Source organism: Leifsonia tongyongensis (genome assembly GCF_010686705.1).
In the GTDB taxonomy this organism is placed as follows: Bacteria; Actinomycetota; Actinomycetes; order Actinomycetales; family Microbacteriaceae; genus Diaminobutyricibacter; species Diaminobutyricibacter tongyongensis.
Genome location: NZ_JAAGWY010000001.1, coordinates 277563 through 335233 on the forward strand (window position 1 = coordinate 277563; position 57671 = coordinate 335233).

Below are 57671 nucleotides of genomic sequence, written 5' to 3' on the forward strand. Positions count from 1 at the left end.
GAGCTTCACCCCGTCGACGTCGACGACCTGAGGGCCGTCCGGAACACGCTGGCGAGAACGCACGGCCCGCGAGAGCAGCCGGGCCATCTGCGCCGAACCCTTCAGCTTGGCCACCTCGGGCTCGTCGTCCTCGACGGCCTCCACGCCCGGGTAGAGCTCGCCGAGGCTCTGCATCACCACGCCGGTCTCACCGAGCGAGGGGAGCACCGCCTCGATGTATCGCAGGAATGCGGTCGACGGCCCGACGACCAGGACACCGGCCGAACTGAGTCGCTGCCGGTTCGTGTAGAGCAGGTAGGCGGCACGATGCAGGGCCACCGCCGTCTTGCCGGTGCCAGGTCCGCCCTGTACGACGAGGGCGCCGCGCAGGTCGGAGCGGATGATGCGGTCCTGTTCCGCCTGGATCGTCGCGACGATGTCGTGCATCCGACCAGTGCGCTGCGCGGTGAGCGACGCGAGCAGCGCACCCTCCCCCTGCACGATCTCGCCGTCGGCTACAGCAGCGCCCCCCGTGCGCGCGCTCGCCTCGAGCAGGGTCTCGTCGAACACCTCATCGTCGATGCGCAGCACCTCGCGCTGCCGCATGGTCAGGTGTCGGCGTGCACGGACGCCGAGCGGCTCGGCAGCGGTCGCCTGGTAGAACGCGCTCGCCTGCGGGGCACGCCAGTCGACCAGGAGGGACCGCTGGTCGTCGTCGCGCAGCCCGATCCGGCCGATGTAGCGGTGCGCCGGATCGTCGGCCGAACCCGTGTCGTGAAGCAGCAGACGGCCGAAGACCAGGCGCGAGTCCACCTCGCGCAGCTGCGTCAGCTGATCCTCGTACAGTGCGGCGAAGGCGTCACGCTCGCTCCGCGCCTGATGGTTGCCGCCGACGCTTTCGCGACGCACATCCGTGAGTCTCTGCGCCGTCTCGGCACGCAGCGCGTCGAGTCGTTCGTAGAGCGCCGCGACGACGCCACGCTCACGTTCGAGTTCCGATTCCTGCACGCGCACCCCATTCGATACCGGGCCGACAGTCTACGTCCTCCAGCCGAGCCTGACCCGTGAGCCTCGCGGCGTAAGATGCTGCGAATCGTGCTCCACCGCGGAGTGCGCGAGGGGGGTTCCGCATGGTCCAGCCGATTCTGCTCGTGACCGGGACGTCGACCGGCATCGGCCTGGCGACTGCAATCGCCGCGGCCCGGGCGGGCTTCCGCGTGGTCGCGACCATGCGCGACACGGCGAAAAGCGGCCTGCTGCACGCCGCAGCGCGCGAGGCGGAGGTCGAGGTGGACATCCGCACCCTCGACGTGACGGACCCGGCTTCCGTCACCGCGTGCGTCAGCGCCGTGATAGCCCAGTACGGGCGGCTGGATGCCGTGATCAACAATGCGGGCGCGGGTCACCTCGGCACCATCGAAGGCGAGACCGTCGACGACGTCCGTGCGGTGATGGAAGTCAACTTCTTCGGTGTGGTCGCCGTGACCAAGGCCACCCTGCCGCTCCTGCGCGAGACGGGCGGGCGGCTCGTGACCATCAGCAGCGTCGGTGGGGTCGTCGGGCAGCCGTTCAACGAGGCGTACTGTGCTGCGAAATTCGCGGTCGAAGGCTTCATGGAAGCGCTCACCCCGGTCGCCGCAACGGTGGGCGTTCCGGTGACCATCGTCGAGCCCGGGGCGGTCAGCACCGAGTTCGTGGCCAATGTCGGGGTCGACGTTCCGGCCATGCTCGAGGCGGTCGGGCCGTACGGTCCTGCCCTGGAGGCCTACCTCGCGCGCACGGCAGCGGCGTTCGACCCGTCGCGGGCGCAGACGCCGGATGCGGTGGCCACCGTGATCGTCGATCTGCTGCTCTCCGAGCATCCGCCGGCCCGCCTCCAGACCTCGGATGCGGCCCGCCAATTCGTCGGCGCGAAGCTCGCGGATCTGGACGGATCGGCCGTCCAGAGCATGGTTTCAGGATGGGTCCGCTAGACTGGTACAACTTGCGAGTCCACAGTTGGGCTCCCTGCGTCGTAGAACGCACCTCTTCACACTGGCGCCGGGCTGATAGATAAGCCCCGCCAGAGTGTGTCGAAACTTTCTCACGGCGAACGATCGTGCCGCCGGCACCTTCGCCATTCACCCCACCGGGCCGACACACACCTCTGTTCGCAGTCGTGGCGTGTGTTCCCGCGGGTTCGATGCCTGAAAGGCACCACCTTTGTCTACAACCCCCACTTTTGCTTCGCTCGGCGTTCCCGCGCCCCTCGTCGCCGCGCTCACCGCGGACGGCAAGACCGAGCCGTTCCCCATCCAGGTCGACACGCTCCCCGACACGCTCGCCGGACGCGACGTACTCGGCCGCGGAAAGACCGGATCCGGTAAGACGCTCGCCTTCGCCCTGCCGATGGCCGCGCGACTCGGCGGTGCTCTCGCCGGCGGTCGTCGCCGCCCGGGCCGGCCCCTCGGCCTCGTGCTCGCTCCGACCCGCGAGCTCGCCACCCAGATCTCCGCAGTGCTCGCCCCCCTCGCCGACGCGTACGGGCTCAAGACGACCACCATCTTCGGTGGCGTGTCCCAGCAGCGCCAGGTTGCTGCTCTCCGTGACGGCGTCGACATCGTCGTCGCCTGCCCCGGTCGCCTCGAAGACCTCATGAAGCAGGGCTTCGTGACGCTCGACGCCGTCGAGATCACCGTGCTCGACGAGGCCGACCACATGGCCGACCTCGGCTTCCTTCCCGTCGTCACCCGCATCCTCGACAAGACGCCGAACAGCGGGCAGCGCCTGCTGTTCTCGGCAACCCTCGACAACGGTGTGGACAAGATCGTGAAGAAGTTCCTCCACAACGAGGTGCTGCACTCCGTCGACGAGGTCACCAGCCACGTCGAAGCCATGACCCACCACGTGTTCGAGGTCGACGGTGTCGAAGCCAAGCGCGTGCTCGTGCAGAAGCTCGCCTCGGGAACCGGGCGTCGCATCCTGTTCATGCGCACCAAGCACCACGCGAAGAAGCTCGCCAAGCAGCTGACGGATGCGGGCATCCCCTCCGTCGACCTGCACGGCAACCTCTCGCAGGTCGCGCGCGACCGCAACCTCGCCGCATTCGGCGCCGGGGATGTGCGTGTCCTCGTGGCGACCGACGTCGCCGCCCGCGGCGTCCACGTGGACAACGTCGAACTCGTCGTCCACGTCGACCCGCCCATGGAGCACAAGGCGTACCTCCACCGTTCGGGCCGTACCGCTCGTGCGGGAAGTGCCGGAGACGTCGTGACTGTCGTGCTTCCGACGCAGCGTTCCGACGTGAAGACGCTGCTGCGTAAGGCTGCGATCAGCGCGGCCCCGCAAGTCGTCCACGCCGAATCACCCGCAGTGAACGCCCTGGTCGGCGACGTTGCGGCCTACGTCAAGCCGGTTCCGCGCGCAGCACAGCCTGAGCGCGGGCAGTCGCAGGGCGGACGGTCGCAGGGTGCGAACGCGCAGCGCAAACGCGCCGCGCGTGACGGCCAGGGCCAGGGCCGTGACGGTCGCGGCCAGGGCCAGGGTCGTGGTCAGCAGTCGCGTGGCAGTTCGTCGGATGCGGTCGATGGCAACACGCGCCGCGATCGTTCGGGTCGTCCCGCGTCACGCGGCGCTGCGGCGGGTTCGCAGCGCTCCGGTGGGTCGTCGCAGGGCGCTTCGCACGGCGGCGCATCGCAGGGCGGCGCCCGTACCGGCGGTGCTTCGCAGGGCGGCGCCCGTTCCGGCGGACGCGGCCTGCAGGTCGGCAGCCTCGTCGGCGGCCGCACCGGTCGCGGCCAGGGCTCACGCCGCGCGCGCGGCTGACGTCGCGTAACCAACCCAGTCGAGCACACGAAAAGTGGTCCCATTCTTCAAGAATGGGGCCACTTTTCCTGTGTTCGGCGACGTTCAGGTTCGAGATGCGGGGGCGAGGCGACTGATGCCTGTGATGATCGCGTCGACCAGGAGCGCGAAGCTCCGGTCAAGGTCGTCGGGGAGACCGAAGCCGCCCCCGAGTTCGAGCACGACGAAACCGTGGATGCCGCTGCGGAGCACTCGGATCGCATCCGTCGTCAGGTCGGCCGGCAGCTCGAACCCGCGGAGCGCACTCGCGAGCACGGCGACGGTCTCCGCTCCGCGCGCGCCCAGCTCGGCGTCGTCGGGGTTGGAAGGGTCCGCCGCGACCTGGGCCGCTGCGTAGCGGCCGGGATGCGCGTGCGCGAACGCACGGAGCGCATCCGCCGCCTCGCGAAGCGCTTCCGGCCCGGCTCGACCGATCGTCGCCGCCGAGAGCACGCGGGTGAGATTGCTTACCGATTCGATCGCGACCAGCCGGCGAAGATCGGCAAGCGACCCGACGTGCTTGTACAGGCTGGGGACCGCCACACCGGCCTTCGCCGCGACTGCTGCGAGCGTCAGGGTGTCGAACCCGGAGGTCCCGCCCGCGTCGACCAGTTCGAGCGCGACCTCGGTGACCGCTGCGCGGGTCAGTCCTGCTCTAGGCACGGGAGGCCCACGCCTCCACCACGGCGGTGGCCGCCGAGGATTCCCGCGCATTGCCTGGGCGGTCTGCACCGGCCCGACGGAGCTTCTCGATGAACGCGATCGTGCCGGGAACAGTGATGTCCGGGCGCTGATTCTGCGTGTAGTGACCTGCGTCGGCGACCAGGACGGTTTCCGCACCGAGGCCGGCGATCCACTGGCGCTCCGCGTCGGGATCCGTGAAGTCCGGGTCGTGGTCGCCGACGAACGCGAGCATCGGCGCGTGGACCTCCGACAGACGCGCTTCGACCGGAGCGTGCGTGAGCTGGACGGCGAGCTGGCGGAACGAACGCAGCCGGCCCGGCTCCTTCAGCTTCGCACGGATGTCCGCCGCGTGCTCGTCGAGCCACGGCGCCTTCGTGCCTTTGTTGAGGCCTTTGTAGTACGAGGCCCAGAGGCCGGCACCCCAGGGCTGCACGAACAGCAGCCGGTAGAGGCCGTGCATCGAGGCCGTCGCGAAGGCGGTCATCGTCGGGTTGCGGAGGAAACCGCCATAGAGCACGATGCCTGCGACAGCATCCGGGCGCTCGGCCGCGGCCCACGCCGCAGCGCCCCCGCCCATCGAGTTGCCGAGGACCACGGCCGGCCCACCGAGCTCGTCGATGAGGGCGAGGAGATCCTGGCCGGTGACGACGTCACCATGGGTGCGGAAGGTGGTGTCGCTGTCGCCGTGACCACGCAGGTCCATGACGGCTACGCGGTAGCCGGCGTCCACGAGCGGGCCGACGAGTTCACGGAAGGTCGAGCGGAGGTCGCCCATCCCGGGAACGGCGACGACGAGAGGCCCTGAACCCTGGACCGTATAGGCGATGCGTCCTTCAGGGCGCTGGATGAAGCGGACATCCTGAGCGATGGAAGTATTCATAGCCCTAAAGCTAATACCATTAGCCAAATAGTGCAAGCGGTGATTCTCGGTCTGGTGATATGACAGCGCGCGACGAGACAGGGCCCCACGGCGAATGCGTGAAGGCCCTGTCTCGTCCCGTGCTAGCTACGAATGCTGCCTACGCCGCCGAACCATCGACAGGAGCCCGAGCGCGCCGAGCAGAATCGCAGACGCTGCGATGCCGGCCGGCAGATACACGTCTGAGCCGGTCAGGGCCAGCCCCTCGGTCGGAGTCGGCGTCGGCGTCGGCGGCGTCACCACGGATGCGACCTCCGCGATGAATCGCGCGTCAGCGTTGCCTCGCGCGGTGAGAGGAGTGCCATCGTGCGTGATCGAGATCGCTGCCACGACAGCGACGGATGACGTCACTGTCGCGTGGTAGGTCCCCGGCACAGCGGGATCCTCTTCGAAGGCCGAGATCGTTCCGCTGCCGAGGCTCGCAGAACTGGTGCCCGAAAGCAGGTCGGGAGCGTCGGCCACCGGGTTCCCGAAGGTGTCCGCGAGGGTCACGGTCACCTCATGGGTTCCATCGGGAACCATGCGCGAGTCCGAAGACACAGTGAACCCGGTCGCGCTGTTGGCCGGATCGACGGCACCCGCTATGAACACCGCCACCGTATTCGCGCCACCGGTGATCTCGCGGTCGCCCAGTTTCGCGGTCATCGACTTCGGCCCGGCCACCGTCGATGCGATGTCAGCCGTGTACGTGCCCGGCGAGGTCTCGGTGAAGGATCCGACTCCCCCGCCACCGAGATCCGCTGACGTAGCTGCCGTCAGCGCGCCGGCCTGGCCCTCGACGATATTGCCTTCCGCGTCGACCAGGGTCACCGTAACCGTGTGGGTCTCGGTTCCGACGACCCGCGCTCCCTCGGAGACACCGAACCGGGTGCCCGAATTGGTGAGATCGGCTTCGCCGGCGACGAAGTTAGCCGTCGAGTTTCCGGACGGGTTCAGGGTTGTTCCGCCCAGTGTGACGGTGATGTTCTTCGCCCCGGAGACCGTGGACGTGATCGACGCCACGTAGGTACCGGGTGCGGTCTCACTGAACGACGTGATGTCGCCCCGGCCCAACGCCGACGTCGTTCCGGCGGTGAGGGCACTCGACAGCCCGAGGACAGGATGACCCGAGGCATCCTTGATCAATGCCGTGATGGTGTGGGTCTCGACGCCGTCAGCGACGCGGGTCCCGGTGCTCACCGACGCCGTCGACTTCGAAAAGTCGACAGCGCCCGCGACGAAGCTGAGCTGCTTGGTCACCGGTCCGGTCGCACCATCGACAGTGAACGCGACGGTCCCCTGGCCGAGCGCCGTCGAGCTCACCTGTGCGCTGTAAGACCCGTCGGCATTGCGGCTCACAGCACCCACGGTCCCGACGCTGGACGTGATCGCGACCGTGTGGGGAGCGGTGAGGGGGTCGCCGACGGTGTCGAAGAGGCGAACCGTCACGGTCGCGAACGACGTGCCGTCTGCGACCACTGTGGCCGGGGTCGCATCGAGGGTCGACCGCGAGAGATCCAGGCTCTGGTTCACCGTGAGCGTCAGAACCGCGCCGCAGTTAGCCCCACCCATGGTGCTGCACGGCGCCGGATTCATCACGTCCGAGCCGGCAGACGCGATACCGGCAGTGGACTGGCCGGCGGCAGTCGCGCGCGCAGTGATCTGGATGTGCGACACGGCGCCGAGCGGCAGGTCGCCGACCGACCACGTTCCTGTAGCGCTGTCATACGTGCCGTCACCGGAAGCGCTTGTGAAGGCGAACCCCTGGGGGAGTCGGAAGATCGCCCGGGAGTTGGTGCCGTCGGAGGGGCCCTCGTTGGTGAGGCTCAGCGAAAAGACGACGTCGTCGCCTACAGAAAGATTCGACCGTGAGACGGACAGTGCGGGGACGATTTTGGCCAGCGAGAGGTTGGCCGAGTAGGTGGAGTAGTACGTCTTCGTCACGGTCTCGCCGGGCGCAGCCGAAACGCGGAACGACACGGCCATGCCGTTGTCGACCGGGTCAGTGCATGCCGTCAGCGGGACGCACCCGTTGGGAAGCGATGCGTAGGCCAGCGATGCGTTCAGCACGTCGTAGTAGGAGCCGGCTGCGAAAGTCGCGTCCGGCTCTGCGGAAACGAACGAAATGTACGGACCGGTGGCAGTCCCCTTGCACGAGGCCCTCCCACCGACGACTTCGGCCACCCCCACGTCACTTCCGCTCAGCATGCAGTCGGCATACGAGTTCAAGGCCACGTTCGTCGATGTCGCCGAAATGTTCTTGAAGCTCAGGTCCGTCTTCACGAAGTCATCGCCGATGACATAGGAATCGCGCTTGGTCACTTCGACGTCGGTCCCCGTGCGCGTGGTCTGGATCCAGAACGGATCGGCCGCTGTCCCTGTCCCACCGAAGGTCTGGACGGGATTCGCTGTGTCCACAAGCGTGTTGTCGGGCAGGACGACCCAGATCCCTGTCCCCGACGCCCCGCCCGATTCTCCATTGAAGTACGCGTACCCGAGCGACGGGTCGGCGGAGTTGAGCTGTGACCGCAGATTGGAGTCGACCGCGATCGACTTGATCGGGCTGGAGCCATCGAGAGTGATCATCCCTGTGGTGACGGAACCCGTGGCAGCGGATGCCGGGATGGTGCCGGCGAGCGCTGTAGCCAGCGCCAAGGTGACCGCGGTGACAGCGCCGATCAGCCTCCCTTGCGATGTTCGCCGCCGTGGATGGGCGAGGACGGGCCTCATACTGTTCATGTCTTGCCTCCGGTCGGGAACGCCAGAGAGCATGGGGACACCACGGCACGATTGCCGATGACGTCACCGAATGCAGCGTTCTACCCGAATGGACATCGGCAAGCGCATTTCATAACGCGAGACGGACTTATTAGGACGTCAGCCACTCCAGGAGGTCGGCGTTGATCGTGTCCGCCTGGGTCGTCGGCATCCCGTGCGGGAATCCGGCATACGTCTTGAGTGTCCCGTTCTGCACGAGCTTCGCGGACAGCGGGCCGGAGTCCGCGTATGGCACGATCTGGTCGTCATCGCCGTGCATCACCAGAACCGGCACCGTGATCTTCTTGAGATCCTCGGTGAAATCGGTCTGAGAGAACGCCACGATCCCGTCGTAGTGGGCTTTCGCCCCGCCCATCATTCCCTGGCGCCACCAGTTCTGGATGATCGCCTCCGACGCTTCGACCCCGGGCCGGTTGTACCCATAGAACGGACCCGATGGCAGCGCCCGGTAGAACTCCGACCGGTTCGCGGCAAGCTGGGCCTGAAGTCCGTCGAACACACTCTTGGGAAGTCCGCCCGGGTTGTTCTCGGTCTGCACCATGATCGGGGGCACCGCGCTGATGAGCACAGCGCGCGCGACGCGGGACTCGCCGTACTGCCCGATGTAGTGGGCGACTTCGCCTCCGCCGGTGGAATGGCCGACGTGGATGGCGTCGTGCAGGTCGAGCTGCTCAGTGAGCGCAGCCAGGTCGGCCGCGTAGTGATCCATGTCATGGCCATCCGACGTCTGTGTCGAACGGCCGTGCCCGCGCCTGTCGTGCGCGATGACCCTGTAGCCGTTATTCAGGAAGAACAGCATCTGCGTGTCCCAGTCGTCCGCTGAAAGCGGCCAGCCGTGACTGAAGACGATGGGTTGTCCTGTACCCCAGTCCTTGAAGAAGATCTCCGTGCCGTCTGATGTGGTTATCGTGCCCATGTCGTTCTCCTGTCAATGCTCTCCAGTCAGTGCTGTGAGTGGATTCGATCGATCGGGGGACACACCGGATGCACGCCCAACCTACTCCGGCGCGGCAGCACGAGCCACAAGGACTAGAGGAGTCGCCCGACCGATGCGAGGGCTGCGCGCAGCAAGGTGCCGCGACCACCCTCCATCTCCTCGGAGACGGTGACGGACGCCGCCTCTTCCGGCGTCATCCAGGTGAGTTCGAGTGCATCCTGACGAGGCTCGCAGGTGCCCGTCACGGGCACGACGTACACCAGCGACACCGCGTGCTGCCTGTCGTCGGTGAACGGCGTGATCCCGGGCATGGGGAAGTACTCGGCCACGTGGAACGGAACGGGGCTCGCGGGGAGCTGCGGGAACGCCATCGGTCCCAGGTCTTTTTCCAGGTGGCGGAACAGTGCCTCGCGCAGCGTCTCCCCTCTCATGACCCTGCCCGACACGAGAGTGCGGGTCATCTCGCCTACCGCGTTCGCCCGCAGCAGCACACCGACCTCGACGACCTGGCCGATGCCGTCCACCCGCACCGGCACCGCCTCGACATAGAGGATCGGAAGTCGTCCACGTGCCTGCTCGAGCTCGATGTCGGAAAGCCAGGCCGGCCCGCCGGACGGGTCGTCCGGCATCGGCTCCGGGGTCGGATCGGGGGTTCTGACGCTCATGACACGATCCTACGGACCCCGCAACCCGGCTGCCGCTCGCCAGCGTCGATCTGTGGACACGATTTTCAAACCAACGGATGTGAAGGGATTTTCGCCATCTATTGCGAGAAGATGATAAATCGCCGTTCAGGAGGAACCCGTGCCGACATCGCCACCCGCTCTCAGGATCGATCGCGAGGCCGTGCTCTGGTCCGCGTCGGAGATCGACCGCGCCGACCGGCCGCTGTTGATCCTCCTCCACGGTTACGGATCCGACGAAGGCGACCTGTTCGGCATCTCGTCTTATCTTCCGCTCGAGCCGGTCATCGCATCCGTTCGCGCACCCATTCCCGAAGGTCCCGGGTTCGCGTGGTTCTCGCGCTATTCGAATGCCGAGGCCAACCCCTCGCCGACGAACGCGAACGCGGCGGCCATGGCCGTACTGGAGTGGCTGGACGAACAGCCGCCCCATCCGTCCGTCGGACTCCTCGGGTTCTCCCAGGGCGGCGCGATGGCCCTCCAGCTCCTCAGGCTGGCACCGGAGCGATTCGGCTACGCCGTGCAGCTGTCGGGTTTCGCGGTCAGCGGCGAGGAGCCGGGCGATGTCTTCCTCGCGACGCATCGCCCACCGGTCTTCTGGGGGCGAGGAAGCGCGGACGACACCATCACCCCGGATGCCATCGCGCGCACGACCGACTGGCTGCCGTCGCACTCCACCCTCGACTCGCGCGTGTACGAGGGACTGACGCACGCGATCTCGCCGCGCGAGCTCACCGACGTCTCCGGGTTCATCCGTCACGTTCTCTAGGAAGCCGGACATCGACACACCACAGTGTCGGCCGTGTGCGTAAGGATGGACGGATGAGCAATGTGCTCGACCGGTTCTCCCCTGCCACGCGTGAGTGGTTCAGCGGGGCGTTTCCCGAGCCGACGACCGCGCAGTCCGGTGCCTGGGATGCGATCTCCCGCGGCTCCCACGCGCTCGTCATCGCGCCCACCGGGTCGGGCAAGACGCTCGCGGCGTTCCTGTGGGCGATCGACCGGCTGGCCGCAGAGGACCGCGACCACGCGCGTCCGCCAGGCACCCGCGTGCTCTACATCTCACCGCTGAAGGCCCTGGGCGTCGACGTCGAGCGCAACCTCCGCGCGCCGCTGGTCGGGATCACCCAGACCGCCAAGCGTCTCGGAGCAGAACCCCCGCACGTCAGCGTCGGGGTCCGCTCCGGCGACACGACCTCCTCCGATCGGCGCGCTCTCGTCACCAATCCTCCCGACATCCTGATCACCACACCCGAGTCGCTGTTCCTGATGCTCACCTCGGCGGCCCGCGAGACGCTCGCATCCGTCGAGACGGTGATCGTCGACGAAGTGCACGCCGTCGCAGCGACCAAGCGCGGAGCGCATCTCGCCGTCTCCCTGGAGCGGCTCGACGCGATGCTGGCGAAGCCGGCGCAGCGGATCGGGCTGTCGGCGACGGTGCGGCCGGCCGAGGAGGTGGCGCGGTTCCTCGGTGGTCGCGCGCCCGTCGAGGTGGTGAGCCCCGCATCCGGAAAGCGTTTCGACCTGCGGGTCGTCGTTCCCGTCGAAGACATGAGCGAACTGGGCACGTCGACCTGGAACGACGAAGGCGACACCCGGACGCCCCAGACCGGTTCGATCTGGCCGCATGTCGAAGAGGCGATCGTCGACCGTGTGCTCGAACACCGGTCATCGATCGTCTTCGCCAACTCGCGCAGGCTCGCCGAGCGCCTGACCGCCCGGCTCAACGAGATCTACGAGAAGCGCCTGCTCGGGGGTATCGCCGCGCCCACCCGGGTGCCCGCCGAGGCGATCGGCGCATCCGGACAGACCAAAGGCTCCTCACTCGCCGGCGCCGACCCGGACGCCCTCGTACTTGCACGTGCGCACCACGGCTCCGTCAGCAAAGAGCAGCGCGCACTCATCGAAGACGACCTCAAGTCGGGCCGGCTGCGCTGCGTCGTCGCGACCTCGAGCCTCGAACTCGGTATCGACATGGGCGCCGTCGACCTCGTCGTGCAGGTCGAGTCGCCGCCGTCGGTCGCAAGCGGCCTGCAGCGCGTCGGCCGGGCCGGCCACCAGGTGGGCGAGGTATCACGGGGCATCCTGTTCCCGAAGCACCGGGCCGACCTCATCCACTCGGCTGTCGCTGCAGAACGGATGACCTCCGGACTGATCGAGTCGCTGCGGGTTCCGACCAACCCGCTCGACATCCTCGCCCAGCAGACCGTCGCCGCCGTGGCGCTCGAGCCGGTGGACGCGGACGACTGGTTCGACACCGTGCGGCGAAGCGCCCCGTTCGCCACGCTCCCGCGCAGCGCTTACGACGCCACCCTCGACCTCCTCGCCGGGCGGTACCCCTCCGACGAATTCGCTGAACTGCGCCCGCGGATCGTCTGGGACCGTGATTCGGGCTCCCTCACCGGCAGGCCCGGTGCCCAGCGTCTCGCCGTGACCAGCGGCGGAACCATCCCCGACCGCGGACTCTTCGGCGTCTACATGGTGGGCGAGAAGGCCAGCCGTGTCGGCGAGCTCGACGAAGAGATGGTCTACGAGTCGCGGGTCGGGGACGTCTTCGCCCTCGGCTCCACGAGCTGGCGCATCCAGGAGATCACCCACGACCGCGTCCTCGTCACACCCGCCTTCGGCGAGCCGGGCCGGCTGCCGTTCTGGAAAGGCGACGGCCTGGGCCGGCCGGCGGAGCTCGGTCGCGCGGTCGGAACGTTCGTGCGCGAAGTGAGTGGCGCATCCGAGGCCGACGCAGAGCTGCGCTGTGTCGAAGCCGGGCTCGACCGGTGGGCGACCGGCAACCTGCTGGCCTTCCTGCGCGAGCAGCGCACCGCGACCGGGCACATCCCGAACGACCGCACGCTGGTCGTCGAACGCTTTCGCGACGAGCTCGGGGACTGGCGTGTCGTGATGCATTCCCCGTACGGCATGCAGGTCCACGCCCCGTGGGCGCTGGCTGTCGGTGCACGGGTCAGGGAACGTTTCGGCATCGAAGGCGCCAGCATGGCCGCCGACGACGGCATCATCGTGCGCATCCCGGATACCGAATCACAGCCGCCCGGTGCCGAGTTGTTCGTTTTCGACCCGGCCGAACTCGACGAGCTGGTCACCACGGAGGTCGGCGGGTCTGCCCTGTTCGCCGCCCGGTTCCGTGAGTGCGCGGCCCGCGCGCTCCTCCTGCCCAAGTACAACCCGGGCAAACGCTCGCCGCTCTGGCAGCAACGACAGAAGGCGTCGCAGTTGCTCGACGTCGCGCGCAAGTACCCGACCTTCCCGATCATCCTCGAGACCGTGCGTGAATGCCTCCAGGACGTCTACGACCTGCCCGCTCTCGACGCCCTCGCCAAACAGCTGGCCGAACGCACCGTTCGAATCGTGGAGACCACGACCGAATCCGCATCGCCGTTCGCTCGGGCGCTCCTGTTCGGCTACGTCGCAGCATTCATGTACGAAGGAGACAGCCCCCTCGCCGAACGGCGCGCAGCTGCGCTCTCGCTGGATGCGGGGCTCCTCGCCGAACTGCTCGGTCGCGCCGAATTGCGCGAACTCCTCGATCCTGCTGTCATCGAACGCGTCGAACGCGAAGTGCAGCGCCTGGCGCCCGAGCGGCGGGCACGGGGTGTCGAAGGCGCGGCAGACCTCATCCGGATGCTCGGCCCCCTGACCGTCGACGAAGCGGCCGAGCGGCTGGCCGGTGCCCCTCACGCGGATGGAGACGGTGCCGACGCAGCAACCGCCGACGTGGCGCGGGAATACCTCACCGAACTCGTCGATGCGAAGCGCGCGCTGAAAGTCAGCATCGCCGGCACCGAGCGCTACGCCGCGATCGAGGATGCGAGCCGGTTGCGGGACGCGCTGGGTGTGCCGCTTCCGATCGGAGTGCCCACCGCATTCATAGAACCGGTGGATGACCCGCTCGGCGACCTCGTCAGTCGCTATGCCCGAACGCACGGGCCCTTCGCCACAGCCGATGTCGCCGCTCGGTTCGGCCTCGGGATCGCCATCGTGAACGACGCCCTCCGCCGGCTCTCGCACGATCGACGGGTCGTCGAGGGCGAGTTCCGCCCCCATGCGTTCGGCTCCGAATGGTGTGACGCGGAGATCCTGCGACGACTGCGGCGAATGTCGCTCGCCGCGCTCCGGCACGAAGTCGAGCCGGTCGACCCGCAGACGTTCGCCCGGTTCCTGCCGGACTGGCAGCACATCGGCGGCATCCTGCGTGGGGTGGATGCGGTCGCGTCGGTCATCGAGCAGCTTGCCGGCGCTCGCATTCCCGCGTCGGCATGGGAGTCGCTGGTGCTCCCTTCGCGCGTCGTCGACTACAGCCCTGCGATGCTCGACGAGCTCACCGCGACGGGCGAGGTCGTCTGGGCGGGCGGCGGCTCGCTGCCCGGCAACGACGGCTGGGTGAGCCTTCATCTCGCCGAATCCGCGCCCGTCACGCTTCCGTTGCCGATCGAGTACGAACCGGATGCGCTCCAGCTCGACATCCTCGAGGCGCTCGGTCGCGGGGGTGGGTTCTTCTTCCGTCAGCTTTCCGACACCATCAACGGCGAACGTGTTGCGCGTGACGGCGGGCAGGCCGGAGGGCCGGCGCCCGTCGACGACGCGACACTCGTCACCGCCATCTGGGATCTCGTGTGGGCGGGTCTGCTCACGAACGACACCCTCGCCCCTCTGCGCACGCTCACCGGTAGTTCCGGCGCCCACAAACGCCCCAAGACTCCACCGCGGTCGCGGCTCTACCGTGGTCGATCCGTCGGTCGCTCCGCTCTCGTCACCCGGGTCGGTCCTCCCATCGCCGGTGGCCGCTGGTCGGTCCTTCCTCCGCCCGACGAGGATGCGACCTTGCGGGCACGCGCTCTCGGCGAGACCCTGCTCGACCGCTACGGTGTCGTCACTCGCGGGTCCGTGATGAACGAGGGAGCTCCCGGCGGGTTCGCGCTCGCTTACAAAGTCCTCAGCGGTTTCGAGGAGTCGGGTCGGGCTCGGCGCGGCTACTTCATCGAAACGCTCGGTGCAGCGCAGTTCGCGACGGGTGCGACCGTCGATCGGCTGAGATCGTTCACGCTGGATCACACCCAGGAACCCCCGCGGAATGCTGTTGCACTTGCGGCGACCGATCCGGCCAACCCGTACGGTGCCGCCCTCGGGTGGCCCGCGACTCCCGAAGACGCCGGCTCCGGCCACCGGCCGGGTCGCAAGGCGGGCGCGCTCGTGGTGATCGTCGACGGTGCGCTGATCCTCTATGTCGAGCGGGGCGGGAAGAGCCTCCTGTCGTTCAGTGAAGACGTGCGCGTGCTGGATGTCGCAGCGCGGGCGCTCGGTGCGTTGATCGTTCGGGGTCGTGTCGACAAACTGGCCATCGAGACGGTGAACGGGGGTTTCGTGCTCGGCACGCCCCTCGGCGACGCCCTTTCTGCTGCAGGCTTTCTGGCTACGCCTCGCGGGCTCCGGTTGCGGTCGTGATCTCTCGGATGCTGGAGCCTCATGCCTGAGGGCGACAACGTTTACCGCACCGCACGGCTCTTGCGGGATGCGCTCGAAGGGAAGGTCCTCACCGGGAGCGACTTCAGGGTTCCCGCCTTCGCGACCCTGGATCTGGCCGGGCAGCGAGTGGATTCCGTCGTAAGTCGTGGCAAACATCTCCTTGTCCGGGTGGGTGAGGTGAGCATCCACAGCCACCTCAAGATGGAGGGTTCGTGGGAGGTGTACTCCGTCGGTGGCCGGTGGCGGCATCCGGGGTTTCAGGCTCGGGTCGTGCTGACGACTGCGGAGGTGGTCGCCGTCGGGTTCCAGCTCGGTGTTCTCGAGGTGGTTGCGCGCGATCAGGAGGAAGGCATTGTGGGGTACCTCGGGCCCGACCTTCTCGGGCCCGATTGGGACGCGGATGAGGCTGTGCGACGTCTTGCCGAGCATCCGGACCAGCCGATCGCCGTCTCGCTCCTCGACCAGCGGAACCTCGCCGGGCTGGGGAACGTCTACGCGAACGAGATCTGTTTCGTCCGTGGCATGTTGCCGACGCTTCCGACCGCAGAAGCCGATCTGCCGGCGACGGTCTCGGTGGCTCATCGGATGATCGTCGCCAACCGCGATCGGCCGCAACGCGTGACGACCGGGAGCACCCGTCGCGGCGAGAACACGTGGGTGTACGGACGGCAGGGCAAGCCGTGCCTGCGGTGCGGGACACTGATCGAACGGTCCGAGCTCGGTCGAACGGAACTCGAGCAACGCGTGACGTATTTCTGTCCTCGTTGCCAGACGTGAGGGTCGAGGACGGTGTGCTACCGGCGTGGCGAAGCACCGCTGCTCCATCCGGCTGCTCGGGGTCGTCCTGAAGCTCGTCATGGTGATGCGGTTGGAGGTGGTGCGGGTCATGGTGGTGCCCTGTCGGGTAACCGGATGCGTCCGCCTTTGCGGGGCGTGCGGGTCGGGTCGAGGTGCGCCGGTGGCGTGAACCAGGGAATATGGTCGCGGACCTGGATGTCCCAGCCGTCGTCGTGCACCCGATGGTGGTGGTGCGAGCAGAGCAGGATCCCGTTCTTCAGATCGGTCGGTCCGGTGTCCCTCTCCCACCAACGGATGTGGTGCGCCTGCGTGTACGAGGGTGGATGTGGGCAGCCAGTCCAGGCGCAACCGCCGTCCCGTTCGGCCAGAGCGTGCTTCTGCGCCGGAGAGAACAGTCGCTGCTTCCGGCCCAGGTCCAGGACCTCACTGTCACGCCCCAAGACCATCGGGATCAGGTTCGCGTCGGCGGCGAGCAGCCGGGCGGTTGCGGCGCTGACCGGGGTGGGTACTTCGTCGATCTCCGCGGCACCTTTCCCACGGCGCAGGTCGGCCAGGCTGACTCTTACGATCATGGTCACCGGCGGACTGGTCGCCCCGGAGGTGCAGCCGGCGCGGTGCCGGAACACCTCGACCGCCCCATCCGACCGGAGTTGGGCCATACTCCGGGTCTCCGGCATCGCGGGAGTGTCCGGTGTGTCGGGTTCGGGGTCTGCGAACCGCACCCCCGTCGGCCGAGCCGACGCATTGCGGGCGTCACCAGTGTCGCGGGAATCGCGGGCGTCGCCTGCGTCGCCTACGTCGTCAACGCCACTGGTGTCGCGGGATTCGTCTACGTCGTGACCGTCACTGGTGTTGCGGCCGTTGCGTTTGTCGTGGAAGTCGCGGGTGACGTAGGCGGTGATCTGCGGCACCACATGGCCGGCGGATTCGGCGTCGAGGCGCCAGTCGATCCGGGTCATCCCATCCCGGGTGGTGGTGATCGTCAACGACCGGCGCCGGCGGTGGATCTGCTCACGTGGTTCGGTGCCGTCCTCGTCCAGCCGGTCCCGCAGCTGGATCGCCGACCGGCGCATCTGCTCCACGGTCAGGGCCGGCGCGTGTTCGATCAGCAGCCGCTCACCCCTATGGCGTTGCTCCAGGCTGCAGCCGTCGCCGGTCTTGCCCAGCTCCCGGACGATCACTGCCGCCTGCTCCACCGACACGTGACCGGTGGGCGCAGCGCCGGTCTTCGGGTCGCCCGAGGCTTCCGGGTCGCCCGGATCACCAGAATGGCCTGGGTCACCGAGCAGCGCGACGGCCAGTTCGGGGAACGCGGGCGGCAGTTCTTCGCCATGCAGGCTGTACTGGGAGGCGGTTGCCCTGGCCACCGCACAGAGCTGGCGGGCGTGCGGCAGGCTGGTGCGCCACAGTTCCGCCAGGAACGACCCGATATCACGATGCCCGCCGGCCCGCACCGGATCCGTCGCTGGGTCCAGGCTGCCGGCCCGGTTCAGGGCGGCGATCCGCCGCAACGCCACCCGCTCCAGCGCCGCCCGCACCACACCGATCGCCGCCAGCGAGCGGGCGTGCAACTGCGCTTCGCTCAGACTGGATGCACCCGCATCCGCTTCCGCCACTGCACCCGCATCCGCCCCCGCCGCACCCGCATCCGCCCCCGCCAGCACCGCACTTGCATCCGCCACCGGATCCGTTTCGAGCGCGCGCAACGCGTCGAGCGCAGCAGCGACCGCGGCGAGATCGTCGGCGGGTGGGAAGGTCATGGTTCCACCCAACCAGCAACCACCGACATTCGGGGCCGCGAATAAACAACCTTTGATCAGCAATTTCCCTGTGGATAGATTCCGAGATCACCCGATTGTGGAGGACTCGACGAAACCCCCGATCACGTCACCGAACGCGGTGCGCGAGGAACTCGGAAAACGTGATCACACCGTACGGCTCCCCGTCGACCAGGTTGCTCCCGGCCGCGAGCGTACGAAACGCGTTGCCCGGCAACCGGAGCGACCACACCGCGCGGCGCGACCGCCGGTATCGCTTCCACTGATCCGCAAGCTGCCGCCCGGTCAGCTTCTCCGGTCCGCCGATGTCGGCAACCCGGCCTGCCGGCTGGCCGTCCACGAGCGAGACCAGGCGCACGGCGACCTCCTCCACAGAGATCGGCTGAATCCGGATCGACGGCGCGAGAAGCACCGGCGAGAATCGCTGGGCCGCGAACAGGGCTGCAACGAGCTCATGCACCTGGGTCGCCCGCACGATCGTGTGCGGCACAGGGGACGCCTCGAGAATCCGCTCGCATTCGAGCTTCTGCCTGTAGTACCCCAGCGAGAGCTTGTCGATCCCGACAATGGAGATGTACACGATGTGAGCGACTCCGGCGTCCTGTGCAGCGTCGATCAGGTTGCGGGTCATTCGAGCGTCGCCGCCGCGGATCGAGGTGGCGAGGTGAATGACACTCGTCACCCCGCGAAGCGCGGATTCCAGCCCCGAGCCGGAGGTGAGGTCCCCGACGAAGCGCCCGGCTCCAGCGTGTCGGCTCAGCACGCGAACATCCCGCCCGCTGCCGCCCCGCAGCTGCTCGACGAGCGGCCGGCCCAGGGTCCCGGTACCGCCGGTCACGAGAATCGTCGGCGAGTCCACTGCGGTGATGTCCTCCCGGTCACGATCACGAACCAGCAGACCCAGCCGAACCAGCAGAACCAGCCGAACCAGCAGAACCAGCCGACCCAGCCGACGCGTCCGCCCCAGCCGCCCCGGAGACCCGGGACAACTGCCCCTGCGCGAACGCGAGCTTGTGCGGATTCACCACCATGTCCAGGCCGGTGATGTGTTCACGGTCGGTGTGGACGAACCACACGGCGAAGATCTCATCGCCGGAGAGCGCCACGACCGCCAGTTCGCCGTTGACCTGTGCGATGAAGGTTTCCACATCCCGACCGAACCGCTGCACGATGCCCACGAGGTAGCGCGACACCTCGTCGCGTCCGGAAAGGGGACGCCGCGCAGCATTCACGACTCCACCACCGTCGGCCCGCGCGACGGCGTCCTCTGCCAGGAGCGCTTCGAGGCCGTCGAAGTCGGCGTCGCGGGAAGCCGCGATGAACCGGTCGACGAGCCCGCGCCAACGCTCCGGCTCGACAGGAGCGGCACGCGGTACCTGGGCGTGCCGCCGCGCCCGGGCGTGGAGTTCGCGGGCGTTCTCTTCCGTGGTGTCGAGCAGGTCGGCGATTTCGCGGTGGCTGTACTCGAACGCTTCACGGAGGACATAGGCTGCGCGCTCGGGTGGCGAAAGTCTTTCGAGAAGCAGGAGCAGCGCGAACGACACGCTTTCGCGCTGCGACGCGATGTCGAGCGGACCGAGGACCCCGGACGTCGCGCCCGGTCCGTCGAACTCGGATGCGGTGAGCACCGGCTCGGGCAGCCACGGCCCGTCGTAGATGTCACGCGCCGCACGCGCCGACTCGAGTGTGGTCACGCACAGATTGGTCACGACACGGGCGAGGTAGGAGCCCGCATCCGAAATGCGCGACCGGTCGACCGCACCCCAGCGAAGCCACGCCTCGCGGACGACGTCGTCTGCATCGGATGCGCTGCCGAGCATCCGGTAGGCGATCGCGAACATGCGCCAGCGCTGCGCCTCGAACATGTCGAGGTCGCCGGAGCTGCCGGTCGGGGCTGTCACGCCCTCATTCTGTCAAGCGAGCGGATGCTCCGACAGGCACCCGCTCGGATTCGCAGGCTCGGCGACGCGCATCGCGCCTTTCGAACCCGTGAGGGCACACGAATGGGCCGGGCCGCTGAACCAGCGTCCGACCCGCTCGCATGCCAGGAAGCGGACTACATGTCGACGGTCTCGTGGATCTCGATCCGGCCGCCGGCGGACAGGTGCGGGTGACCTTTCAGCAGGCCCTCCACCTGGTCGGACGAATCGGCCTTGACGATCGTGTACCCGTTGACGCGGCTCGGCGGGATGTCGGCGCCCTCGGCGGACTCCGCGCCGAACGCGTTGCCCGGGTCGAGGATGGCGTCACCGGCCGCACCGAACCACGCCATCCACGCGTCCGTCACCTTCTTGCCTTCCTCAGGTGTCTGAGGAACTGAACCGCCCTGGTACAGCAGAACGTATTTCGCCATTGTCATACTCCTCGTGTCGTGCTGCCGGTCGGCAGCGGTGGTGTTCATCCGTACGACGTTCGGGAGCGCGCGAAATCGACAGCGCCGACAAGACCGTGCCCGAACAGGACGACACGAACAGCACCGTGCTGGTCAGCGCCCGACGGCCGGGCGACGTGGACGGGTCGCAGCCCGGAACCATCCGGCGTCGGGGATGCGCGCGAGCAGTGGCCCGGCGATCACCGTGATCAGTACGTAACCCGTCGCCAACGGGGCGAGGCCGGGTTCGATTCCACTGCTCACGGCGAGCCCGGCGATGACGATCGAGAACTCGCCTCGCGGGGTGAGGGCGAGCCCGGCCCTCCACCGACCGGGCACGCCGATCCCTGCACTCCGTGCGCCGAGGTAGCCGGTCAGGATTTTGGTGGCCATGGTGACCACGGAGAGCGCCACCGCGGGCCCCAGCATGAACAGCAGTTGCGAGGCATCCGTGGCGAGCCCGAAGAACACGAAGAAGAACGCGGCGAAGAGGTCGCGGAGAGGCGTCAGCACCTGGCTCGCCTGCTGCGCCACCCTCCCCGAGAGAGCGATCCCGACAAGGAACGCTCCGACAGCGGTCGAGACGTTGACCTGCTGTGCGATGCCGGCGACCAGCATGGTCAGCCCGAGCACACCGAGGAGGAGCGGCTCCGGATGCTCGGGCGAGAAGATCTGCGAGATGAACGAGCCGAAGCGCAGGGCCACGAAAAGGATGAGGGTGACGACGCCGACGGCGATGGCGACGGCCACGGCGCCTTCGAGCAGGCTCACCCCGACGAGCAGTGCGGCCAGCACCGGAAGGTAGAAGGCCATGGCCAGGTCTTCCATGACGAGGATGGCGAGAACGCCGGGAGTCTCGCGGTTGCCGAGCCGACCCAGGTCGCGGAGCATCTTCGCTACGACACCCGACGACGACACCCAGGTGATCCCCGCCAGGGCGACAGCGGCGACAGGACCCCAGCCGAGCACAAGCGCAAGCACCGCACCGGGGACGGCGTTGAGCACTCCGTCGACCGCTCCGATCACGGGAAAACGGCCCAGGGTGCCCAGAAGTTCGCTCGCTGTGTATTCGAGGCCCAGGAGGGCGAGAAGCAGGATGACGCCGATCTGCGCTCCGACCTGGACGAAGGTCGCACTCGCGTCGAGTGGGAGAAAGCCGCCTTCGCCGAACAGCAGACCCAGGACGAGATAGAACGGGATGGGCGAGATGCCGATGCGGATGGCGAGCCGTCCGAGAAAACTCATCGCGAGCAGCAGCGCGCCGATCTCGATCAGAATCAGCGTCGTCTCCTGCATGGGCGGCGGCTTGTCAGTCGGGCCCGTTGGCGATCAGACGACCGAGAGCGTCGAGGCCATCCCTGATTCCGACGGCGATGAGGATGTCGCCGGGCCGGAAGAGTTCGGCGGGCGTGGGCGACGGGATCACCTCGTGGCCGCGAACGATGGCGACGATCGAGACGCGCGTTCGCGTCCTGGCCTGGGTGTCGCCGAGCGGCCTGTTGAGGTACGGCGAATCGGTGGGCAACTGCAACTGCTCGGTGAACAGCCCGGCCGTGTCGCCCGCCAGGCTGGTCAGCCGGCTGAGGGTCACGGAACTGCCGAGCAGGTCGGCGAGCGCCGCCGCCTCTTCATCGTTGAGCGGAATCGATTCGCTGCTCGCATCCGGATCTTCGAGGCTGAACAGCGCAAGGTCGCGGTCGCCGTCGCGATGCGAGACGACGCTCAGGCGCCGACCGCTCTCGGTCACCAGGTCGTGACGGACCCCGATACCCGGCAGGTCGAACTTCTCGATTCGCACACCCACAGGGCCACGCTAGCAGGGTGGTGGAAAACGAAAGAGGGGAGCCGAAGCTCCCCTCCCGGTCAACGGGTGACCGTGTCACGGATAATTACTGCGCGACCGCCTGCTCGCGGCGCGGCAGCTTCCAGTCCGGGCGCACGTAGTGGCAGGTGTAGCCCCACGGGATGCGCTCGAGGTAGTCCTGGTGCTCAGGCTCAGCCTCCCAGAACGGGCCCGCGGCGGTGACCTCGGTGACGACCTTGCCGGGCCAGAGGCCGGAGGCGTCGACGTCGGCGATGGTGTCCTCCGCGATGCGCTTCTGCTCGTCGCTGGTGTAGAAGATCGCCGAACGGTAGCTGGTGCCGACGTCGTTGCCCTGGCGGTTCTTCGTCGACGGGTCGTGGATCTGGAAGAAGAACTCGAGCAGCTCGCGATAGCTGAGCTTCTCGGGGTCGAAGATGATCTCGATCGCCTCGGCGTGGGTTCCGTGGTTGCGGTAGGTGGCGTTGGGCACGTCGCCGCCGCTGTAGCCGACGCGGGTGGAGATCACCCCGGGGCGCTTGCGGATCAGGTCCTGTACGCCCCAGAAACATCCTCCGGCGAGGATCGCCTTCTCTGTGGTTCCGGTCATCGTGCTGTCTCCTCTGTGGTGTCTGACGTTGTGGTGAACAGGCTGCGGTAGTCGCCGTAGCCCGCGCTCTCGAGGTTCGCGAGCGGGACGAACCGGAGCGCTGCCGAGTTGATGCAGTAGCGCAGTCCGCCCTGGTCTGCCGGTCCGTCGTCGAAGACGTGTCCGAGGTGGCTGTCGCCATGTGCGGACCGGACCTCCGTGCGCACCATCCCGTAGGTGCGGTCCTGCTTGAGGACGACGTTGGCCGGGTCGATGGGCACGGTGAAGCTCGGCCAGCCCGACCGGCTGTCGTACTTGTTGACGGATGCGAACAACGGCTCTCCTGAGACGACATCGACGTAGATGCCCTGTTCATGATTGTCCCAGAACTCGTTGCGGAAGGCGGGCTCCGTCATATCTTCCTGGGTGACGCGATACTGCTCGGTGGTGAGCCGGGAAATGGCCTCCGGGTCCTTGCGGTACTCGTGTGACACTGTGCTTTCTCCTTCGCTTCGGGTCGCTGCTGGCTGCAGCGCCTCAGTAGGTAGAACGAGGGATGGTCACGAGCTGTTCCACCCAAGCTGTGTGTTAGCTGTGGCTTTCGGCGGGCACAGGGAGAGCATCCGCTGCGCCTGTCGCGCCTGTCGTGACCGCACTCGAAGCGGCTCCGGCGTACAGCTCGGTCGCACGCCAGCAGTACCAGGCGACGATGCTGCGATACGGATGGTACGGCTCGCCGAGCGCATCCAGCTGCTTCGGGGTCGGCGTCGCGATCCGCCAGGCCAAGGCGAAGCCCTTGCGGACACCCAGGTCGCCGGTGGGCCAGATGTCCAGCCGCCGCAGCTGGAACATCAGGAACATCTCCGCAGACCACTTGCCGATCCCGCGCACCTGCGTGAGGCGGGTGACGACCTCTTCGTCGCTCTGCCGCCCGAGTCGCCGCGAATCGAGCACCACCGTGCCGTCGAGGACTTTCTCCGAGAGATCGAGCAGCGAGGCGAGCTTGGCGCCGGAGAGCCCGGCGGCACGAAGCGTTTCCGGCGGGGTCGCGAGCACGCGCTCGGGCGTGACCTCGCCGAGCAGGGCTGCGACGAGCCGGCCGTGGATGGCCCGGGCGGCCGCACCGGCGAGCTGCTGGTAGGTGATCGCCTGGACGAGCTGGGCGAAATGGGTCTGCGTGGGGGCGGGAAACCGCGGCAGCCCGCCTTCGGTCACAAGGCGCGCAAGCACCGGATCCTGTTCCGCCAGGATGCGCGCCGCCTGCCGATGCGTGACCGCCGCCATTGCACCAGCTTTCCACACAAGCGCGCGGACAGCTGGCGAAAACTCAAGGCGGAGAGCTGAGCCGAGCATCCGCCTCCGGCAACGGAATCCATCGGGTATTTCAGATTCTTTGACGGATCGGGCCGTCAATGTTGCCGAAAGCGACAGATTCCGTTGAATGCCGAGTTGTCCCCAGCGAGGATCACTGCTAACGTCAGCGCAGAATATCCGCAATGAAGCAGGAGAACCCATGACCCGGACAGACGCAACGACGCGGCCGTCGCAGAACGACCCGTCAGGCACCCACACCCACGATCTGCAGGCTGACGGAGTCAGCGCCGCAGGATCAGTGGTCATGGCCGTTGCCGGAAGCGCACCCGCCTACTCGATCGCAGCCACGACGGCCACCCTGGTCGCCGCCGCAGGACTCGCCAGCCCCGCAGCCCTGCTCTGGTGCGGTCTCCCGATGCTCGGCATCGCCTGGGCGTTCGCGTTCCTCGGCCGCGCCGACGTCAACGCCGGCGCCGCGTACTCGTGGGTCGGCCGCGCACTGCACCCCATCCTCGGCTTCCTTTCGGGCTGGGCGCTCGTCATCTCGGCGACGATCTTCATGGTCGCCGGCGCACTGCCCGCCGGTGTCATGACGGTGGCCCTGTTCGGCGGAGACCAGAACAACGTGCCGCTGGTGACCGCGATCGGAGCGATCTGGTTCCTCATCATGGCCGGCTGCGTGCTCGTCGGCGTGCAGATCACGGCCCGCGCGCAGTGGATCATGTCCACCATCGAAGTCGGCATCCTCTTCGTGTTCGCAATCGTCGCGATCATCCGCGCTGCGACCGGCACCCACGCCGGCCCGTCCTTCTCGTGGGACTGGCTGAGCTTCGCGCACTTCACCGGCCCGGGCGCATTCATCGCCGCAGCCCTCGTCGCCGCCTTCTACTACTGGGGCTGGGACGTCTCGTCCAACCTCAACGAAGAGACCAAGGACGGCCACAAGAACGCCGGCCTCGGCGGCATCATCGGTGTCATCATCGTCTTTCTGCTCTTCGAGATCTTCACGATCGCGACGCTCGTCATGCTCCCCGCGAAGACCATCGAAGAGAACAGCGGCAACGTCCTGGGCGCACTCGGCCAGGTCATCTGGCCCGGAGTCGGCGGCAACATCCTCGTGATCGCCGTCGTGCTCTCCACGATCGCCACGCTCGAGACCACGCTCATCCAGGTCACCCGTTCGCTCTTCGCAATGGGCCGCGACAACACGATCCCGGCCGCATTCGGCCGCACCCACAAGAAGTGGCGCACGCCCGCCTTCGCCACGCTGGTGGTCACCGGCGTCTCGCTCGTGCTCTTCATCGGCTCCAACTTCCTCGGAAGTGTCGGCGAGATCCTCTCCAACGCCATCAGCTCGATCGGCCTCCAGATCGCGTTCTACTACGCGCTCGCCGGAATCGCCGTCGTCGTCGCCTACCGCAAGATCATCTTCAAATCGGTGAAGAACTTCATCTTCATCGGCCTGTGGCCGGCCGTCGGAGCGATCTTCATGCTGGTGATCTTCGTGGTGTCCATCCCGAACCTCGACCCCATCGTGATCGCGATCGGCATCGGAACCCTGGCGCTCGGCATCGTGCCCATCATCATCTACTGGAAGAAGGGCGCGGCCTACTTCCAGCGCCGTCCGCTCGAGCTGCCGGACGAGCTCGACGAGAAGGCACCCGAGAACATCGACGAGCGACCGCCCGTCGCCTAGGAGAAACCCAGCTGCACGAAACGGAAGTGGCCCCAGAATGGTTCGGGGGCCACTTCTGTTTTGTGCGGCGCCCGAGACAGCATGACTGCGAATGACAGGAGAAGAGCGTGAGCCGGCTACTGGTGATCGTCGACATCCAGAACGACTACTTTCCGGGCGGCGCGTACCCGCTCGTCGGCACGCAAGCCGCGGCGGAACGTGCATCCGCACTGCTCGCTCACTTCCGGGCGAGCGGCGAGCCGATCGTGCACGTGCAGCACGTCTCGGATGCTCCGGATGCGACATTCATGCGCCCGGGAACGCGTGGCGTCGAGATCAACGAGGCCGTCGCACCCCTCGCCGACGAGCCGGTCGTGCTCAAGGGGTCGCCGAACGCGTTCCTCGGCACGGATCTCGAGCAGCGCATCCGCGACGCCACCGTCGACGAGGTCGTCGTCGCCGGAATGATGACGAGCATGTGCGTCGACTCGACCGTGCGCGCAGCGGCGGACCTCGGGTTCACCGTGACCGTCGCATCCGATGCCTGCGCAGCGCCCGACCTGTCGTTCGGGGACGTTCGCATCGCCGGCGACGCTGTGCACGCGGCCTTCCTCGCCGCCCTCGACGATGGTTTCGCGACGGTCACCACCGTCGAGGCACTGATCGCGCACGCGCACGAGGTCTCGCCGCACTAGCTTCGTCCCGGCGCTCAGCTCGCCGCACGCGTTGTTTCCCAGCGCACTCGTACGACGTAGTGCGCTCGGAACGAACAAGTGCGGTCGGAACGACGTAGTGCGCTCGCCACGACGTGGTGCGCTTGCCACGGCGTCGCGCGCTCGGGCGAACACGTGCGCTTGGAACGAAGGAGTGCGACGGGACGCCGGGCGGGCCAGAAGCAGCTCGCCGCACTCGTTGTTTGCCAGCGCACTCGTACAACGAAGTGCGCTCGCCACGAAGGAGTGCGCTCGCCACGAAGGAGTGCGGTCGGACGGAATGAGTGCGGCGACACGGGACGGGGGCGCGGCAGGGACGGCCGGGCTACTCGGCGAGGCGGTGCAGCACGAAGAGGCCGCCGTGCATCGGCTGGTCGAGACGCTCGTTCTCCGTGAGCACGTATTCGTCGAGGATCGCCACGATGCGCAGGTCGAGTTCTTCGAGTTGCTGGGGTGAGAGATGCAGCGCGAAACGCTCGAAGGTCTCGACGGCGCCGGGGCCGGCATCGCGCAGTTCTTCCTGGAACGCCTCGATCGGCGGAAGGTACCGGTCGACGCCGTTGCCGCCGAGCGGATCGCTCAGCCACCACGACTGCCCGCTCGACCGGTACGGCTTCTCCAGGGCTCCACTGGGCCCGGTGCGAACCGGCGCAGGCACGAGAAGCCCCGCGTCGACCAGTTTGCGCACGTGGTAGAGCACCGTTCCCGGGTCCTGGCCGAGCCGGTCGGCGAGCTCCTTGTTGGTCAGTTCGTGCTGCGCACAGAGGCGAAGGATGCGCGCACGCAACGGGTGCGAGAGCGCTTTCGCTTCACTGACGGTCGCCTGGCGACGTCGATCGCGCGGGTCGACGTCGAGCCTGGCCGAGATCGCATCCTGAGTTTCCGTCATGTGTCCATGGTAACCAATGATCGAGATTCTTCCATCACCTTGAACTTTATCAATCGATGTGCAATTCTCCATAGGTGACCAGTTCGAACCCTTCCGACACGGCCGACGCGGACCAGCCTGAATCCGCAGCCGGGCTCGGCGGCTCCTTCTGGCGCCTCTGGTCGTCGGACAGCCTGTCGAACCTCGCAGACGGCATCCTCAAAGTCGCGCTTCCCCTGATCGCGCTCGAGTTCACACGAAGTCCCACGCTCATCGCCGGCCTCGCTTTCGCCTTCACGCTCCCCTGGCTGCTCTTCGCACTCCCCGCGGGCGCACTCGCCGACCGGATCGACCGCCGCCGCGCGATGCTCGGGGCGAACATCGCCCGCGCGACGATCGTCGGTGTGATCGCCCTCGGAGCAGCCTTCGGGTTCGGGTCGATCTGGATGCTCTACATCGGAGCGTTCGCAGTCGGTATGGCGGAGACGATCTATGACACGTCCGCCCAGTCGATCCTGCCGCAGGTCGTCAGTCGCGACCTCCTGCCCCGCGCCAACTCCCGCCTCTACGTTGCAGAGACGGTGACCAACCAGTTCATCGGGCCGCCGCTCGGGGGTGTGCTCGCGGCGGTCGGCGCGGGCGTGGCGCTGGCGACTCCGGCCGGGATGTGGCTGGTCGCGGTGGGCGCGCTGCTGATGATGCGCGGTTCGTTCCGTGTCGAGCGGACCGGGCGCACCACCATCCGGGCCGACATCGCAGAAGGGCTGCGCTTCCTCTGGCGGCACACCGTTCTGCGTTCGCTCGCGATCATGACCGGGGTATTCAACCTCTCCTCCAACGCGGCGTTCGCGGTCTTCGTGCTCTACGCCGTCGGCCCGACCTCGCCGATGAAACTGACCGAGCCGCAATACGGCCTCCTGCTGACGAGCTTCGCGATCGGCAGCGTCGGCGGGTCGTTCCTCGCCGTTCCGCTCGAACGCCGGCTCGGGCGGGCGCGCACGATCGGGATTTCGATGATCGGACCGGCACTCAGCGTCGGCGTCCCGGCGCTCACCTCCAACGTGTGGGCGATCGGTATCGCGTTCCTCTTCGGCGGGGCGGCGATCATGATCTGGAACGTGATCGTCGTGTCGTTCCGCCAGCGCGCTACACCCGACCACCTCCTGGGGCGCGTCAACAGCGCCTACCGCCTGGTCGCCTGGGGGACGATGCCCGTCGGCGCGGCGATCGGCGGTGCGCTCGCCCAGTGGCTCGGCCTGACGGCCGTGTTCGCGATCATGACGGCGGTCGTGCTCTCGATGTTCCTGTTCCTGTTCGTGGTCACGGATGCCCGGATGGACGCCGCGGAGGCGCATCCGACCGATTGAGCGCATCCGCAACGAGCCGACAGGCTCATGCGACGTGCGCCGCGCCCCCGCCCGACCCGGTCTCGCTCGCCTGGGACGACTTCGCCCACGAGGTCGTCTCACTCGTCGCCAGCGCTTCGACCCGCTCCACGAGCAGAGGAACGGGATCGCCGTTCGCGTAGTCACCCGCGCGGGCGGTGAAGAGGCTGCGCTGCGAGGCGATCGAGCTCGCGGTGATCCGGTAACGGATCCAGTTGTCATGCCACTGGAACAGCTGCTGCGCTCCCTCGAGCACCACGATCGTCGCGCCGAGGCTCGCCGTCAGCCAGGTCGCCGCGCTGACAGCGACGGCGACGGGGACGCCGGCGGCCAGGACGAGCTGCACGACCTTGACCGAGAGATACCAGACGCGCGAATAGCCCGCGTGCCGCTGATACCAGGCGAGCTGCGACGCGATCCGCGCTTCGATCACGGACGGCGCGACCACGGTGGGTTCGGGCGTGGCGTGCTCGGGCACAGCAGGCTCGGGCTCTCCGGCGTCGGCGGCACGCACGGCGACAGGCGCCGGGGCCGCGACGGGCGCCGGGGCCGCGGCAGGCGCGGGCGCCGGGGCCGGCAACGGGATGATCGGGGGTTCGGTAGCAGCCATGGGACATCCTCCGTCCGATCCGCCGGGCGCGACTCGCGCGTCCACAGCGGATGGCGAAACGATAGTGCTCCGTCGTGCGCAGCCGCAATGGGCGGCGCGCCACCGCGCCGGCCCCGCCTCTGCAGCTCAGTTCCGGAGAATCGACTCGCGGACGACGCGCACCCCGGACACCGGGGTCGGGATGCTCCCGCTGCTCTCGCTCGCCCACCGCTGGCCTTCGCGCCGCAGTTCGAGCTGGGCGACGATGATCGCGGCGATGTCCTGCAGGTTCTCGACCTGGCCCGGCGATGCGGACCCCGGCTTGAAGTCGAGCACCGACAGCGTTCCGATCACCTGGCCGTCCCCGCGTTTCAGCGGCACGCCCACGTAGAAGCGGATCGCGAGCGGTCCCTCGACGAGTGAGCTCCCCTGGGCTCGAGGGTCGTTGCGCGCATCCTCGACGATCACCGGCTCTGCCTGCGGGACCGTCGCCTTCGAGAGGTCCACCTCGCGGGCGATGTGGGCGACCTCTGCTCCGTAGTGCGAGGTGAACCAGGTGCGGTCGTGGTCGACGACGCTGACGATCGAGATCGGCGCCGCGAACATGCGCGCGGCGAGCGCGGTCGCCCTATGAAGGGATTCGGTCGGGAGCGAGTCGAGCACGGTCGGAGTGTCCGCTATCGCATCGGCGGGCCGGTCCGGCGGGAAGAGCGTTTCGCTGTCTTTGTGTCGACCGCTCTCGGCGATCACGATCTGCTTCAGGATGGAGACGAGTTCGCGGCCCTGGGGCCGTTCGGCCGGGTTTCGGCTCGTCATAGCCCGGAGAAGCCCGCGCCAGTGCTCCGGGAGGTCTTCCGGGATGCGCGGATCGCGGGACAGGCGCGCAACGGCGGACTCCACCATTGCGCCAGGGAACTCTTTGCGCAACGTGAAGCATTCGAGCAGCACGAGACCGAGCGAATAGATGTCGGAGGCCGTCGTCACCTCGCCGCCGCTCGCCTGCTCCGGGCTCAGGTAGGCGGCCGTGCCTGTGGTCATCCCCTGGGCGGTCATCCGCTCGACCTCGTCGGACAGCGCGATGCCGAAATCCGCGAGTTTGGCGCGTGCCCGCGTCGCGCCGTTGCCGTAGTCGACGAGCAGGATGTTGGACGGCTTGATGTCACGATGGATGACGCGCTTGCCGTGGATGTATTCGAGCACCTCGGCCATGTCGTACCCGATCTCGCCGATGTGACGCGCGGAGATCGGCGCCTCGAAGAGACGCGTCGCCAGGTTGGCGCCGAGCACCAGCGGCATCACGATGTAGCGGCGCGACCGGCCGTTGCTGTCGCTGGCGACTCCGGCGTCGATCATCGTCACGAGGCCGTGATGGTCGAGGGCGGCGAGCACCACGAATTCGCTCTCCTGCTGGCTGACATCGCCGATGCCGGCGTGGAAGAGCTTGACGGCGACCTGCCGACCGAGCGACTCGTCGTGGGCGCGATAGACGGTCGCCATGCCGCCGCGCCCGACCACGGCATCCAGACGGTAACGGTCGGCGAACACACGGGAGATCAGGTCGTCGTCACCGTCGTGGTGGGCGGCCATCGTCACCTGCTCTCTGTGCTGTGTGCGCGCGCTCTGCGCTGTGCGCTCAGTGCTCAGTGTGACCGACCTGAGGCTTTTTCACCAAGTTGAAATACAGGCCTTGACGGGATGGTTTATTGAGAGTATTCGTCGTGTCTGCGCCACCAGAACCCGGGCTCATTGCGCCCGAGCGGAGCGCGGTCGAGCCATTGGTACATTCCCCAGAGCGCGTCGACGCCGCGCTCGTACGTCGAATAGGTGTGGTAAACGACGCCGTCCTCCAGCACGAAAGCGCTCATGCCGGGGCCCTCCCGCCGGTAGGTCTCCCAGTCGGTCCCGACCGTGGCGCCGAGTTCCTCGAACCAGGTACGCCCATCGCCCTCCGGTGGACGCAGGTCGATGGTGCGGTAGTTGTAATTCACCTCGCCGGCACGCCACTCCTCCTCGGTGTGCGAGGTGTGGAAATCGAAATTGAAGTCGGACTGGAACGACGACGCCCACGGGAACGTCCACCCCATCCGCTGCTTGTATGCCTGCAGCTTCGGCAGCGGTGCGCGGGAGACGGCGAAGAAGGAGACGTCGTGGTTCTCGAGGTGCACGACGGAGCCGTTGAAGCCATCCGCGATCGCCGAGCACGACCGGCAGCCGGCGTCATAGTCCGGCCCGAACATGAAGTGGTACACGATGAGCTGGGAGCGGCCGCGGAACAGGTCGGCGAGGGATGCGCTCCCGTCGTCGGTCTCGAACCGGTACTCCTTGTCGATGCGCACCCAGGGCAGCTCCTGCCGGCGGCGCGCGAGCTCGTCGCCCTTGTGCGTCAGTTCCTTTTCTTCTGCGAGCAGCTCGAGGCGCTCTGCGAGCCATTCCTCGCGGGTTCCCACACGGTGGTCGGTCATCGGTCCTTCTCCTTGCAATGTGTCGGTTACATCGGGGGCATCGGCGGCATCTGCGGCAGCAGCCCCGGTACCCAGCTCGGCGCGACGACGATCAGCACGCCGAGCGCGATGATCGCCAGCGCGACGGTCAGGTCGATCGCGCGTCGCGGAGGCACGAGTTTCTGCGCCACGACGACGACGGCGATCGCGAACATCCACGGGATACTCATCACGCTCAGCGCGACCAGCAGCAACATGAGTCCGATACTGGAGCCCACGCAGTACAGCCCGAACACGAAGCCCGAGCGGATGCTGCGCAGGCAGTGCTCGCGGAACCGTCTCTTCAGCGGGGTCAGCTCGTACACGCCGGCAGCGATCGCCACCACGCCGGCGACGAGCGTCGCGTGCGGACGATAGAGGGCGAAGACGGCCAGGCCGACGAGGGTCCAGACGGCGAGGTAGGCCGCGATGAAGGCGGGTACCGTTGTGACGCGGCCGGTCGCTTCGGCGCTGCGGACGACCGCCGGCGCGGCCCCCGGCAGCATCATCGCGGCCATCATCGCGATCCACAGGGGCACGAAGAATGCGAGCGGTCCGAGCCGGGTCGAAACGCCCAGGTCCATGCCGTTCGCCTGCCAGAGCGTGACAGCCCACGCAGAGGCGGCGAGGCCGAGCGTCGCGGTCAGGGCGGTGATGCGGAGCCGTGCGGCGTGCATCCGATCCTCCAGCCGTGTGTCAGGCATGAGGGCTGACACTGCGTGCGACAGCGAGCCGCTCGAGGGCTTCGAGGCAGGCGATCCAGCCGCCCGAGTGGGCGTCCCAGGCACGACGGCCGGGCAGCCCTTCGTGGGTCACGGCGACCTCCGTGCCGGCCGCGACCTCCGTGAAGTCGACCGTGACCACGGTCTCCTTGTCATCGGTGTTCGGCGACTGCCATGTGAAGGAGAGCCGGCGCGGACGGTCGATGACCAGGTAGGTACCCCGATGCGGGAGCGCCTGGGTCGGGGTGTGCACCATGACGGTGAACTCCCCGCCCACCTGCGGGTCCGTCGTGGCTTCCGCGTGGGTGACGGGACCCGCCGTCATCCAGGTCGCGAAGCTGTCGGCGTCGGTCCACGCGTCGAAGATGATCTCGGCGGGTGCGGCGATGACGCGTTTGACGACGAGCGTGCCATTGGGGGTGTACAGAGTCATGCGGATGCTCCCTTGTCGGTCGTGGTCGTGCTGGTGTCGCTCGGGGTGGTGCTGGTCGGGGTGGCGGACGGGGCGGTGCCGGATGCGAGGGTGCCGGTGACGAAGCGGTCGAGGGATGCGAGGCGGTCGGTCCAGAAGACCCGGTAGTACTCGATCCAGTCGGCGGCCTCCGCCATCGGCGCGGCGTTCAGCGAGAGCACGTGGTTGCGCCCCCGCACGGAACGACTGACGAGTCCGGCCTGCTCGAGAACGCGAACGTGCTTCGAGACGGAGTTGAGGGAGATCGAGAAGTGACGCGCCACATCCGTCACACGTTCATCCGCCGCCGAGAGCCGCGTCAGGATCTCGCGTCGGGTCGGATCGGAGATCGCGCTGAACACCCGGTCGAGGGTTTGCGTCCGGGCCGGCGTGCCCATTTGATATTCACCCATATGGGTGAATATACGCCCATGGTGCGTGGCAGGCAAGCCCCGCTACACTCAGCGACGAGGACATCATGCCCAGCACAGTTCAGATCCCTGTCGCGCCGCTGCGGTCGAAGTCGACCGGGGCTGCCTATTTCTTCATGCTGTTCACGCTCATCGGCCTCGCCGGCATCCAGCACTTCTATCTGGGCAAGTACGGCCGCGGCATCCTGTGGCTGCTGACCTGGGGCCTCCTCGGGATCGGCACCTTCGTCGACGTGTTCACGCTGCCGTCGCAGACGAAGACCGTCAACGCGCGCCGCGCCGTCGGCATCCGCTGAGGCGCTCGGCGCCGAGCCCATCCTCGAGAGTGACCGTTGCGGCCGAGAGTGCCCGCTGCAGCAGGCGATCTCGACCGGAACGGCGACACTCGGCAGGCGCGGGCGCCGGCAAGCGCGAAATGTCAACAGCGGGCGTCACAATCCGACGCGTGTTGCCCCCTGTGTCGTCGTGTTTCAGCGAGCCTCGACCGCGCGTTACGCCCTCAGCTAGCTTTCGGAACCAACCCCCATCCGAGCGTCAGCCGAGGAGTTCCGCATGCACGACAGCGCCAGCAGCGCTCCCACCACCCTCGCGCCGCGTCGCCCGCTGACCGGCGGCAGCCAGCGCAGCAACGGGCAGTGGAAGGTCGACGGCACGACGCCGCTGAACGGAAACGAGGCCTGGAAGCAGGAGGACGGCGGCCTCAGCGTCCGCGAACGCATCGAGAGCACCTACTCGCGTCTGGGCTTCGACAGCATCGACCCGACCGACCTGCACGGCCGCTTCCGGTGGTGGGGGTTGTACACCCAGCGCAAACCGGGGATCGACGGCGGCAAGACCGCAACCCTCGAACCGGAGGAGCTCGAGGACAAGTACTTCATGCTGCGGGTGCGCATCGACGGCGGCCAGCTGTCGACCGAACAGCTTCGTGTCATCGGCGGGATCTCGACCGAGTTCGCGCGTGATTCGGCCGACCTGACCGATCGGCAGAACATCCAGCTCCACTGGATCCGCGTCGAGGATGTTCCTGAGATCTGGCGACGGCTCGAAGGCGTCGGTCTGGGAACGACCGAGGCGTGCGGCGACGTGCCCCGCGTTGTACTCGGATCCCCCGTGGCCGGCATCGCCGCCGACGAACTGATCGACCCGACCCCGGCCATCGCCGCCATCACGGAGCGCTACATCGGTGACCCCGAGCTGGCGAACCTGCCCCGCAAGTTCAAGACGGCCCTCACCGGGCATCCGAGTCAGGATGTCGTGCACGAGATCAACGACGTCGCGTTCGTCGCGGTCGAGCATCCGGAGCTCGGGGTCGGCTACGACCTGTGGGTCGGAGGCGGACTGTCCACGGCCCCGCGCCTGGCCGAACGGCTCGGCGTCTTCGTCGAACCCGACCGGGTCGCCGAGGCCTGGTACGGCGTGACCGCGATCTTCCGCGACTACGGCTACCGCCGCCTCCGCAACAAGGCACGCCTGAAGTTCCTGCTCGCCGACTGGGGCACCGAGAAGTTCCGACAGGTGCTCGAGGACGAATACCTCGACGCGCCGCTGCCCGACGGACCGGCTGCGCCGACCCCGACGACACCCGGCGACCACATCGGCGTTCACCGGCAGAAGGACGGCGCGTTCTACATCGGTGTGACCCCGATCGTCGGCCGGATCTCCGGTTCGGGGCTCACCCGCTTGGCCGAGATCCTCGAAGAGAACGGATCCCGCCGACTGCGCACGACACCGCACCAGAAGCTGGTGCTGCTCGACATCCCCGAACACCGCGTCGAGACCGTGATCGCTGCGGTGGACGAGATCGGGCTGTCCGCGCGTCCGAGTGCGTTCCGGCGTTCCACGATCGCCTGCACGGGTCTCGAATACTGCAAGCTCGCGATCGTCGAGACGAAAGCGGCCGCGACGCGCGCCGTCGGTGAACTCGAGAAGCGCCTCGCCGGCATCGAATTGCCCGCACCGATCTCGCTGCACGTGAACGGATGCCCGAACTCGTGTGCCCGCATCCAGACCGCCGACATCGGGCTCAAAGGACAACTGCTGCCCGACGGCAACGGCGGACAGACACCCGGATTCCAGGTGCACCTCGGCGGCGGCCTCGCGTCGAGCGACCGGGCCGAGCCCGGGCTCGGCCGGACCATCCGCGGCCTCAAGGTGACGACCACCGACCTGCCCGACTACGTCGAGCGCCTGGTCCACCGCTTCCTGAAGGACCGGGAGAACGAGGAGACGTTCGCGGAGTGGGCCCACCGCGCGGACGAGGAGGCGCTGAAATGACCATCGCACGCGAAACCCCGCTGCGGCGATCGAACGACGAGCTGCAGGCACTGGCCGAGAGCGGCGCCCGCGAGCTGGGCGACGCGCCGGCCGACGCGGTCGTCGCCTGGGTCGCCCGCAACTTCGACACCAGCCTCGCGACCGTCGCCTGCTCGATGGCCGACGCGGTGCTCCCCCACCTCGTCTCGCAGTACCTGCCCGGGATCGACGTGCTCTTCCTCGACACCGGCTACCACTTTCCGGAGACGTACGCGACGCGCGACACCGTCGCCCGGGAGCTGTCCGTCCGCGTCGTCGACGTGCTGCCGAAGCGAACCGTCGCCGAACAGGATGCGGATCACGGCAAAGACCTGTTCGCCCGCGATCCCAACCTGTGCTGCGCGCTGCGCAAGGTCGAACCGCTCGGCCGCTCGCTCGAGCCCTACGAACTCTGGTTCACAGGCGTGCGACGCGAGGAGGCGCCGACGCGGACGGCGACGCCGCTCATCGCCTGGGATGCGAAGAACGGGCTCGTGAAGGTCAACCCGCTGGCCGCGTGGACCTTCGACCAGCTCCTCGACTACGCATCCGCGTTCTCAGTGCCCGTGAACCCGCTGATGGCCGACGGCTACCCCTCGATCGGATGCGCCCCGTGCACTGCGCGCGTCGCTCCCGGAGCGGACCCACGGTCGGGCCGCTGGGCCGGTCTCGGCAAGACGGAATGCGGACTCCACGAATGACCATCGAGACGACGCTTTCGGCCGGCGCCACGCGCGCCGGCGACATCCTCGACGTGCTTGAGAGCGAGGCCATCCACATCATCCGCGAGGTGGTCGCCGAGTTCGAGCGTCCGGTGCTGCTCTTCTCGGGCGGCAAGGATTCCGTGGTCGTGCTGCACCTCGCGGCAAAGGCGTTCTGGCCGGGACGTGTGCCGTTCCCGGTGCTGCATGTCGACACCGGCCACAACTTTCCCGAAGTGCTCGCCTTCCGCGACGCCACGGTCGAGAAGCTGGGCGTGCGGCTGACCGTCGCTCGCGTGCAGGACTACCTCGACGACGGCCGCCTCGAGGAGCGCACGGACGGCACCAGGAACCCACTCCAGACGCTTCCGTTGCTCGACGCCATCGCCGCCGGGCGGCACGACGCCGTCTTCGGCGGCGCACGGCGCGATGAGGACAAGGCGCGGGCGAAGGAACGCATCATCTCGCTGCGCGACGGCTTCGGCCAGTGGGATCCGCGCAACCAGCGTCCCGAACTCTGGAACCTCTACAACGGCCGCCACCGCCCGGGCGAGCACGTGCGCGCGTTCCCGATCAGCAACTGGACCGAACTCGACGTCTGGCGCTACATCGAGCGCGAAGGCATCGAACTCCCTCCTCTCTACTACGCGCACGAGCGCGACGTCTTCCGCCGCGACGGGATGTGGCGCGCTGTCGGCCCGGTCTCCGAGCCGCGCCCGGACGAGCAGGTGCAGCGGGTCCAGGTGCGCTACCGCACCGTCGGGGACATGAGCTGCACCGGGGCCGTCGAATCGGATGCGCTCACCGTCGCCGACGTCGTCCGCGAGGTCGCGGCATCCACGATCACCGAACGCGGGGCGACCCGCGCGGACGACCGGATCTCGGAAGCCGCCATGGAGGACCGCAAACGAGAGGGCTATTTCTGATGACGCTGACAACCGAGTACTCTCCGGTGGTCGTGGCGCCGTCGACGACCGGCACGCTGTTCCGGTTCGCGACCGCGGGCTCCGTCGACGACGGCAAGTCGACACTCGTCGGGCGCCTGCTGCACGACAGCAAGTCAATCCTCGTCGACCAGCTCGAAGCGGTCGCCCGGACGTCCCGCGAGCGCGGCTTCGGCGGCGACAGCGGCGCGATCGATCTCGCTCTCTTCACCGACGGGCTGCGAGCCGAACGCGAGCAAGGCATCACCATCGATGTCGCCTACCGCTACTTCACGACGGGCCGCCGGTCGTTCATCCTGGCCGACTGCCCCGGCCACGTGCAGTACACGCGCAACATGGTCACCGGCGCCACCACCGCGGATGCGGTCATCGTGCTCGTCGACGCGCGCAAGGGCGTGCTCGAGCAGACCCGCCGTCACCTCTCGGTCCTCGCGCTGCTGCGGGTGCCGCACGTGATCGTCGCGGTCAACAAGATCGACCTCCTCGGTTTCGCCGAAGAACCGATCGCCGCCCTGACCGCCGACCTGCTCGCGGTCACCGACGAGCTCGGACTCGAGGATGTGCGCGTCGTACCGGTCTCGGCCCTCGACGGCGACAACGTGGTCGAGCGCTCGACCCGCACGCCGTGGTACTCCGGCGAGACCCTGCTCGAACTGCTCGAAACGCTGCCGACGACGGATGCGCGTGAAAGCCGCAGCGCCGACTTCCGGCTGCCGGTCCAGTTGGTGCTCCGCCCGCAGGGGGCCGTCTCGCCGACCGTCGCTGAGCCGGAGGAGTTCCGCGACTACCGCGCCTATGCCGGTCAGCTCTCGAGTGGCACGGTACGCATCGGCGATGCTGTGGACGTGCACCCAGGAGGTGCATCCACCGTCGTCCGCTCCATCACCGTCGCCGGCCGCCACGTCGCCGAAGCATCCGCGCCGCAGTCGGTCGCCGTCGAGCTGGAGCACGACCTCGACCTGGCCCGCGGCGCCCTGATCGGCTCGGCGGGCAGCGTGCCCGAGGGCACGAACAGTTTCGTGGCGGAGCTGTTCTGGCTCGGGCACCGCCCGCTCGCCGTGGGCGACCGCCTGCTGGTGAAGTCCGGCACCTCGATCGTGCAGGCCCGCGTGAGTTCGCTGGAGGGCCGGCGCGACCTGGACACGTTCCGCCTGGAACCCGCGGAGCGTCTCGAGCTCAACGACATCGGTCTCGCACGCATCGAGACGGGCTCCCCGCTCGCACTCGACGAGTTCACGATCCACCGGCGCTCCGGCGCCTTCCTTCTCATCCATCCGCAGGACGGCGGCACGCTCGCGGCCGGAATCGTCCGTTCCATCGAAAGGCCCGTCTCATGACTCGCACCAATCGCAGGAACCCCCTCACCAACGCGCGCCGGAAGGGCCGCGTCGCGGCCGCCGTCGCCCTCGCCGTCGCGTCAGCCGCGCTTCTCGCAGCGTGCAGCTCCGCCCAGGCTTCAACGCCCACCACCGCTCCGGCCGCGACGCTCCGCCTCGGCTTCTTCGACAACATCACCCACGGGCCGGCCCTCGTCGGCCTGCAATCCGGCACCCTTCAGTCCGCCCTCGGCAAGACGAAACTCTCGGCACAGATCTTCAACGCGGGGCCGGCCGAGATCGAGGCGCTCACCGCCGGCGCGATCGACGCAGCGTACATCGGCCCGAGCCCGGCGATCAACTCCTACATCAAGAGCCACGGTGAGTCCCTGAAGATCGTCGCCGGCGCGACGAACGGCGGCGCATCCCTTGTGGTCGCCCCCGGCATCACATCTGCAGCCGATCTCAAAGGCAAGACACTCGCTTCGCCGCAGCTCGGCAACACGCAGGATGTCGCGTTGCGCTTCTGGCTGAAGTCGAAGGGCTACCAGACGCAGGTCTCCGGTTCGGGGGATGTGACCATCAACCCGACCGAAAACGCCCAGACCCTGGCGCTCTTCAAGACCGGCAAGCTCGACGGAGCGTGGCTGCCCGAGCCGTGGGCGTCCCGGCTCGTCGTGGATGCGGGCGCCAAGGTGCTGGTCGACGAGGCGTCGCTCTGGCCGAAGAAGACGTTCCCGACCACGGTCCTCGTCGTGTCGAAGCAGTTCCTCGTCGCGCATCCGCAGACCGTCGCCGCACTGGTCAAGGGCAACGCGGATGCGATCACCTGGCTGAACACGCACAAGCCGGAGGCGGCCGAGCTCCTGAACGAGAAGCTGAAGGCCGACACCGGGAAGACCCTGTCCACAGCGGTCATCGACCGCGCCCTCAGCAAGGTCACTTTCTCGAACGACCCTGTCGCCTCGGCGTACCCGACCCTCGTCTCGCACGCGGTGGCCGTCGGCACGGGCAAGGCCGGATCGATCAAGGGCCTCCTCGACCTGTCGGCGCTGAACACCCTGCGGGCCAAGTCCGGCCTCTCCGCGATCTCCACCGGAGGCGAGTGAGCCGTGTCCGCCGAAACCGCGATCCGGCTCGACCGCCTCTCCAAGCGGTACGAACCGAGCGCACCCCTGGTGCTCGAGGAGATCTCGCTCGACGTGCGCGCCGGTGAGTTCGTGTGCCTCGTCGGCGCATCCGGTTGCGGCAAGTCCACCCTGCTCAGCATCATCGCCGGCCTGGAGCCCCCCACGACGGGCACTGTCGAGGTGACCGGCGAGCGCGCGGCGATGATGTTCCAGGAGTCGGCGCTCCTGCCGTGGCTGACCGCACGCCGCAACGTCGAGTTCGCGCTGGAGCTTCGCGGGGTCGCCGCGGCCGAGCGGCGCGAACAGGCCCTCGACCTGCTCGATCTCGTCAACCTCGCGCCGGCCGCGGACAAGCGACCGCACCAGCTCTCCGGGGGGATGCGCCAGCGCGTCGCCCTCGCCCGTGCGCTCGCTCAGGACCGCCCCGTCTTGCTGATGGATGAGCCGTTCGCCGCGGTCGACGCCATCACGCGCGACCTGCTGCATGTCGAACTGGAGCGCATCTGGCTGGAGACGGGCCGCACCATCGTCTTCGTCACCCACAACGTGGGCGAGGCGATCACCCTGGGCGACCGGATCATCCTGCTCGGTTCACGCCCGGGACGCATCGCGGCCGAGTGGTCGATCGATCGCGCCGCCCGCGCGACGATGACCGCCGCCGACCTCGCCGACCTGCAGGCCGAGATCACCGGGCGACTGCGACAAGGGATCCGAGCAAATGCTGCCTGACACCGTGAAGCTCACCGAGCCTGTGGACGTGCGCGAACGGATCGCGCCCGACCACGACGACCTGCGGAGCATCGAGTCCGGACTGGATGCGCTGCAGTCGGTCGACGTACGGCCGCGCAGCACCCTCCGCCGGGTGCTCCGCGCAACCCTGCCGACGCTCGCCCTCCTCATCGCGCTGGTGGCCGCCTGGCAGGTCTACGTCCTGGTGGCGCATCCGCGCCCGGACATCGTGCCCGGCCCCGCCGACGTCGGCGCCGCACTCGGGGACGCCTGGACCTCCGGTCAGTTGCAGCTCGCCGTCACCACCAGTCTCACGCGCGGAGCGACCGGGTTCGTCATCGCGATCCTCGTCGCCACGCCGATCGGTCTTCTGCTCGCCGAGGTCGCACCGCTGCGGCGGGCGTTCGGGCCGATCATCTCGGGCCTGCAGGTGCTGCCGTCCGTGGCCTGGGTCCCTGCTGCGATCCTCTGGTTCGGGCTCAGCGACGGCGCGGTCTACTTCGTCGTGCTGATGGGTGCGATCCCATCGATCGTCAACGGACTGCTCGCCGGGGTCGACCAGGTGCCGCCGGCACTGCGGCGCGTCGGGCTCGTGCTCGGCGCATCCCGTCGCCAGCTGTCGACGAAGGTGATGCTGCCCGCAGCACTCCCGGGATACTTCGGCGGACTCAAGCAGGGGTGGGCGTTCTCGTGGCGTTCGCTCATGGCCGCCGAGATCATCGCCACCGGCGGGTCGATGGGATTCGGCCTGGGGTCGATGCTCCAGCAGAGCCGCGACCTCGCCGACATCGCGTCCGTGCTGGCCACGGTGCTGACGATCCTGGTGATCGGCGTCGTCGTCGAACTCCTGGTCTTCGCACCGATCGAACGTGGACTGCTCAGCCGCCGTGGACTTCGACCGACAGGATCCCGATGACCGCCCAGCCCCTCTACCCGCTCACCCTTCGGCTCGCCGGACGCGACGTCCTCGTCGTCGGCGGGGGCCCCGTCGCCGCTCGCCGTGCATCCGGGCTCATCGTCGCCGACGCCATCGTCACCGTTGTCGCGCCCGAGGTGTGCGCGGAACTGGCCGACCTCATCCGGTCGGGCGCGGTCACCTGGGTCGACCGCGGCTACCGCGCCGGCGACCTCGACGGGAAATGGCTCGTGCACACCGCGACCGGCGACTCCCGGGTCGACGCGGCAGTGCGAGCGGATGCCGAGGAATCCCGGGTGTGGTGCGTGGATGCATCCGACCACGACGCCTCCGCCGCCTGGGTTCCGGCTGTGACCCGGCGACACGGCGTCACCATCGGCGTCGCGGCCGGCGGCGACCCCCGTCGCGCAATGGCGGTACGGGATGCGGTCGCCGCAGGGATCGACGACGGCACCGTCGCGCCGTTCGCTGCGGTTCCCGCTCCCGCTGATCGCCCGCGCCGCGCCGACTTCCCGGCCGGCACCGTCGCACTCGTCGGCGGCGGCCCCGGCGACCCCGACCTCATCACCGTGCGCGGACGCGACCTGCTCGCGCAGGCGGACGTCGTGGTCGCCGACCGGCTCGGCCCTCGCACCCTGCTCGCCGGGCTCTCCGACCGGGTCACCGTGATCGACGTCGGCAAACTCCCGGGCCACCACCCGGTTCCGCAGGACGAGATCAACGCGATCCTCGTCCGTTACGCGCAGGCGGGTCACCGTGTCCTCCGCCTCAAGGGCGGCGACCCGTACGTGCTCGGCCGTGGTGGCGAAGAACTCGAGTTCTGCCGCGAAGCCGGCGTGCCCGTGCAGGTGGTGCCCGGTGTGACCAGTGCGATCTCGGCGCCGGCCGTAGCGGGCATCCCCGTCACCCACCGTGGCGTCGCCGCCGGGTTCACCGTCGTGACCGGACACGACCAGCTCGCCGACCTCCCCGGCGGACGGGACCACACGGTGGTCCTGCTGATGGGCGTGTCGGGGCTCGCCCGCTCCGCTGCGACCCTCGCCGATGGCGCACGCGGCGACGACTGCCCGGTGGCCATCATCGAGGATGCGTACGGCCCCGGCGAGCGCGTCACCGTCGGAACGCTCGCCGGCATCTGCCGCCAGGCGGCGGAACTCGGCGTGCGCTCACCCGCCGTGGTCGTCGTCGGCGACGTGGTGCGGCTCGGACATCACGCGCACCAACACGATTCGCAGCTACAGCCCGCTCTCACCGATCACCTGACGAAAGGCCTCTGAATGAACCGACCGATCCGCGTCGCCATCGTCGGCGCAGGACCCGCCGGAATCTACGCGGGGAGCATTCTCGCCAACCGCGTGCCGGGGGTGGCGATCGACCTCTTCGAGTCGCTGCCCGCTCCGTACGGGCTCATCCGCTACGGGGTGGCGCCCGACCACCCGCGCATCAAGGGCATCGTCACCTCGCTCCACGAGATGCTCGACGGCGGTGCGATCCGGCTGATCGGCAACGTCGAGGTGGGTGCCGACCTGAGTGTCGCCGACCTGCGGGCGCACTACCACGCTGTGATCTTCGCAACGGGGGCCATCCGGGACGCCGACCTCGACATCCCGGGGGTCGAACTGGCCGGATCGTACGGAGCGGCCGACTTCGTCTCGTGGTACGACGGGCACCCGGATGTGCCGCGCGACTGGACCCTGGACGCCGCGCACGTCGCGGTCATCGGCAACGGCAATGTCGCTCTCGACGTCGCACGGATCCTGGCCAAGCATCCGGAAGACCTCCTGACCACCGAGATCCCGGACAACGTGGTCGCCGGGCTGACGGCTTCCGCGGTGACCGACGTGCACGTCTTCGGACGCCGTGGACCGGCCGACGTCAAGTTCACACCGATCGAGCTGCGCGAGCTCGGTGAGCTTCGCGACGTCGACATCATCCTCGACGAGGCGGACTTCGCGGTGGATGCGTCGGCGAACCCCGCCGTCGGCGCATCCGCAACCGCGTCCGGCAGCGCACCGAAACCCAGCAACCAGTCCAAAGTGATGGCGCGCATCTTCGGCAGCTGGCGGGAGCGCGAGGTCGGGAGCGCCAGCCGGCGCCTGCACCTGCACTTCTTCCACAAGCCCCTCGAAGTTCTCGGCGACCAACACGTGGAGGCCATCCGGTTCGAGCGCACCGCGATCGACGCCGACGGTCGACTCGTGGGCACCGGCGCCGTGCACGACTATCCCATCGGTGCCGTCTACCGCGCCGTGGGCTACTACGGGTCGCCCGTCAACGATGTCCCGTTCGCACCGGAGACCGGGACCATCCCGAACGCCGGCGGCCGGGTGATCGACGCCGAAGGCAGGGCGGTGCCGGGGCTGTACGCGACGGGGTGGATCAAACGCGGACCGGTCGGGCTGATCGGTCACACCAAGAGCGACGCGACCGAGACGATCGAGAATCTCGTCGACGACCTCGAGGCGCTTCTCACTGCGACAGAGCCGACGGGCGGCGACATCCTCTCCCTGCTCACGTCGCGTGAAGTGGCGTTCACGACCTGGGCGGGCTGGTTGCGACTGGATGCGCACGAGCGGCACCTCGGAACCAGCACACCGCTCGCCGTCGAACGCGAACGGGTGAAGGTCGTCCCGCGCGACGAACAGGTCGCCATCTCGCGCGACGAGGTGCTGGCCCTCTCATGACCTACGTGATCGCGCTCCCCTGCGTCGACGTGAAGGACCGTGCCTGCATCGACGAGTGCCCGGTCGACTGCATCTACGAGGGTGAGCGCTCCCTGTACATCCACCCCGACGAGTGCGTGGACTGCGGTGCGTGCGAGCCGGTCTGCCCGGTCGAGGCCATCTATTACGAGGACGACCTGCCCGACGAGTGGTCCGACTACTACACGGCCAATGTCGAGTTCTTCGACGACATCGGCTCACCGGGGGGAGCTGCGAAGGTGGGCGTCTACGCCAAGGACCACCCGGTGATCTCCGCCGTGCCGCCTGCGGAGGTGTCGCATGGCGCCTGAGGCCGGAGCAACCGGGCGCGCTCCGGATGACATCGTGGACTGCGTGGTCATCGGGGGCGGCCCAGCCGGGCTGTCCGCGTCGCTCAACCTTGCGCGGGCCTTGGCGACCGTCGCGCTGATCGACACCGGTCGTCCCCGCAATGCGGCCACGCTGCGATCCCATGGGTTCCTCAGTCGTGACGGCATCCCGCCGCACGAGCTTCGCAAGCTCGGGGTCGCCGAGTTGCGCGAGTATCCGCACATACGGGTCCACGAACGCACGACGGTGACGCGCGTGTCCCGCGCAGACGAGGGCTCGCATCCGTTCGTCGTCGAGCTCTCATCGCGGGTCGCCGGCGACTCGGTTCGTGTGGCCGCCCGTACGGTGATCCTCGCGACCGGCCTTCGCGAGACGCTCCCGCAGGTCGACGGCCTGCGCTCGTTCTACGGGATGAGCGTGTTCAGCTGCGTCGCGTGCGACGGCTGGGAGCTGCGCGACCGGCCCCTCGCATTGATCGGCGAGACCGACGACCTGGCTGCACGCGCGCTTCACCTCTCACGGTGGACTGCCCAGCTGACCGTCTTCACCAACGGCGTCGCTGAGCTCGCGCGCGACGAAGAGGCGCAGCTCGCCTCACAGGGCATCGGCGTCGTGCGCACTCCGATCGCCGAGCTGACCGGTCATCGAGGCCGACTCGAGGCCGTGAGCCTCGCGGACGGAACGTCCGTCCCGGTCGACGGCGGCTTCGTCCGACCGTTGTGGGAGTCGCCGATCGAGTTCCTCGACAATCGGCCGCCGATCGACGAAGAGGGCTTCGTGATCGCCGACGCCGAAGGACGCACGGGCATCCCGGGTCTCTACGCGGCAGGCGACCTCGTTGCGCCAGGACCACAGCAGCTGATCGTCGCGGCGGGAGCCGGCGCGCGCACTGCCGCAGCCGTGGCTGCCGACCTGATCGCGGGTTGGGCGCCGGTCGACTCGCGGCCGGCCCGGCTCGCGGAGCTGAGCGGATGACGTCGGCCGGGCCGGTGCTGGTCCTCCCCTCCCACGGCACGGGCGATCCCTCCGGACAGAGGGCGATCCGCGCACTCGTCGACGCCGTCACGGAACGAGTCGACGCTCCGGTTCTGGACTGCTTCGTCGACGTGCAACAACCCGATGTCCCCACGACCCTCACTACCGCGCCGGGCACCGCGCCGCTGGTCATCGTGCCGCTGCTCCTGTCGACCGGCTACCACGTGAGAGTCGACATAGCGGAGGCGGCGCTCAGCGTGGCGCCGCGGCCGACGGCGGTCGCCCCCGCCCTGGGACCGGACGACCGCCTTGTCGACCTGCTCGCCCTGCGCCTGCGGGAGGCGGGCTCCGACGACACCGACCACGTGGTGCTGGCGGCGGCAGGCTCGAGCGACCCGGATGCCGTCGCGGACTGCGCCACCGTCGCGGCTGCCCTCGGTGATCGGCTCAAAGCCGAGGTCACCGTTGGTTTCCTTGCCTCGGCCGAACCGCGTCTGGACGAGGCGATCTCCGCGGCCCGGGATGCGCATCCGGAGTCCCGCGTCGCTGTGGCCACCTACCTTCTGGCACCCGGATACTTCGCCCGTCTGGCCGCGGTCGCGGATGCGGACCTGGTCACGGCTCCGCTGCTTCGGGCCGACGAGGCGCCGCCGGCGGGCCTCGTCGACCTCGTGATCGACCGCTATACGCAGGCCGTTCAGACGCTGGCGGTTCCTGCCTAGCGGTCGATCGTCCACCAATGGCGCGTGTCCCGTCGGCACTCCGCCGACGGCGACCGCTCGTCAACGACGGTGCGCCTGCCCGCCTCGTCCGGTTCGTAGTGCCACCGCACCGGCCGGTTGTAGAAGCGCAGCCTTCCCCCGCATTCCGGGCACGCTCCGCTGTATTTCTCGATCACCACCCGGCCGCCGTCCTCGACCAGGGCAGGAAGGATCGGCGAAGTCGGGACCCAGCGGCCGTCGCGGGTGACGCGCCAGATCCGCCAGGTCGCCGCTACTCCGACCGCGCCGAGTGCGAGCGCGAGAAGCAAGCCGAGGCGAGCGCTGCCTATGGTCGTATGCGTCGGGCCACCCGCAGTCGCGAACGAGATCACCAGGATGACGGCCGCCGCGACAGCGACGACCAGCGCAACGATTCCCACCACGACGTTCGCTCGAGCACCCACACGAAGCCGAACCGACCAGCGTCGCTCGAAGGCCAGCTCGCTGGTCAGCGGAGGCTCGCTTCGCAGTCCGTCCACGCCCATCCGGCGATGATAGGTCGCGGGTGCGCCCGCTGACCATGCTGCGCGATACACAGCGTCATATGGCTGCCAGCTGAGCCGGCGTGGCGCGACCACTACTGTCCGACGCGAAAAAACGACTTTCGTGGCTCGTCGCCAAGGGATTCCCTCTGACCGTCAACTCGATGAACTCCGCGCGCGTCAGAGCGTCGAACGGAACGCCTGGATCTCGTCGAGCGTGGGAATGGACGGGACTGCTCCCGGCCGCTGCACGGAGAGTGCCGCGGCAGCGGTAGCGAATTCCGCGCAGCGCACGAGGGTGGCGAGGTCGGTCGACGAGGCCCCGGCCCGCTCCAACTCGGCGACCAGGGCCCCGCAGAAGGTGTCGCCGGAGCCCGTCGTGTCGACCGCGTCGACGGACAGGCCCGCGACATGAGCGTCGCCCTGCTCTGGCACGCTGACGAACGCACCTCGTGCACCCAGCGTGATGATCACCGCCAGCCCAAGCTCCCCAAGCGTTGCGGCGAGCGCCCTTTCGTCGGCGTCGACACGCCCCGCATCGCGAAGGTCGGCTGCGAGGTGCGCGGCCTCGTGCTCGTTCACAATGAGCACGTCGGTGTCCGCCAGCAGCTCGCGGGGAAGGAGCCGGATCGGGGCGGCGTTCAGCACCACGAGCGTACCGGCGCGGCGGGCGACCGCGGCTGCCTCGGCGACGGTCTCGAGCGGTGTCTCCAACTGGAGGAGCAGCACACGCGCATCCGCGATGACCGCGCACTCCGTCGACGTCAGATCTATCAGGGTCCCGTTCGCGCCCGAGTCGACCACGATCGCGTTCTCCCCAAGCTCGTCCACGGCGATGATCGCCGTGCCGGTGGGCGCATCCGTTCGCCGCAGGTGGAGGGAGACGCCGCTTTCCACGAGGCTGTCGACCAGCCGGTCGCCGGCCGCATCCGCTCCGATGGCCGCGACGAAGGATGCGTCCGCGCCTGCCCGCGCCGCCGCCGTCACCTGGTTGTTGCCTTTGCCGCCGGGCGCAGAGGTCGAGCCCGTCGCGAGCACGGTCTCGCCGGCGGCCGGGATTCGCTGAACGCGATAGACGAGGTCGACGTTGGCGCTGCCGACCACGACGACACTCATGGCTCAGGCCCGCGTGCGGTAGAGGTCGGCCTCGAAGCGGTAGGCATCGCCGCGATACGTGTTCAGGCCGAGCAGCACAGGGTGGCCTTCGAAGGTGTACGCGACCTCGCGCCCGATGAGGACGGGACTGCCCTGAGGGATCTGCAGGAGCGGCGCCATCTCGGCCGTCGCGGCCTCGGCCTGAACGGTGTAGGCGCTGCGGTCGATCGATACCCCGCACCTCGTCTCGAGGTTCTCGTACAGCGACTGGTCGGTCAGGTCGACATCGACGAGCGGGCCGGCCAGCGCGAGGGGGAGCACGTTCGAGTCGACGCAGACAGGTGTGCCGTCCATGCCGCGCAACCGGACGATCGAGAGGACCCTGGCGCCGGGCGCGATCGCGAGGCGGGTCGCCTCTTCGAAGGTGGCGGAGCGCACCGACTGTTCGAGGACCTGGGCGGTCGCGTGCAGGCCACGCAGGCGGGCCATCTCTGTGAAACTCTGGAGGGTGCTCGGGGGCTCGCCTACCGTCGGTCGCGGAACGAACCAGCCTCTCTGGGCCGACCGGGACAGGGCCTGTTCGCTTTCGAGCCGCTCGAGCGCAACACGCAGTGTCGCGCGGCTTACGCCGAGCTGGTCGGCCAGGTCGCGCTCGCCGGGCAGCCGCGCACCGGGAGCGTAGACTCCGCGCCGGATCGACTCGCCGACCCGCCGGTAGACCGTATCGCTCACAGTTTCAGTGCTCACGTTGGGCACTATACCAGTTGGCCCACTGGTACGTCCATCCGGAGCTGTGTACAGGGCCGGAAATCCGGAAATGCTGGCATTTCGCACCAATATTCTCAGACAACTGGATTATCTGGTCTACTCGTGCTTACTATTGGCTCACTATCCCGCTGCGACATTTCATAGCGGAAGTCCGAGTTAAAGGAGACTCACGAACGTGGCAAAGAAGAGACACATCATCGGCTCGATCGCCGTTGCACTTCCGCTGCTGTTGGCTGTCAGCGCCTGCGCGCCCGGCGGATCCGCCGCAAGCAGCACGCAATCCGCGGTGTCGAAAGACCTTACGACGAAGCCCGTCACCATCAAAATGCTGGACTACTTCCAGGGCGACGAGAGCAAGTGGATGGACGCCTCCATCGCCGGCTTCGAGAAGAAGCACCCCAACATCACGATCAAGCGCACAGTCCAGGACTGGGGCCAGGTCATGAACACCCTCAACCTGCGTCTTGCCGACGCGAACGGCCCCGACATCGCCACAGTCAACAACGGCTGGCAGTCGATGGGAACCCTCGCGCAGGGTGGCCGCATCATGAACCTGGATGCGTACAGCGACCTCTACGGCTGGAAGAAGGAGATCCCCAACACCATGCTCCGCCAGCTGGAGTTCACTCCGGACGGCAAGGAGATGGGAACCGGCTCGCTCTACGCGACCCCCACCGCCCGTTCCTCCCTGATCGGCCTCTACTACAACAAGGCGATCCTCGACAAGGCCGGCATCGCCGTGCCCAAGACGCTCGACGACTTCGAGAAGGCCCTTGCCCAGCTGAAGTCCGCCGGCCAGGTCCCGATCGCGTACGGCTCCGTCCAGAAGGACTCGGCTACTGCTCTCCTGTTCAGCGTGCAGGACCTGTACGGCACGGCCAAGAACATCGGTGACTTCGTCTACTCGGCCGGAAACGTCAAGATGGGCGACACCGGCATCACGCAGGCCGCGACCACCATCAAGAAGTGGGCCGACTCCGGATACTTCACGCCTAACTACCAGGGCCTCCAGTACGCGGATGCGCTTGACCAGTTCATGCACGGCAAGGGCGCGTTCCGCTTCGAGTACACCGGCGCGCTCCCCTTCACCGCAGCCCAGCGCCAGACCTACGGGTACATCCAGCTCCCGCAGGCCAACAGCTCCAAGGTCGTCGGCACCGGTTCGCCTTCGGGCAACCTGTCGATCTCGACCAAGTCGAAGAATCCGGATGCCGCAGCAGCCTTCCTCGACTACCTGGCGAACAAGCAGACGGCGCAGCTCGCGGTCGACCGCGGTTACCTTCCGCTGCTCCACAGCGGGCTGAAGACGCCGTCGAACAACCCTGAGTTCGCATCCGAGGTCAAAGGCCAGCAGGCGCTCGACGCCAACAACGGCTACGTGCCCTACTTCGACTGGTCCACGCCGACCATGCTCGAGACGATGGGCACCCAGCTGCAGCTCCTGCTCGCAGGCCGGGCAACGCCGCAGCAGCTCACGGATGCAGGCCAGAAGGACTACGAAGCCTTCCAGGCCTCCAGGAAGTAGAGCGAATCGTGTCATTGCGAACCACCGTGCGGCGGCCGCTCACCGCGTCCGCCGCACGGGCGGTGCCCCGCTTCACGACCCGCGGTCGCAGGCGCGGATGGCTGGGGCTCGCCTACGCGTCCCCCGCCATCCTGGCTTACGGCTTCGTCGTCATCGTTCCCCTGTTCCAGAGCCTCAACTACTCGTTCTACAAATGGAACGGCGTCACGACGGCGAAATGGGTCGGGATCGACAATTACGTCACGTTCTTCACGGACCCGGAGCTCGCCGCCTCCCTCGCGCACGTTCTCGTCCTGATCGCCTTCTTCGCGGTCCTGCCGATCATCTTCGGACTGGTCAGCGCCGGCCTGCTCGGCCGGGGGCGCGTGAAAGGCCAGGGCGTCTACCGCTGGCTCCTCTTCCTCCCGCAGGTGTTGACCAGCGTCGTGGTCGCTGTGATCTGGAAACGGATCTACGGCCCTGACGGCCCGCTCAACCTGGCCCTCAATGCGGTCGGTCTCGGCGGCCTCGCGAAGAACTGGCTCGGCGATTTCGACTGGGCGCTCCCTGCTCTCGGGCTGATCGGCACCTGGACCGCCCTCGGTTTCTGCATGGTCCTGTTCGTCTCCGGGGTCACGGCGATCCCCAACGAACTGTACGAGCAGGCGCGGATGGACGGCGCAGGACCGATCGCGGAGTTCTTCGCGGTCACCCTGCCCGGGCTCCGCGGTCAGCTCGCCATCGCCCTGACGCTCACCGTCACCGGGGCCCTCCGGGCATTCGATCTGGTTTGGATCACCACCCAGGGCGGTCCTGGAACGTCGACGACGACTCCCGCCCTCCTGCTGTACCAGAAGGCTTTCCTGAACCCCGATGTGGGCATGGCAGCCGCCATCGGGATCGTCCTGGCGATCTTCTGCCTCATCATCGCCCTCATCGTCAACCGGATCACCGAGGAGAAGGACGCATGATCTCCCGCACCGAGCGGACCCTCAACCATTTCGTGCTGGTGTTCGTCTCGATCCTCGTGATCTTCCCGGTGATCTGGTTCGTGCTCGCGGCTCTCAGCCCCGACACGAGCGGCCGAATCGACCTGACCAATCTCGCCTGGGTGAACTTCGTCACCGCCTGGAACCTGGGCGCGTTCGGCCCTGCCATGCTCGCGTCCACCGTCATCACCGTCGGTGCCGTCGCGGGCCAGACCGTGCTCGCGATCCTCTCCGGTTACGCCTTCGGCGTGCTCGGGGTCATCGGCCAGAAGATCATCTTCCCGATCATCCTGCTCGGCCTGATGATCTCGTCAGAGGTTTTCATCATCCCGCTCTACTACCAGTTCCACGCCATCGGCCTGACGGACACCTGGCTCGGTCTGATCATCATCCAGATCGGCATGGGCGTTCCGTTCGGGGCGTTCTGGATGCGTGCCGCATTCCGCGCGGTCCCGCCTTCGCTCGTCGAGGCGGCCAAGATCGACGGAGCCCGCTCCTGGCGCATCCTGTGGCAGATCCTGTTCCCGATCGCACGCCCGGCCGTCTTCACGCTCGTGCTGCTGTCGTTCATGTGGACCTGGAACGACTTCTTCCTCTCGCTGGTGTTCATCGCCGACCCCGCGAAGCAGCCGGCGACGCTGGCGCTCGGGGTCTTCCAGGGCCAGCACACCCTTCAGGTGAACCTCATGGCCGCGGGCTCGCTGATCGTCGCGCTCCCCGTCCTGCTGCTCTACGTGTTCTTCCAGCGGCATTTCATCTCGGGCGTCATCAGCGGAGCCATCAAAGAATAGCCAGGCCCTCTTCCGGCCTCACCACTTGTTTTCACGAAATCGGAGTACACCTATGCGTATCGAACCGGAGATCCTCGAGACCGCCGACGACGTGGGGCGCGCTGCCGCCTCCATCGTCGCCGACGGTATCGCGAGGGCGAACGCCGAAGGGCGGACATTCATTCTCGGCTGCCCAAGCGGGCGCAGCGCCCAGACCACGTACGCCCACCTCGCCCGCGAAGTCACTGAACGCGACCTCGACCTGAGCCGTGTCGTCATCGCGCTGATGGACGAATACGTCGTGCCGGACGGCGAGAGCTTCCGCCCCGTTCACCGCGACCAGCCCCACAGCTGCATCGGCTTCGGCGAGCGCGACATCGTGGCACCGCTCAACCGTGCCGCGCGCACCGGCCGTCACATCCCGGACGAGAACCTCTGGTTCCCGCACGCCGATGAGCCCGAAGAGTACGACACCAGGCTTCAGTCGGCCGGGGGTATCGACATCTTCCTGCTGGCCTCCGGCTCCTCCGACGGCCACGTCGCGCTGAACCCGGTGGATGCTCCGGCCTGGACGACGACCCGCGTCGTCGCGCTCGAAGAGACGACCAGGCGCGACAACCTGTCGACCTTCCCGACGTTCCGCGGGATCGACGATGTGCCGCAGTTCGGCGTCACCGTGGGCATCCGCACCATCCGCGAGCTCTCGAAATCCGTCATCATGCTGGCCCTCGGCGAACAGAAACAAGAGGCCGTCCGCCGACTCGGGTCTGCGGACTCCTATGACCCGAGCTGGCCCGCGACCGTGCTCAGCGAGTGCCGTGAACCGTACTTCTTCATCGACCGGGCGGCCGGCGCCCTCCTCGAGACCGCGTCATAACGCATCCACACCCCCCAGAAAGGAACCAGTAGAAACATGGCACGCATCAAACTCGCCTACCTCGGCGGAGGTTCGTCCCGGGCAGCGGGAACCATGGCATCGCTCATCTGGCACGGAAAGGAGTTCGAAGGCTCGGAGATCAGCCTCATCGACCTCGACCCCGACCACCTCGAGGTCGTGCGCTCGATCTCCGAGAAGATGATCGCCGACGCCGGCATCGACATGACGGTGACCGCGACAACCGACCGGCGTGCCGGGCTCGAAGACGTGGATGCGGTGCTTTCCAGCTTCCGCCCCGGCGGGTTCGCGGCGCGCGCCCTCGACGAGCGCATTCCCGTCAAGCACGGCGTCATCGGCCAGGAGACGCAGGGAGCCGGCGGCTTCTTCATGTCGCTGCGCTCGGTCAACGTCCTCAAGGACGTCGTGGCCGACCTCAACGCCGTCGCCCCCAACGCGAAGATCTTCAACTACACGAACCCGGTCAACATCGTCGCCCAGGCAGTCACGCAGTACAGCGACGTCGAACTGGTGTCGATGTGCGAAGGCCCCATCGTGTTCCCGCCGGTGATCCTGAAGGCCGCAGGACTCGACCCGGCGCGTGCCAGCGTCACGATGGCCGGCGTCAACCACAACGTGTGGAGCACCGAGCACCTCTACGACGGCGAAGACGTCATGCCCCTGCTCGAGCGGGCGTGGGCCGAGCGCAAGAACGACCCGACCCTCGACGCCAACTCGCGGCGCGCGCTGCACCTCGCGGTGACGATGGGCTCCATCCCGTCGGACTACTTCAACTACTACTACTTCCGTGAAGAGCTGCTCCGCGAGCAGCAGGGCGCCGCGAAGACCCGCTCCGAAGTCATCATGGATTCGATCCCCGGCTACTGGGAGCACTACCGCGAGCAGGCGACCCTCGACAACCCGGTGCTCGACCCGAAGCGTTCGCGCGGCGGCATCCACGAGCTCGAACTCGCGATCGACGTGATGAGCGCCCACTACAACGACACCGGCGCAATTCTGCCGGTGAACCTGCCGAACGCCGGCGGCGCGCTGCCCGGCTTCGACGAGAAGACCGTCGTCGAGGTGTGGTGCAGTGTCGACAAGAGCGGGTTCCACATCCTGCCGCAGAAGCCGCTGCCGCACTCGGTGCTCGGAATCACGCAGCAGCTCGCCGAATACCAGATCCTCGCAGCCAAGGCCGGCTGGGAGGGATGCCGTGCCGACGGCATCCGCGCCCTGCTCGCCAACCCGCTGATCGATAACCTGAAGGTCGCTGAGGAACTCTACGACGAGATGGCTGCGGCGCACGCTGCATACCTGCCGGAAAGGCTGCTGAAGTAACCGTGGGGCGATCCGACCTGTACCTGGGTGTCGACGCCGGCAACAGCAAGACGCTGGCCGCCGTCGCCGACGCGACCGGCCGCATCGTGGGCTGGGCCCGCGGCGGCCTGGGCGACATCTATGGCGCCCCGACGCCCGAGCACGCCATCGACACGGTCCTTTCGGTGGTCGACGGCGCGCTCGATGCGGCGGGCGTGGATACCGGCCGGATCGCCTCTGCGGCATTTCGCCTCGCCGGCGTCGACTGGCCGGAGGACGAGGGGCTGTGGACGTCGGCGCTTGACGCTCGGCTTCCGGGAGTCCGCCATTCGGTGAAGAACGACGGGTTCGCACTGCTCCGGTGCGGCGAGCCGTCGGGCGTCGGGGTGGCGGTGTCCCTCGGCACCGGGGCGGCGATCGCCGGGCGCGGCGCCGGTGGCGAAGAGTTCTTCGTCTCGTGGTGGTTCCAGCACAACCTGGGTGCGGCCGGTCTCGGCAGCGATGCGTTCCGTGCGACGATGCTGGCCGAGCTCGGCCTCGGCGAGCCCACCTCGCTGGGGGCCGCCCTCTCGGCCTTCTACGGCACCTCTGGTGCGGAAGACCTGCTGCACGCCTTCACCCGACGCGAGCAACCGCTCGGACATCACGACCGGGCCCGGGCGGCACGGGTCGTCGTCGCCGAAGCGGCCGCCGGCGATCCTGTGGCATTCGCCATCGTGCGTGAGCATGCGATCCGGGCGGTCGACTACATCACGATCTGCGCGCGGCGCGTGGGCCTGGATGCACACCGGGAGCTGCCCGTCGTGCTGGGCGGGTCGGTGCTCGCCGCGCCGGAGTCGCTGCTCCGGCAACTGATCGTCGACGAACTGCGCGGCGCGATCCCGGATGCACGGGTCGTCACGACCGGCGCCGTCCCGATCCGCGGCGCCGTGCTCGACGCGATCGCCGAAGGGGGAGTCGCCGTCGACGCAGCGATCCAGGCCGCAGTGCTCGCGTCCGAACCGCCCGAAGGCCTCCTCTCGACGTAGCCTGTCGCCGGCACTGCTCCCACCGCTCATTCTGAACAGACGTTCAGATAAGGCCGCGCATTTCGGCTAGAGTCTTCGAGCGGGTGCGATCGGTCTCCCGATATCGAGTGGAGATCGTCCCATGCGCAGTCGCACGCTGCTCGCCGCTGTCGTGGCGCTCGCGCTGACGCTTCCCGTCGCGGTCACCGTTCCGGGCCTCGCCGACGCTTCGCCTGCCGCCGCAACGCCGGCGCCTGTCGCAGCCTTCCCCGCCGGGGTGACGCGCCTGAGCGGCCAGAGTCGTTACGAGACCGCCGTCGCGGTCTCCCAGCGGTACTCCCCCGGGGTCTCTGTCGCGTTCGTCGCGACCGGCGCCGATTTTCCGGATGCGCTCTCAGCGGCCGCCGCCGCAGCCCAGCTCGGCGGCCCCCTCCTGCTGACCCAGCCCACGCAGGTGCCCGCATCCGTCACCACCGAGCTCGGCCGCCTCAAACCCCAGCGCATCTACGTCGTGGGCGGCACCGGCGTCGTGAGCGCCGGCGTCGCCACGGCCCTGTCCCGCATCGCGCCGACCCAGCGTCTCGCCGGAGCCGACCGCTACGCCACGGCCGACGCGATCATCCGCACCGCCTTCGCGAGCGCAGACCATGCGATCATCGCGACGGGTCGATCGTTCCCCGACGCGCTCGCCGCCACCGGAGCCGCCGGAGCGCGGCACGCACCGATCATCCTCGTCGACGGAACCCAGCCCACCGTCTCGAAGACCACCCTCGACCGTCTCGCCACGATCGGGGCGACCACGATCAGCATCGCGGGCGGCGCATCCGTCGTCTCGTCGGGCATCCAGGCTCAGCTCACGCGGGCAGGGATGACCGTGACCCGCTACGGAGGCGCCACTCGATACGAGACAGCCGCCCTGCTCAATGCGGCCTACTTCGCGGCGGGCTCATCGTCGACCTCGTTCCTGGCCACCGGCCTCGACTTCGCGGATGCGCTCGCAGCGGGAGCCCTCGCCGGCGGCCTTGCAGCGCCCCTCGAACTGAGCGCCCGAACGTGCGTCGATCCGGTCGTCGGCGATCAGCTCGGCACGCTCGCCGCCACCAGCAGTGTCGTCCTGGGTGGCCCGGCGGTGGTCTCGCAGGCCGCCGCGCTGAACACGCGCTGCGTGTACCCGATCGTGAGCGAACCGCTCACGGGCTGGGCCACGTCGGGGTTCACCCTCTCGGGCACGGCCGAACTCCCGTACTCCGACGCGCCACCGGTCGACGTGCACAACCCGTCGATCAAGGTCGACTCGACCGGTCTGCTGATCTACCTGCGGCACGACAACGGGGCACGTGCCGACCATCCGGTCGGCTACGCCCAGTACGGCATCTCTGCGCTGCTCGAGTACCAGAAGACGGGTGACAAGCTGTGGCTCGCCCGCGCCATCCGGCAGGCCCAGCAGCTGATCGCCATCCACACCGTGAGGAACGGCTCGTGGTGGTTCCCCTACCGGTTCCCGTGGACCTATTACGAACGCACGCTCACGACTCCGTGGTATTCGGGCATGGCCCAGGGCCAGGCGCTCTCGCTGTTCGTCCGTCTCGCGGAGGCGACAAGCGACCCCGCGTGGGACGACGCGGCCACCCATACGGCGACGAGCTTCACCCAGCAGCACTCTACGACCGCACCATGGGCCAGCCTCGAGATCGACCACCACCTGTACTTCGAGGAGTACGCCGGCAACCAGCCACCTCTTCTCGTGCTGAACGGGCACATCTTCGCCATTTTCGGCCTCTACGACTACTGGCGCCACACCGGCGACGCGACCGCCGCCGCCCTCATCGACGGTGGCGCGACCACGGTGCTCGAGCGGATGCTCCCCGCTGTGCGCGTCGAATCCGGAGTGTCCTACTACTGCGTGCAGGCCGACTACTGCCAGAGCCCGCTCTGGCAGAACCAGCATTACCACCCCATCGTCTCGTGGCAGATGGACACGCTGGCGAGCATCACCGGCGACGCCCGCTACACGACCTGGGCCCAGCAGCTGCGCGACGACTGGTCTCCGATCGTCCCGTTCTCGCTCGCGCCGCGCATGGCACCCGTGCCCGGCCCCGCACCGGCACCGCAGCCGGCACCGCAGGACCAGGCGCCCGACCTCGGCACCTGGTGGTAGGTTCCCCGCGCAATTCGGGCTAGCGCTTCACACCGTGGTGCCGCGCTTGCACCTTATGCTGCTGCTATGACGTCGATGGAGCGTAACGGTCTGGAAGATCTGCAGGCGTGCCTGACGATCGGCGTCCTTCGTGAGACGGCACCCGGCGAGCGGCGCGTCGCCCTCGACCCGGACGTGGCCGGGGAGTTCCTGCGGGACGGTCATCGCGTACTCATCGAGAGCGGAGCGGGCGAGCAGGGCGGGTGGACCGACGCCGCGTACGCCGCGGTCGGCGCGACCTCCGCGTCACGCGCCGACGTGATCGAGCGCGCAGACGTACTCGCGGCCGTGCGTCGGCCCCCGGACGACGTGACCGCGGCCCTGCGCGACGGCCAGGGCCTCGTCGGACTCCTCGATCCGCTGCAGAATCTCGAGCTGATGGAGTCCCTCTGCCGCCGCGGTGTCACCGTTGCGGCGTTCGAACTGCTTCCGCGCACGCTGAGTCGTGCGCAGTCGATGGATGCACTGAGCTCCCAGTCCGCGGCCGCCGGGTACCGCGCGGCGATCGTGGCAGCGGAGGCGTTCGGCGGCTTCTTCCCGATGATGATCACGGCTGCAGGAACCGCGCGGCCCGCCCGCGTCCTCGTCATCGGAGCCGGGGTCGCCGGCCTCCAGGCCCTCAGCACGGCACGACGTCTGGGCGCC

Annotated in this window: 54 protein-coding genes (2 of these 54 cut by a window edge); 29 read left to right on the forward strand and 25 right to left on the reverse strand. The window is 68.2% G+C overall.

Annotated elements, in window-relative coordinates:
* Positions 1-987, reverse strand: partial view of a HelD family protein gene (locus G3T36_RS01460; protein WP_420811026.1) — the 5' portion only. 1305 nt of this gene lie to the left of the window's left edge; 987 of the gene's 2292 nt are visible here — the first part of the coding sequence; its start codon is at positions 985-987; its stop codon lies beyond the left edge, outside the window.
* 122 nt (positions 988-1109) lie between these two features.
* Here G3T36_RS01460 and G3T36_RS01465 point away from each other — a divergent pair, with 122 nt between their 5' ends.
* Together G3T36_RS01465 and G3T36_RS01470 are read left to right on the forward strand one after the other, a co-directional pair.
* Positions 1110-1952 (forward strand): SDR family oxidoreductase, encoded by an 843-nt coding sequence (locus tag G3T36_RS01465; protein WP_163287639.1) that lies wholly within the window; start codon positions 1110-1112, stop codon positions 1950-1952.
* Positions 1953-2181: 229 nt separating this feature from the next.
* Entirely contained in the window at positions 2182-3783 is a 1602-nt protein-coding gene (locus tag G3T36_RS01470) for a DEAD/DEAH box helicase (RefSeq protein ID WP_163287640.1), read from the forward strand.
* A gap of 84 nt (positions 3784-3867) precedes the next feature.
* Here G3T36_RS01470 and G3T36_RS01475 read toward each other — a convergent pair whose 3' ends face one another.
* The 5 genes from G3T36_RS01475 to G3T36_RS01495 form a co-directional block, all read right to left on the reverse strand.
* Positions 3868-4464: a TetR/AcrR family transcriptional regulator gene (locus G3T36_RS01475; RefSeq protein ID WP_338031422.1), complete on the reverse strand. Its 597-nt coding sequence runs from the start codon at positions 4462-4464 to the stop codon at positions 3868-3870.
* Positions 4457-5365: an alpha/beta fold hydrolase gene (locus G3T36_RS01480; protein ID WP_163287641.1), complete on the reverse strand. Its 909-nt coding sequence runs from the start codon at positions 5363-5365 to the stop codon at positions 4457-4459. The genes G3T36_RS01475 and G3T36_RS01480 overlap by 8 nt, the downstream gene beginning before the upstream one ends.
* A gap of 126 nt (positions 5366-5491) precedes the next feature.
* A complete protein-coding gene (locus G3T36_RS01485) occupies positions 5492-8122 on the reverse strand; it encodes an invasin domain 3-containing protein (protein ID WP_163287642.1) in 2631 nt (876 codons plus the stop codon).
* 130 nt (positions 8123-8252) lie between these two features.
* Positions 8253-9077, reverse strand: a complete 825-nt coding sequence (locus G3T36_RS01490; RefSeq protein ID WP_163287643.1) for an alpha/beta fold hydrolase — start codon at positions 9075-9077, stop codon at positions 8253-8255.
* Between the two features lie 113 nt (positions 9078-9190).
* Complete coding sequence (locus G3T36_RS01495; protein ID WP_163287644.1) at positions 9191-9763, reverse strand: NUDIX hydrolase family protein; 573 nt, start codon at positions 9761-9763, stop codon at positions 9191-9193.
* 139 nt (positions 9764-9902) lie between these two features.
* Between G3T36_RS01495 and G3T36_RS01500 the strand changes: the two genes are divergently transcribed.
* The 3 genes from G3T36_RS01500 to G3T36_RS01510 are packed head-to-tail and all read left to right on the forward strand — an operon-like array spanning position 9903 to position 16036.
* Complete coding sequence (locus tag G3T36_RS01500; RefSeq protein ID WP_163287645.1) at positions 9903-10550, forward strand: alpha/beta hydrolase-fold protein; 648 nt, start codon at positions 9903-9905, stop codon at positions 10548-10550.
* 53 nt (positions 10551-10603) lie between these two features.
* Positions 10604-15238, forward strand: coding sequence for an ATP-dependent helicase (locus G3T36_RS01505; RefSeq protein ID WP_163287646.1), 4635 nt, complete (start codon positions 10604-10606; stop codon positions 15236-15238).
* Positions 15239-15259: 21 nt separating this feature from the next.
* Positions 15260-16036 (forward strand): Fpg/Nei family DNA glycosylase, encoded by a 777-nt coding sequence (locus tag G3T36_RS01510; protein ID WP_163287647.1) that lies wholly within the window; start codon positions 15260-15262, stop codon positions 16034-16036.
* Positions 16037-16143: 107 nt separating this feature from the next.
* Here G3T36_RS01510 and G3T36_RS01515 read toward each other — a convergent pair whose 3' ends face one another.
* The 9 genes from G3T36_RS01515 to G3T36_RS01555 all read right to left on the reverse strand — a co-directional run bounded on the left by G3T36_RS01515 (position 16144) and on the right by G3T36_RS01555 (position 23880).
* Positions 16144-17817: an HNH endonuclease signature motif containing protein gene (locus G3T36_RS01515; RefSeq protein WP_163287648.1), complete on the reverse strand. Its 1674-nt coding sequence runs from the start codon at positions 17815-17817 to the stop codon at positions 16144-16146.
* Positions 17818-17944: 127 nt separating this feature from the next.
* A complete protein-coding gene (locus tag G3T36_RS01520) occupies positions 17945-18694 on the reverse strand; it encodes an NAD(P)H-binding protein (RefSeq protein ID WP_163287649.1) in 750 nt (249 codons plus the stop codon).
* A 25-nt stretch (positions 18695-18719) separates the two neighbouring features.
* Positions 18720-19736: an RNA polymerase sigma factor SigJ gene (sigJ, locus tag G3T36_RS01525; protein ID WP_205244982.1), complete on the reverse strand. Its 1017-nt coding sequence runs from the start codon at positions 19734-19736 to the stop codon at positions 18720-18722.
* A 155-nt stretch (positions 19737-19891) separates the two neighbouring features.
* Positions 19892-20188 carry a YciI family protein gene (locus tag G3T36_RS01530; RefSeq protein ID WP_163287650.1) on the reverse strand — a complete coding sequence of 99 codons (297 nt, stop codon included), beginning with the start codon at positions 20186-20188 and terminating at the stop codon, positions 19892-19894.
* Between the two features lie 132 nt (positions 20189-20320).
* Positions 20321-21502: a cation:proton antiporter gene (locus G3T36_RS01535; RefSeq protein WP_163287651.1), complete on the reverse strand. Its 1182-nt coding sequence runs from the start codon at positions 21500-21502 to the stop codon at positions 20321-20323.
* A 13-nt stretch (positions 21503-21515) separates the two neighbouring features.
* On the reverse strand, positions 21516-22010 hold the full coding sequence (locus tag G3T36_RS01540) for a cation:proton antiporter regulatory subunit (RefSeq protein ID WP_163287652.1): 495 nt from the start codon (positions 22008-22010) through the stop codon (positions 21516-21518).
* Between the two features lie 85 nt (positions 22011-22095).
* Positions 22096-22617, reverse strand: coding sequence for a peptide-methionine (S)-S-oxide reductase MsrA (gene msrA / locus G3T36_RS01545; RefSeq protein ID WP_163287653.1), 522 nt, complete (start codon positions 22615-22617; stop codon positions 22096-22098).
* Positions 22614-23090 carry a peptide-methionine (R)-S-oxide reductase MsrB gene (gene msrB, locus G3T36_RS01550; protein ID WP_163287654.1) on the reverse strand — a complete coding sequence of 159 codons (477 nt, stop codon included), beginning with the start codon at positions 23088-23090 and terminating at the stop codon, positions 22614-22616. Before msrB ends, msrA begins: the two co-directional genes overlap by 4 nt.
* 94 nt (positions 23091-23184) lie before the next feature.
* Positions 23185-23880 carry a DNA-3-methyladenine glycosylase family protein gene (locus G3T36_RS01555; RefSeq protein WP_163287655.1) on the reverse strand — a complete coding sequence of 232 codons (696 nt, stop codon included), beginning with the start codon at positions 23878-23880 and terminating at the stop codon, positions 23185-23187.
* Positions 23881-24109: 229 nt separating this feature from the next.
* On the opposite strand from G3T36_RS01555, the gene G3T36_RS01560 reads away from it, so the two are divergent.
* Both G3T36_RS01560 and G3T36_RS01565 read left to right on the forward strand, forming a co-directional pair.
* Positions 24110-25606 carry an APC family permease gene (locus tag G3T36_RS01560; protein WP_163287656.1) on the forward strand — a complete coding sequence of 499 codons (1497 nt, stop codon included), beginning with the start codon at positions 24110-24112 and terminating at the stop codon, positions 25604-25606.
* Positions 25607-25713: 107 nt separating this feature from the next.
* Positions 25714-26280, forward strand: coding sequence for an isochorismatase family protein (locus G3T36_RS01565; protein WP_163287657.1), 567 nt, complete (start codon positions 25714-25716; stop codon positions 26278-26280).
* 343 nt (positions 26281-26623) lie between these two features.
* Here G3T36_RS01565 and G3T36_RS01570 read toward each other — a convergent pair whose 3' ends face one another.
* Positions 26624-27187 (reverse strand): ArsR/SmtB family transcription factor, encoded by a 564-nt coding sequence (locus G3T36_RS01570; RefSeq protein ID WP_163287658.1) that lies wholly within the window; start codon positions 27185-27187, stop codon positions 26624-26626.
* A 74-nt stretch (positions 27188-27261) separates the two neighbouring features.
* On the opposite strand from G3T36_RS01570, the gene G3T36_RS01575 reads away from it, so the two are divergent.
* Positions 27262-28533: an MFS transporter gene (locus G3T36_RS01575; protein WP_163287659.1), complete on the forward strand. Its 1272-nt coding sequence runs from the start codon at positions 27262-27264 to the stop codon at positions 28531-28533.
* A gap of 25 nt (positions 28534-28558) precedes the next feature.
* Here the strand turns inward: G3T36_RS01575 and G3T36_RS01580 are convergent, their stop codons facing one another.
* From G3T36_RS01580 to G3T36_RS01605, 6 genes are all read right to left on the reverse strand, one after another.
* A complete protein-coding gene (locus G3T36_RS01580) occupies positions 28559-29161 on the reverse strand; it encodes a DUF4231 domain-containing protein (RefSeq protein ID WP_163287660.1) in 603 nt (200 codons plus the stop codon).
* 126 nt (positions 29162-29287) lie between these two features.
* The gene (locus G3T36_RS01585) at positions 29288-30727 is read right to left on the reverse strand and encodes a protein kinase domain-containing protein (protein WP_163287661.1); all 1440 of its coding nucleotides are present in this window, start codon (positions 30725-30727) and stop codon (positions 29288-29290) included.
* Positions 30728-30840: 113 nt separating this feature from the next.
* Positions 30841-31602, reverse strand: a complete 762-nt coding sequence (locus tag G3T36_RS01590; RefSeq protein ID WP_163287662.1) for a DUF899 domain-containing protein — start codon at positions 31600-31602, stop codon at positions 30841-30843.
* A gap of 26 nt (positions 31603-31628) precedes the next feature.
* On the reverse strand, positions 31629-32324 hold the full coding sequence (locus G3T36_RS01595; protein WP_163287663.1) for a DUF2182 domain-containing protein: 696 nt from the start codon (positions 32322-32324) through the stop codon (positions 31629-31631).
* Positions 32317-32775: an SRPBCC family protein gene (locus G3T36_RS01600; RefSeq protein WP_163287664.1), complete on the reverse strand. Its 459-nt coding sequence runs from the start codon at positions 32773-32775 to the stop codon at positions 32317-32319. Before G3T36_RS01600 ends, G3T36_RS01595 begins: the two co-directional genes overlap by 8 nt.
* Positions 32772-33206, reverse strand: a complete 435-nt coding sequence (locus G3T36_RS01605; RefSeq protein WP_205244983.1) for an ArsR/SmtB family transcription factor — start codon at positions 33204-33206, stop codon at positions 32772-32774. Before G3T36_RS01605 ends, G3T36_RS01600 begins: the two co-directional genes overlap by 4 nt.
* Before the next feature lie 65 nt (positions 33207-33271).
* Between G3T36_RS01605 and G3T36_RS01610 the strand changes: the two genes are divergently transcribed.
* From G3T36_RS01610 to G3T36_RS01670, 13 genes are all read left to right on the forward strand, one after another.
* Positions 33272-33520 carry an NINE protein gene (locus tag G3T36_RS01610; RefSeq protein ID WP_163287665.1) on the forward strand — a complete coding sequence of 83 codons (249 nt, stop codon included), beginning with the start codon at positions 33272-33274 and terminating at the stop codon, positions 33518-33520.
* A 256-nt stretch (positions 33521-33776) separates the two neighbouring features.
* Positions 33777-35498 (forward strand): nitrite/sulfite reductase, encoded by a 1722-nt coding sequence (locus tag G3T36_RS01615; RefSeq protein WP_163287666.1) that lies wholly within the window; start codon positions 33777-33779, stop codon positions 35496-35498.
* Entirely contained in the window at positions 35495-36217 is a 723-nt protein-coding gene (locus G3T36_RS01620) for a phosphoadenylyl-sulfate reductase (protein WP_163287667.1), read from the forward strand. The genes G3T36_RS01615 and G3T36_RS01620 overlap by 4 nt, the downstream gene beginning before the upstream one ends.
* Positions 36214-37143: a sulfate adenylyltransferase subunit CysD gene (gene cysD, locus G3T36_RS01625; RefSeq protein ID WP_240148222.1), complete on the forward strand. Its 930-nt coding sequence runs from the start codon at positions 36214-36216 to the stop codon at positions 37141-37143. The genes G3T36_RS01620 and cysD overlap by 4 nt, the downstream gene beginning before the upstream one ends.
* Complete coding sequence (locus tag G3T36_RS01630; RefSeq protein WP_163287669.1) at positions 37143-38498, forward strand: sulfate adenylyltransferase subunit 1; 1356 nt, start codon at positions 37143-37145, stop codon at positions 38496-38498. The genes cysD and G3T36_RS01630 overlap by 1 nt, the downstream gene beginning before the upstream one ends.
* Complete coding sequence (locus G3T36_RS01635) at positions 38495-39586, forward strand: ABC transporter substrate-binding protein (protein ID WP_163287670.1); 1092 nt, start codon at positions 38495-38497, stop codon at positions 39584-39586. The genes G3T36_RS01630 and G3T36_RS01635 overlap by 4 nt, the downstream gene beginning before the upstream one ends.
* 3 nt (positions 39587-39589) lie before the next feature.
* On the forward strand, positions 39590-40336 hold the full coding sequence (locus G3T36_RS01640; RefSeq protein WP_163287671.1) for an ATP-binding cassette domain-containing protein: 747 nt from the start codon (positions 39590-39592) through the stop codon (positions 40334-40336).
* Complete coding sequence (locus G3T36_RS01645; protein ID WP_163287672.1) at positions 40326-41252, forward strand: ABC transporter permease; 927 nt, start codon at positions 40326-40328, stop codon at positions 41250-41252. Before G3T36_RS01640 ends, G3T36_RS01645 begins: the two co-directional genes overlap by 11 nt.
* Entirely contained in the window at positions 41249-42529 is a 1281-nt protein-coding gene (cobA, locus tag G3T36_RS01650; RefSeq protein ID WP_163287673.1) for a uroporphyrinogen-III C-methyltransferase, read from the forward strand. Before G3T36_RS01645 ends, cobA begins: the two co-directional genes overlap by 4 nt.
* A complete protein-coding gene (locus tag G3T36_RS01655) occupies positions 42530-43936 on the forward strand; it encodes an FAD-dependent oxidoreductase (protein WP_163287674.1) in 1407 nt (468 codons plus the stop codon).
* Positions 43933-44265 carry a ferredoxin gene (gene fdxA / locus G3T36_RS01660; protein ID WP_163287675.1) on the forward strand — a complete coding sequence of 111 codons (333 nt, stop codon included), beginning with the start codon at positions 43933-43935 and terminating at the stop codon, positions 44263-44265. Before G3T36_RS01655 ends, fdxA begins: the two co-directional genes overlap by 4 nt.
* A complete protein-coding gene (locus tag G3T36_RS01665) occupies positions 44255-45259 on the forward strand; it encodes an NAD(P)/FAD-dependent oxidoreductase (RefSeq protein ID WP_163287676.1) in 1005 nt (334 codons plus the stop codon). Before fdxA ends, G3T36_RS01665 begins: the two co-directional genes overlap by 11 nt.
* Entirely contained in the window at positions 45256-45981 is a 726-nt protein-coding gene (locus G3T36_RS01670; RefSeq protein ID WP_163287677.1) for a sirohydrochlorin chelatase, read from the forward strand. Before G3T36_RS01665 ends, G3T36_RS01670 begins: the two co-directional genes overlap by 4 nt.
* On the opposite strand, the gene G3T36_RS01675 is transcribed toward G3T36_RS01670, so the two are convergent.
* The 3 genes from G3T36_RS01675 to G3T36_RS01685 all read right to left on the reverse strand — a co-directional run bounded on the left by G3T36_RS01675 (position 45978) and on the right by G3T36_RS01685 (position 48344).
* Positions 45978-46505, reverse strand: a complete 528-nt coding sequence (locus G3T36_RS01675) for a hypothetical protein (RefSeq protein WP_163287678.1) — start codon at positions 46503-46505, stop codon at positions 45978-45980. The two genes, G3T36_RS01670 and G3T36_RS01675, sit on opposite strands and share 4 nt — an antisense overlap.
* A gap of 177 nt (positions 46506-46682) precedes the next feature.
* Positions 46683-47618: a ribokinase gene (locus G3T36_RS01680; protein WP_163287679.1), complete on the reverse strand. Its 936-nt coding sequence runs from the start codon at positions 47616-47618 to the stop codon at positions 46683-46685.
* 3 nt (positions 47619-47621) lie between these two features.
* The gene (locus G3T36_RS01685; RefSeq protein WP_205244984.1) at positions 47622-48344 is read right to left on the reverse strand and encodes a UTRA domain-containing protein; all 723 of its coding nucleotides are present in this window, start codon (positions 48342-48344) and stop codon (positions 47622-47624) included.
* A gap of 196 nt (positions 48345-48540) precedes the next feature.
* Between G3T36_RS01685 and G3T36_RS01690 the strand changes: the two genes are divergently transcribed.
* From G3T36_RS01690 to G3T36_RS01725, 8 genes are all read left to right on the forward strand, one after another.
* Positions 48541-49890 carry an extracellular solute-binding protein gene (locus G3T36_RS01690; RefSeq protein WP_163287680.1) on the forward strand — a complete coding sequence of 450 codons (1350 nt, stop codon included), beginning with the start codon at positions 48541-48543 and terminating at the stop codon, positions 49888-49890.
* A gap of 8 nt (positions 49891-49898) precedes the next feature.
* Positions 49899-50840 carry a carbohydrate ABC transporter permease gene (locus G3T36_RS01695; RefSeq protein WP_338031424.1) on the forward strand — a complete coding sequence of 314 codons (942 nt, stop codon included), beginning with the start codon at positions 49899-49901 and terminating at the stop codon, positions 50838-50840.
* Complete coding sequence (locus G3T36_RS01700) at positions 50837-51649, forward strand: carbohydrate ABC transporter permease (protein WP_163287681.1); 813 nt, start codon at positions 50837-50839, stop codon at positions 51647-51649. The genes G3T36_RS01695 and G3T36_RS01700 overlap by 4 nt, the downstream gene beginning before the upstream one ends.
* Positions 51650-51701: 52 nt before the next feature.
* Entirely contained in the window at positions 51702-52505 is an 804-nt protein-coding gene (locus G3T36_RS01705) for a 6-phosphogluconolactonase (RefSeq protein ID WP_163287682.1), read from the forward strand.
* Positions 52506-52541: 36 nt separating this feature from the next.
* A complete protein-coding gene (locus tag G3T36_RS01710) occupies positions 52542-53843 on the forward strand; it encodes a family 4 glycosyl hydrolase (RefSeq protein ID WP_163287683.1) in 1302 nt (433 codons plus the stop codon).
* Between the two features lie 2 nt (positions 53844-53845).
* On the forward strand, positions 53846-54850 hold the full coding sequence (locus tag G3T36_RS01715; RefSeq protein ID WP_163287684.1) for a BadF/BadG/BcrA/BcrD ATPase family protein: 1005 nt from the start codon (positions 53846-53848) through the stop codon (positions 54848-54850).
* A gap of 121 nt (positions 54851-54971) precedes the next feature.
* Positions 54972-56987: a cell wall-binding repeat-containing protein gene (locus G3T36_RS01720; protein WP_163287685.1), complete on the forward strand. Its 2016-nt coding sequence runs from the start codon at positions 54972-54974 to the stop codon at positions 56985-56987.
* Between the two features lie 66 nt (positions 56988-57053).
* Positions 57054-57671 carry the 5' portion of an NAD(P) transhydrogenase subunit alpha gene (locus G3T36_RS01725; protein ID WP_205244985.1) on the forward strand. 651 nt of this gene lie beyond the right edge of the window, so the window shows 618 of its 1269 coding nt (coding positions 1-618); it begins with the start codon at positions 57054-57056; its stop codon lies off the right edge, out of view.

Coding starts and splice junctions, on each gene's coding strand:
- G3T36_RS01465 (WP_163287639.1), top strand. CDS start 1,110: ATGGTCCAGCCGATTCTGCTCGTGACCGGGACGTCGACCGGCATCGGC.
- G3T36_RS01480 (WP_163287641.1), bottom strand. CDS start 5,365: ATGAATACTTCCATCGCTCAGGATGTCCGCTTCATCCAGCGCCCTGAA.
- G3T36_RS01485 (WP_163287642.1), bottom strand. CDS start 8,122: ATGAACAGTATGAGGCCCGTCCTCGCCCATCCACGGCGGCGAACATCG.
- G3T36_RS01490 (WP_163287643.1), bottom strand. CDS start 9,077: ATGGGCACGATAACCACATCAGACGGCACGGAGATCTTCTTCAAGGAC.
- G3T36_RS01495 (WP_163287644.1), bottom strand. CDS start 9,763: ATGAGCGTCAGAACCCCCGATCCGACCCCGGAGCCGATGCCGGACGAC.
- G3T36_RS01505 (WP_163287646.1), top strand. CDS start 10,604: ATGAGCAATGTGCTCGACCGGTTCTCCCCTGCCACGCGTGAGTGGTTC.
- G3T36_RS01510 (WP_163287647.1), top strand. CDS start 15,260: ATGCCTGAGGGCGACAACGTTTACCGCACCGCACGGCTCTTGCGGGAT.
- G3T36_RS01515 (WP_163287648.1), bottom strand. CDS start 17,817: ATGACCTTCCCACCCGCCGACGATCTCGCCGCGGTCGCTGCTGCGCTC.
- G3T36_RS01530 (WP_163287650.1), bottom strand. CDS start 20,188: ATGGCGAAATACGTTCTGCTGTACCAGGGCGGTTCAGTTCCTCAGACA.
- G3T36_RS01535 (WP_163287651.1), bottom strand. CDS start 21,502: ATGCAGGAGACGACGCTGATTCTGATCGAGATCGGCGCGCTGCTGCTC.
- msrA (WP_163287653.1), bottom strand. CDS start 22,617: ATGACCGGAACCACAGAGAAGGCGATCCTCGCCGGAGGATGTTTCTGG.
- G3T36_RS01555 (WP_163287655.1), bottom strand. CDS start 23,880: ATGGCGGCGGTCACGCATCGGCAGGCGGCGCGCATCCTGGCGGAACAG.
- G3T36_RS01560 (WP_163287656.1), top strand. CDS start 24,110: ATGACCCGGACAGACGCAACGACGCGGCCGTCGCAGAACGACCCGTCA.
- G3T36_RS01570 (WP_163287658.1), bottom strand. CDS start 27,187: ATGACGGAAACTCAGGATGCGATCTCGGCCAGGCTCGACGTCGACCCG.
- G3T36_RS01580 (WP_163287660.1), bottom strand. CDS start 29,161: ATGGCTGCTACCGAACCCCCGATCATCCCGTTGCCGGCCCCGGCGCCC.
- G3T36_RS01585 (WP_163287661.1), bottom strand. CDS start 30,727: ATGGCCGCCCACCACGACGGTGACGACGACCTGATCTCCCGTGTGTTC.
- G3T36_RS01590 (WP_163287662.1), bottom strand. CDS start 31,602: ATGACCGACCACCGTGTGGGAACCCGCGAGGAATGGCTCGCAGAGCGC.
- G3T36_RS01595 (WP_163287663.1), bottom strand. CDS start 32,324: ATGCCTGACACACGGCTGGAGGATCGGATGCACGCCGCACGGCTCCGC.
- G3T36_RS01600 (WP_163287664.1), bottom strand. CDS start 32,775: ATGACTCTGTACACCCCCAATGGCACGCTCGTCGTCAAACGCGTCATC.
- G3T36_RS01605 (WP_205244983.1), bottom strand. CDS start 33,206: ATGGGTGAATATCAAATGGGCACGCCGGCCCGGACGCAAACCCTCGAC.
- G3T36_RS01610 (WP_163287665.1), top strand. CDS start 33,272: ATGCCCAGCACAGTTCAGATCCCTGTCGCGCCGCTGCGGTCGAAGTCG.
- G3T36_RS01615 (WP_163287666.1), top strand. CDS start 33,777: ATGCACGACAGCGCCAGCAGCGCTCCCACCACCCTCGCGCCGCGTCGC.
- G3T36_RS01620 (WP_163287667.1), top strand. CDS start 35,495: ATGACCATCGCACGCGAAACCCCGCTGCGGCGATCGAACGACGAGCTG.
- cysD (WP_240148222.1), top strand. CDS start 36,214: ATGACCATCGAGACGACGCTTTCGGCCGGCGCCACGCGCGCCGGCGAC.
- G3T36_RS01630 (WP_163287669.1), top strand. CDS start 37,143: ATGACGCTGACAACCGAGTACTCTCCGGTGGTCGTGGCGCCGTCGACG.
- G3T36_RS01635 (WP_163287670.1), top strand. CDS start 38,495: ATGACTCGCACCAATCGCAGGAACCCCCTCACCAACGCGCGCCGGAAG.
- G3T36_RS01645 (WP_163287672.1), top strand. CDS start 40,326: ATGCTGCCTGACACCGTGAAGCTCACCGAGCCTGTGGACGTGCGCGAA.
- cobA (WP_163287673.1), top strand. CDS start 41,249: ATGACCGCCCAGCCCCTCTACCCGCTCACCCTTCGGCTCGCCGGACGC.
- G3T36_RS01655 (WP_163287674.1), top strand. CDS start 42,530: ATGAACCGACCGATCCGCGTCGCCATCGTCGGCGCAGGACCCGCCGGA.
- fdxA (WP_163287675.1), top strand. CDS start 43,933: ATGACCTACGTGATCGCGCTCCCCTGCGTCGACGTGAAGGACCGTGCC.
- G3T36_RS01665 (WP_163287676.1), top strand. CDS start 44,255: ATGGCGCCTGAGGCCGGAGCAACCGGGCGCGCTCCGGATGACATCGTG.
- G3T36_RS01670 (WP_163287677.1), top strand. CDS start 45,256: ATGACGTCGGCCGGGCCGGTGCTGGTCCTCCCCTCCCACGGCACGGGC.
- G3T36_RS01675 (WP_163287678.1), bottom strand. CDS start 46,505: ATGGGCGTGGACGGACTGCGAAGCGAGCCTCCGCTGACCAGCGAGCTG.
- G3T36_RS01680 (WP_163287679.1), bottom strand. CDS start 47,618: ATGAGTGTCGTCGTGGTCGGCAGCGCCAACGTCGACCTCGTCTATCGC.
- G3T36_RS01700 (WP_163287681.1), top strand. CDS start 50,837: ATGATCTCCCGCACCGAGCGGACCCTCAACCATTTCGTGCTGGTGTTC.
- G3T36_RS01705 (WP_163287682.1), top strand. CDS start 51,702: ATGCGTATCGAACCGGAGATCCTCGAGACCGCCGACGACGTGGGGCGC.
- G3T36_RS01710 (WP_163287683.1), top strand. CDS start 52,542: ATGGCACGCATCAAACTCGCCTACCTCGGCGGAGGTTCGTCCCGGGCA.
- G3T36_RS01720 (WP_163287685.1), top strand. CDS start 54,972: ATGCGCAGTCGCACGCTGCTCGCCGCTGTCGTGGCGCTCGCGCTGACG.